At 72.7% G+C, this 55829-nt stretch carries 54 protein-coding genes and 4 tRNA genes (1 of these 58 running past the window's edge); 25 read left to right on the forward strand and 33 right to left on the reverse strand.

Annotated features, from left to right (window positions below):
- Positions 1–78 precede the first annotated feature (78 nt).
- From AB0F13_RS10825 to AB0F13_RS10875, 11 genes are all read left to right on the forward strand, one after another.
- The gene (locus AB0F13_RS10825) at positions 79–1428 is read left to right on the forward strand and encodes a DUF445 domain-containing protein (RefSeq protein WP_362078498.1); all 1350 of its coding nucleotides are present in this window, start codon (positions 79–81) and stop codon (positions 1426–1428) included.
- Between the two features lie 201 nt (positions 1429–1629).
- A complete protein-coding gene (locus tag AB0F13_RS10830) occupies positions 1630–1830 on the forward strand; it encodes a DUF3311 domain-containing protein (RefSeq protein WP_362078501.1) in 201 nt (66 codons plus the stop codon).
- Positions 1831–1871: 41 nt separating this feature from the next.
- Complete coding sequence (locus tag AB0F13_RS10835) at positions 1872–3353, forward strand: sodium:solute symporter family protein (RefSeq protein ID WP_362078840.1); 1482 nt, start codon at positions 1872–1874, stop codon at positions 3351–3353.
- A gap of 40 nt (positions 3354–3393) precedes the next feature.
- Complete coding sequence (locus AB0F13_RS10840; RefSeq protein ID WP_362078504.1) at positions 3394–3702, forward strand: DUF6412 domain-containing protein; 309 nt, start codon at positions 3394–3396, stop codon at positions 3700–3702.
- 150 nt (positions 3703–3852) lie between these two features.
- Complete coding sequence (gene yidC / locus AB0F13_RS10845; protein WP_362078507.1) at positions 3853–4860, forward strand: membrane protein insertase YidC; 1008 nt, start codon at positions 3853–3855, stop codon at positions 4858–4860.
- 91 nt (positions 4861–4951) lie between these two features.
- The gene (locus AB0F13_RS10850) at positions 4952–5809 is read left to right on the forward strand and encodes a fumarylacetoacetate hydrolase family protein (RefSeq protein WP_362078510.1); all 858 of its coding nucleotides are present in this window, start codon (positions 4952–4954) and stop codon (positions 5807–5809) included.
- Positions 5810–5936: 127 nt separating this feature from the next.
- On the forward strand, positions 5937–7280 hold the full coding sequence (locus AB0F13_RS10855; protein WP_362078513.1) for a choice-of-anchor A family protein: 1344 nt from the start codon (positions 5937–5939) through the stop codon (positions 7278–7280).
- Positions 7281–7363: 83 nt separating this feature from the next.
- A complete protein-coding gene (locus AB0F13_RS10860; protein ID WP_362078516.1) occupies positions 7364–7798 on the forward strand; it encodes a VOC family protein in 435 nt (144 codons plus the stop codon).
- Between the two features lie 150 nt (positions 7799–7948).
- Entirely contained in the window at positions 7949–9154 is a 1206-nt protein-coding gene (locus AB0F13_RS10865) for a helix-turn-helix transcriptional regulator (RefSeq protein ID WP_362078519.1), read from the forward strand.
- Positions 9155–9262: 108 nt separating this feature from the next.
- Positions 9263–9541 (forward strand): hypothetical protein, encoded by a 279-nt coding sequence (locus AB0F13_RS10870; RefSeq protein WP_362078522.1) that lies wholly within the window; start codon positions 9263–9265, stop codon positions 9539–9541.
- Positions 9542–9585: 44 nt separating this feature from the next.
- Positions 9586–9870 (forward strand): DUF6255 family natural product biosynthesis protein, encoded by a 285-nt coding sequence (locus AB0F13_RS10875; RefSeq protein ID WP_362078843.1) that lies wholly within the window; start codon positions 9586–9588, stop codon positions 9868–9870.
- Here the strand turns inward: AB0F13_RS10875 and AB0F13_RS10880 are convergent.
- Positions 9782–10243: a heme-degrading domain-containing protein gene (locus AB0F13_RS10880; protein WP_362078525.1), complete on the reverse strand. Its 462-nt coding sequence runs from the start codon at positions 10241–10243 to the stop codon at positions 9782–9784. The genes AB0F13_RS10875 and AB0F13_RS10880 overlap by 89 nt on opposite strands.
- 109 nt (positions 10244–10352) lie before the next feature.
- Positions 10353–11465 carry a Gfo/Idh/MocA family oxidoreductase gene (locus AB0F13_RS10885; RefSeq protein WP_362078528.1) on the reverse strand — a complete coding sequence of 371 codons (1113 nt, stop codon included), beginning with the start codon at positions 11463–11465 and terminating at the stop codon, positions 10353–10355.
- A gap of 55 nt (positions 11466–11520) precedes the next feature.
- Between AB0F13_RS10885 and AB0F13_RS10890 the strand changes: the two genes are divergently transcribed.
- From AB0F13_RS10890 to AB0F13_RS10915, 6 genes are all read left to right on the forward strand, one after another.
- On the forward strand, positions 11521–12681 hold the full coding sequence (locus AB0F13_RS10890) for an ROK family protein (protein WP_362078530.1): 1161 nt from the start codon (positions 11521–11523) through the stop codon (positions 12679–12681).
- A 105-nt stretch (positions 12682–12786) separates the two neighbouring features.
- Positions 12787–13599, forward strand: a complete 813-nt coding sequence (locus AB0F13_RS10895) for a hypothetical protein (RefSeq protein ID WP_362078533.1) — start codon at positions 12787–12789, stop codon at positions 13597–13599.
- A 156-nt stretch (positions 13600–13755) separates the two neighbouring features.
- Positions 13756–14535, forward strand: coding sequence for an HAD-IIA family hydrolase (locus tag AB0F13_RS10900; protein WP_362078536.1), 780 nt, complete (start codon positions 13756–13758; stop codon positions 14533–14535).
- Between the two features lie 147 nt (positions 14536–14682).
- A complete protein-coding gene (locus AB0F13_RS10905) occupies positions 14683–15357 on the forward strand; it encodes a hypothetical protein (RefSeq protein WP_362078539.1) in 675 nt (224 codons plus the stop codon).
- Positions 15358–15388: 31 nt separating this feature from the next.
- Positions 15389–16045 carry a class F sortase gene (locus tag AB0F13_RS10910; protein ID WP_362078542.1) on the forward strand — a complete coding sequence of 219 codons (657 nt, stop codon included), beginning with the start codon at positions 15389–15391 and terminating at the stop codon, positions 16043–16045.
- Positions 16046–16209: 164 nt separating this feature from the next.
- The gene (locus AB0F13_RS10915) at positions 16210–17253 is read left to right on the forward strand and encodes a glycoside hydrolase family 6 protein (protein WP_362078545.1); all 1044 of its coding nucleotides are present in this window, start codon (positions 16210–16212) and stop codon (positions 17251–17253) included.
- Positions 17254–17286: 33 nt separating this feature from the next.
- On the opposite strand, the gene AB0F13_RS10920 is transcribed toward AB0F13_RS10915, so the two are convergent.
- From AB0F13_RS10920 to AB0F13_RS10930, 3 genes are all read right to left on the reverse strand, one after another.
- A complete protein-coding gene (locus AB0F13_RS10920) occupies positions 17287–19245 on the reverse strand; it encodes a kelch motif-containing protein (RefSeq protein ID WP_362078548.1) in 1959 nt (652 codons plus the stop codon).
- Positions 19242–21089 carry a cellulose synthase catalytic subunit gene (locus AB0F13_RS10925; RefSeq protein ID WP_362078551.1) on the reverse strand — a complete coding sequence of 616 codons (1848 nt, stop codon included), beginning with the start codon at positions 21087–21089 and terminating at the stop codon, positions 19242–19244. Before AB0F13_RS10925 ends, AB0F13_RS10920 begins: the two co-directional genes overlap by 4 nt.
- Positions 21090–21428: 339 nt before the next feature.
- Positions 21429–21502 (reverse strand) — tRNA-Lys (locus AB0F13_RS10930).
- A gap of 243 nt (positions 21503–21745) precedes the next feature.
- On the opposite strand from AB0F13_RS10930, the gene AB0F13_RS10935 reads away from it, so the two are divergent.
- Positions 21746–22408 carry a C40 family peptidase gene (locus tag AB0F13_RS10935; protein WP_362078554.1) on the forward strand — a complete coding sequence of 221 codons (663 nt, stop codon included), beginning with the start codon at positions 21746–21748 and terminating at the stop codon, positions 22406–22408.
- Positions 22409–22555: 147 nt separating this feature from the next.
- Positions 22556–23146, forward strand: a complete 591-nt coding sequence (locus AB0F13_RS10940) for a lytic polysaccharide monooxygenase auxiliary activity family 9 protein (protein WP_362078557.1) — start codon at positions 22556–22558, stop codon at positions 23144–23146.
- Between the two features lie 76 nt (positions 23147–23222).
- Here the strand turns inward: AB0F13_RS10940 and AB0F13_RS10945 are convergent, their stop codons facing one another.
- The 5 genes from AB0F13_RS10945 to AB0F13_RS10965 all read right to left on the reverse strand — a co-directional run bounded on the left by AB0F13_RS10945 (position 23223) and on the right by AB0F13_RS10965 (position 26399).
- Complete coding sequence (locus AB0F13_RS10945) at positions 23223–24092, reverse strand: cytochrome c biogenesis CcdA family protein (protein ID WP_362078560.1); 870 nt, start codon at positions 24090–24092, stop codon at positions 23223–23225.
- The gene (locus AB0F13_RS10950; protein ID WP_362078563.1) at positions 24089–24853 is read right to left on the reverse strand and encodes a DsbA family protein; all 765 of its coding nucleotides are present in this window, start codon (positions 24851–24853) and stop codon (positions 24089–24091) included. Before AB0F13_RS10950 ends, AB0F13_RS10945 begins: the two co-directional genes overlap by 4 nt.
- Before the next feature lie 79 nt (positions 24854–24932).
- A complete protein-coding gene (locus AB0F13_RS10955; protein ID WP_362078566.1) occupies positions 24933–25367 on the reverse strand; it encodes a hypothetical protein in 435 nt (144 codons plus the stop codon).
- A 107-nt stretch (positions 25368–25474) separates the two neighbouring features.
- Positions 25475–25548 (reverse strand) — tRNA-Lys (locus AB0F13_RS10960).
- A gap of 89 nt (positions 25549–25637) precedes the next feature.
- Complete coding sequence (locus AB0F13_RS10965) at positions 25638–26399, reverse strand: IclR family transcriptional regulator C-terminal domain-containing protein (protein ID WP_362078569.1); 762 nt, start codon at positions 26397–26399, stop codon at positions 25638–25640.
- A 248-nt stretch (positions 26400–26647) separates the two neighbouring features.
- On the opposite strand from AB0F13_RS10965, the gene AB0F13_RS10970 reads away from it, so the two are divergent.
- Positions 26648–27745, forward strand: a complete 1098-nt coding sequence (locus AB0F13_RS10970) for an LLM class flavin-dependent oxidoreductase (RefSeq protein ID WP_362078572.1) — start codon at positions 26648–26650, stop codon at positions 27743–27745.
- Between the two features lie 5 nt (positions 27746–27750).
- On the opposite strand, the gene AB0F13_RS10975 is transcribed toward AB0F13_RS10970, so the two are convergent.
- The gene (locus tag AB0F13_RS10975; RefSeq protein WP_362078575.1) at positions 27751–29511 is read right to left on the reverse strand and encodes an EAL domain-containing protein; all 1761 of its coding nucleotides are present in this window, start codon (positions 29509–29511) and stop codon (positions 27751–27753) included.
- A gap of 418 nt (positions 29512–29929) precedes the next feature.
- Here AB0F13_RS10975 and AB0F13_RS10980 point away from each other — a divergent pair, with 418 nt between their 5' ends.
- Positions 29930–31171 carry a M6 family metalloprotease domain-containing protein gene (locus tag AB0F13_RS10980; protein ID WP_362078578.1) on the forward strand — a complete coding sequence of 414 codons (1242 nt, stop codon included), beginning with the start codon at positions 29930–29932 and terminating at the stop codon, positions 31169–31171.
- A 125-nt stretch (positions 31172–31296) separates the two neighbouring features.
- Here AB0F13_RS10980 and AB0F13_RS10985 read toward each other — a convergent pair.
- From AB0F13_RS10985 to AB0F13_RS11015, 7 genes are all read right to left on the reverse strand, one after another.
- Positions 31297–31370 (reverse strand) — tRNA-Lys (locus tag AB0F13_RS10985).
- 55 nt (positions 31371–31425) lie between these two features.
- Positions 31426–32007, reverse strand: coding sequence for a bifunctional DNA primase/polymerase (locus AB0F13_RS10990; RefSeq protein WP_362078581.1), 582 nt, complete (start codon positions 32005–32007; stop codon positions 31426–31428).
- Between the two features lie 134 nt (positions 32008–32141).
- Entirely contained in the window at positions 32142–32510 is a 369-nt protein-coding gene (locus tag AB0F13_RS10995; protein WP_362078584.1) for a hypothetical protein, read from the reverse strand.
- 281 nt (positions 32511–32791) lie between these two features.
- Positions 32792–34132, reverse strand: a complete 1341-nt coding sequence (locus AB0F13_RS11000) for an AAA domain-containing protein (protein ID WP_362078846.1) — start codon at positions 34130–34132, stop codon at positions 32792–32794.
- Positions 34133–34140: 8 nt separating this feature from the next.
- Positions 34141–35739 carry a hypothetical protein gene (locus AB0F13_RS11005; protein WP_362078587.1) on the reverse strand — a complete coding sequence of 533 codons (1599 nt, stop codon included), beginning with the start codon at positions 35737–35739 and terminating at the stop codon, positions 34141–34143.
- 208 nt (positions 35740–35947) lie between these two features.
- Positions 35948–37156, reverse strand: coding sequence for a hypothetical protein (locus tag AB0F13_RS11010; RefSeq protein ID WP_362078590.1), 1209 nt, complete (start codon positions 37154–37156; stop codon positions 35948–35950).
- Positions 37077–38066, reverse strand: a complete 990-nt coding sequence (locus AB0F13_RS11015) for a phosphatase PAP2 family protein (protein ID WP_362078593.1) — start codon at positions 38064–38066, stop codon at positions 37077–37079. The genes AB0F13_RS11010 and AB0F13_RS11015 overlap by 80 nt, the downstream gene beginning before the upstream one ends.
- Before the next feature lie 206 nt (positions 38067–38272).
- Here AB0F13_RS11015 and AB0F13_RS11020 point away from each other — a divergent pair, with 206 nt between their 5' ends.
- Positions 38273–38866: a histidine phosphatase family protein gene (locus AB0F13_RS11020; protein ID WP_362078596.1), complete on the forward strand. Its 594-nt coding sequence runs from the start codon at positions 38273–38275 to the stop codon at positions 38864–38866.
- A 58-nt stretch (positions 38867–38924) separates the two neighbouring features.
- Here the strand turns inward: AB0F13_RS11020 and AB0F13_RS11025 are convergent, their stop codons facing one another.
- Positions 38925–40301 carry a tetratricopeptide repeat protein gene (locus AB0F13_RS11025; RefSeq protein ID WP_362078599.1) on the reverse strand — a complete coding sequence of 459 codons (1377 nt, stop codon included), beginning with the start codon at positions 40299–40301 and terminating at the stop codon, positions 38925–38927.
- A 267-nt stretch (positions 40302–40568) separates the two neighbouring features.
- Between AB0F13_RS11025 and AB0F13_RS11030 the strand changes: the two genes are divergently transcribed.
- Positions 40569–41039 carry a hypothetical protein gene (locus AB0F13_RS11030; protein WP_362078602.1) on the forward strand — a complete coding sequence of 157 codons (471 nt, stop codon included), beginning with the start codon at positions 40569–40571 and terminating at the stop codon, positions 41037–41039.
- Between the two features lie 32 nt (positions 41040–41071).
- On the forward strand, positions 41072–41953 hold the full coding sequence (locus AB0F13_RS11035) for a fused MFS/spermidine synthase (RefSeq protein ID WP_362078605.1): 882 nt from the start codon (positions 41072–41074) through the stop codon (positions 41951–41953).
- Positions 41954–41959: 6 nt separating this feature from the next.
- On the opposite strand, the gene AB0F13_RS11040 is transcribed toward AB0F13_RS11035, so the two are convergent.
- The 9 genes from AB0F13_RS11040 to AB0F13_RS11080 all read right to left on the reverse strand — a co-directional run bounded on the left by AB0F13_RS11040 (position 41960) and on the right by AB0F13_RS11080 (position 49761).
- Positions 41960–43360, reverse strand: a complete 1401-nt coding sequence (locus AB0F13_RS11040) for a GH1 family beta-glucosidase (RefSeq protein WP_362078608.1) — start codon at positions 43358–43360, stop codon at positions 41960–41962.
- 36 nt (positions 43361–43396) lie between these two features.
- Positions 43397–44263: a carbohydrate ABC transporter permease gene (locus tag AB0F13_RS11045; protein ID WP_362078611.1), complete on the reverse strand. Its 867-nt coding sequence runs from the start codon at positions 44261–44263 to the stop codon at positions 43397–43399.
- Between the two features lie 9 nt (positions 44264–44272).
- Positions 44273–45262, reverse strand: coding sequence for a sugar ABC transporter permease (locus tag AB0F13_RS11050; RefSeq protein ID WP_362078614.1), 990 nt, complete (start codon positions 45260–45262; stop codon positions 44273–44275).
- Positions 45259–46596, reverse strand: a complete 1338-nt coding sequence (locus tag AB0F13_RS11055; protein WP_362078617.1) for an extracellular solute-binding protein — start codon at positions 46594–46596, stop codon at positions 45259–45261. Before AB0F13_RS11055 ends, AB0F13_RS11050 begins: the two co-directional genes overlap by 4 nt.
- The gene (locus AB0F13_RS11060) at positions 46593–46799 is read right to left on the reverse strand and encodes a cold-shock protein (protein ID WP_362078620.1); all 207 of its coding nucleotides are present in this window, start codon (positions 46797–46799) and stop codon (positions 46593–46595) included. The genes AB0F13_RS11055 and AB0F13_RS11060 overlap by 4 nt, the downstream gene beginning before the upstream one ends.
- 147 nt (positions 46800–46946) lie before the next feature.
- A tRNA-His gene (locus AB0F13_RS11065) sits at positions 46947–47019 on the reverse strand.
- Between the two features lie 98 nt (positions 47020–47117).
- Positions 47118–47726: an oligoribonuclease gene (gene orn / locus AB0F13_RS11070; protein WP_362078623.1), complete on the reverse strand. Its 609-nt coding sequence runs from the start codon at positions 47724–47726 to the stop codon at positions 47118–47120.
- Positions 47727–47731: 5 nt separating this feature from the next.
- Positions 47732–49060 carry a helix-turn-helix domain-containing protein gene (locus AB0F13_RS11075; RefSeq protein WP_362078626.1) on the reverse strand — a complete coding sequence of 443 codons (1329 nt, stop codon included), beginning with the start codon at positions 49058–49060 and terminating at the stop codon, positions 47732–47734.
- A 368-nt stretch (positions 49061–49428) separates the two neighbouring features.
- Positions 49429–49761 (reverse strand): hypothetical protein, encoded by a 333-nt coding sequence (locus AB0F13_RS11080; RefSeq protein WP_362078629.1) that lies wholly within the window; start codon positions 49759–49761, stop codon positions 49429–49431.
- A gap of 335 nt (positions 49762–50096) precedes the next feature.
- Between AB0F13_RS11080 and AB0F13_RS11085 the strand changes: the two genes are divergently transcribed.
- The gene (locus tag AB0F13_RS11085) at positions 50097–50618 is read left to right on the forward strand and encodes a universal stress protein (protein ID WP_071965807.1); all 522 of its coding nucleotides are present in this window, start codon (positions 50097–50099) and stop codon (positions 50616–50618) included.
- A 383-nt stretch (positions 50619–51001) separates the two neighbouring features.
- Here the strand turns inward: AB0F13_RS11085 and glmS are convergent, their stop codons facing one another.
- The 5 genes from glmS to AB0F13_RS11110 form a co-directional block, all read right to left on the reverse strand.
- Complete coding sequence (glmS, locus tag AB0F13_RS11090; RefSeq protein WP_362078633.1) at positions 51002–52816, reverse strand: glutamine--fructose-6-phosphate transaminase (isomerizing); 1815 nt, start codon at positions 52814–52816, stop codon at positions 51002–51004.
- A 99-nt stretch (positions 52817–52915) separates the two neighbouring features.
- Positions 52916–53191, reverse strand: a complete 276-nt coding sequence (locus AB0F13_RS11095; protein WP_190111646.1) for a hypothetical protein — start codon at positions 53189–53191, stop codon at positions 52916–52918.
- Positions 53192–53351: 160 nt separating this feature from the next.
- Positions 53352–54512, reverse strand: a complete 1161-nt coding sequence (locus AB0F13_RS11100) for an acyl-CoA dehydrogenase family protein (protein ID WP_362078849.1) — start codon at positions 54510–54512, stop codon at positions 53352–53354.
- A 9-nt stretch (positions 54513–54521) separates the two neighbouring features.
- Positions 54522–55460, reverse strand: a complete 939-nt coding sequence (locus AB0F13_RS11105; RefSeq protein WP_362078636.1) for a hydroxymethylglutaryl-CoA lyase — start codon at positions 55458–55460, stop codon at positions 54522–54524.
- Positions 55457–55829, reverse strand: the 3' portion of a protein-coding gene (locus AB0F13_RS11110) for a biotin carboxylase N-terminal domain-containing protein (RefSeq protein ID WP_362078638.1). The gene runs 1733 nt beyond the window's last position; 373 of the gene's 2106 nt are visible here — the last part of the coding sequence; its start codon lies beyond the right edge, outside the window; its stop codon occupies positions 55457–55459. Before AB0F13_RS11110 ends, AB0F13_RS11105 begins: the two co-directional genes overlap by 4 nt.

Below are 55829 nucleotides of genomic sequence, written 5' to 3' on the forward strand. Positions count from 1 at the left end.
GGAACCCTTCGGCCGTTCCCCGAGTCGGTCGGTTAGGGACAATGCACGTGAGGACAGCCGGAACGGGTGGTGGTGCGCATGAAACGCTTCCATGGACAGCAGCCGCCTGCCGCTGGTGGCGGTTCGAATGCCGCCGATGGGGTGATGCCCGGTCGGAGCGCTGGTTTCACCTACAGCGCGGCGGACGAGGAGAAGCGGCGTGGAGTGCGCCGGATGAAGGCCTCCGCGACCGGGCTCCTGCTCGCCGTCGCCGTCGTCTACGCCCTCGCCGAGTGGGCGCGGACCTCCGGCTCGGGCGGCGGCTGGGCCGGCTATGTGGCGGCCGGGGCCGAAGCGGGCATGGTGGGCGCGCTCGCCGACTGGTTCGCAGTCACCGCGCTGTTCCGGCGCCCGATGGGCCTGCCGATCCCGCACACGGCCATCATCCCCACCAAGAAGGACCAGCTCGGCCGGAGCCTGGGGGATTTCGTCGGCGAGAACTTCCTCTCCGGCGACGTGGTGCGCGTACGCCTGCGCGCGGTCGGCATCGGCTCCCGGCTGGCCGCCTGGCTCGCCGAGCCCGCACACGCCGACCGGGTGACCGGCGAGGCGGCCACGGCCCTGCGCGGCGCCCTGCGGGTGCTGCGGGACTCCGACGTGCAGGCGGTCGTCGGCGAGGCCATCACCCGCCGGGCGGACGCCGTCGAGATCGCGCCCGGCATCGGCACGATGCTGGGGAAGGTCGTCGCCGACGGCGGCCACCGCAAGGTCGTGGACCTGGTGTGCGTACGGGCCCACGACTGGCTCGTCGCGCACAGCGACTCGGTGATGGCCGCGGTCACCGGCGGCGCCCCCGGCTGGACCCCCCGCTTCGTCGACCGCAAGGTCGGCGAGCGCGTCTACAAGGAACTGCTGCGCTTCGTCACCGAGATGCGCGACATGCCGGAGCACCCGGCCCGTGACGCGGTCGACCGCTTCCTCGCCGACTTCGCCCACGACCTGCGGACCGACGACGACACCCGGGCCCGCGTCGAGCGGCTCAAGGCCGAAGTGCTGGGCCGCGGCGAGGTCCAGGACCTCATCGCCTCGGCATGGTCCTCGGTACGCGCCATGATCGTGGCCGCCGCGGAGGACGAGCGCAGCGAACTGCGGCTGCGCACGCGGGCATCGGTCCTGTCACTGGGCGCGCGGATGACGGCCGATGAGCGCCTGCGGGCGAAGGTCGACGGCTGGCTGGAGGATGCCGCCGTCTATGTGGTGACGACCTACCGGGACGAGATCACCTCCCTGATCACGGAAACGGTCGCCGGCTGGGACGCCGAACAGACCTCCCGCAAGATCGAGGCCCACATCGGCCGTGACCTGCAGTTCATCCGCATCAACGGCACGGTGGTGGGCGCGCTGGCAGGCCTGCTGATCTACACGGCGTCGAGGCTGGTGGGGGCGTGATCCCGTGCCCGCCCGGGCGGCCGTCCATCCTGTCCGGGCAACCATCCAGCCCGTCTGGGGGCACCTCCCAGCGATAGCTGGGGGAGTTTGAGCACCGGGGTCCGGGGGCGGAGCCCCGTCACGCGGCGGAGCCGCATATCGGTCACAGCGGGAAGGGGCGGGGTGGGGAGAAACCGCCGGTCACGACCTAGGGTCGACGCCGTGCTGAAGAAACGTCCCCACCTGCTGTGGCTCCTGGCCCCGTACGCGCTCTACCTCGCCTCCCTGCCACTGACGGACCGCATCCACCCCACCATCCTCGGCCTCCCCTTCCTGTTCTTCTGGCTCCTGCTGGCCACCCTCCTCACCCCGGCCGCCGTCTTCCTCGCCTGGCGGGGCGACCGCAAGCGAGGCCGCGCGTGAGCGCCGACGCCGCCACCGCGTCGGCGATCTTCGGCGGCTTCATGGTCCTGACCGTGGCCCTCGGCCTCCTCGCCGTACGCGGCCGCGGCGCGACCAGTGGCCTCGCCGAGTGGTCGGTGGGCGGCCGCAGCCTGGGCACGGTCTTCATCTGGGTCCTGATGGCCGGTGAGGGCTACACCAGCTTCAGCTACCTCGGCGCGGCCGGCTGGGGCTACAACCACGGCGCCCCGGTCCTGTACGTCATCGCGTACCTCTCCTGCGGCTACGCCATCGGCTACGTCGTCGGCCCGATGCTCTGGGCGTACGCCCGGCGCCACGGCCTGGTGAACATCACCGACATGGTGGCGCACCGCTACGACAGGCCGTGGCTCGGCGCGGTGGTGGCCGTCCTGGCGACGGTGTGCCTGCTGCCGTACATCCAGCTGCAGATCACCGGGATGGGTGTCGTCGTCTCGACGATCTCCTACGGGGCGATCAGCCTGAACTGGGCCTACTTCATCGCCTTCGCGGTGACGACGGGCTTCGTGGTGGTCAGCGGACTGCGCGGCAGCGCCTGGGTGTCGGTGCTGAAGGACGTGCTGGTCATCGGCACGCTGGGCTTCCTGGCGTGCTACGTGCCCCTGCACTACTTCGACGGCTACGGGGCCTTCCTGGAGCGGATCGTGGCGGAGAAGCCGGAGTGGCTGACCTTCACCGGACACGGCGGGAGCGGCCTGGGCGGTGGCTGGTTCGTGACGACGAGCTTTCTCAACTCCCTGACGGTCGTCATCTTCCCGACGACCGTGGCGGGCTATCTGAGCGCGCGCAACGCCGACGCGCTGCGGCGCAACGCGATGCTGCTGCCGTTCTACAACGTGCTGTTGTTCGTGCCGATGCTGCTGGGGCTGGCGGCGGTCTTCGTGGTGCCGGGGCTGACGGGGGCGGGCTCGAACCTGGCGCTGTTCAAGCTGGTCGTCGACTCGCTGCCGGCGTGGGCGGTCGGGGTGATCGGGGTGGCGGCGGCGCTGTCGTCGATCGTGCCGATGGCGGTGTTCATGCTGGTCATCGGGACGATGTGGGGGAGGAGCGTGCTGGGGGCGGTGCCCGCGCTGGCCGGCCGGCCGGACCGGCAGAAGGCGGCGGCGCAGGTCGTCGTCGTGGTCGCCGGCGCGCTGGCGCTGATCCTGACGTACACCGAGCCCAACACGCTGGTGCGGCTGTCGCTCATCTCGTACGAGGGCATGGCGCAGCTCGTACCGATGATCCTGCTGGGGCTGGTGTGGCGCAGGCTGACGCTGTGGGGGGCGGTGAGCGGACTGGTCGCGGGCGGTGCGCTGGTGTGCGGCCTCGTCTTCACCGAGCACGATCCCGTGTGGGGCGTGAACGCGGGCGCACTGGCGCTGGCCGTGAACGTGGCCGTGGCCGTGGCGGTGTCGTGGTGGGGGCCGAAGCCGGTGGACGCACGGCCGGACGCCGAGGTGCTGGCGGAGGATCCGGGACCGGAGGCGGCCCTGGGGGAGACCGTTGTCAGTGGCCCGGTCTAACATCGGAACGAACGACTGGACGAGGGAGAGGGGGAGGAGCATGGTGAACAACATCTTCCGTGCGCACCTGAGCGTGCTCCTTCTCCTGCTCTGCGAACTGCTGCTCGTCCAGGGCAGCTTGATGAGCGTGGTCGCCCTCGCCGCCACCGCCGTCGTGGTGGCCACGGCCGCGCTGTTGCTGTGCGCGGCCGCCGCCGCCCGTACGGGCGGCCCGCTGACGCCGACGCGCATACGCACCGCGATACGGGACCGGGAGCTGCGCACGGCATTCCTCGCCCAGCGCGATCCCGACGCGCAGGGCCGCCGACGGCCCCGGGCGCCCGGTCGTCCCCTCCTGACGGCCGCGTAGGCGCTTCGCACCCTGATTCCCTGATTCCAGGGGACGCCCCTTGTGCGGGCTTCCCCGAAGGGCTGCGCTGCCCGCGCGGCTCGTCACGCCGAATTCCCTTGCTTCCTGGCTTCCTTCGGCACGACGAGACCCGTGGAGGGCTCACCCACCATGTCCCTTTTCTCACCCCTGTTCACCTCGCTCGGCTCCCTGCTCACCCACCTCGCCGACGGCCTCGACGTGGCCTTCGGCGCGTCGGCCACCGCCGCCGCGATCGTGGTCTTCACCTGCGTGGTGCGGCTCGCGCTCCACCCGCTCGCCCGCTCTGCGGCCCGGGGCGAGCGGAAGCGTGCCGAGCTCGCGCCCCGCCTCGCCGAACTGCGGCGCAAGCACGGGAAGGACCCCGAGCGGCTCAAGCAGGAGGCCGCCGCGATGTACCGGAAGGCGGGATCGTCGCCGTTGGCGGGCTGCCTGCCGATGCTGGCTCAGCTGCCGGTGTTCTACGTCATGTACCACCTGTTCTCGACCGGCGACGGCGCCGGGAACCTGCTGGAGCACACGCTGCTGGGCGCACCGCTCGGCGACCGGTGGACGGACGCGCTGGCCCACGGCGGACTCGTGGGCGGGCGGGGACTGGTCTACCTGGGCCTGTTCGCGCTGGTGGGTGCCGTTGCCACGTGGACGTACCTGCGCGGCCGGAAGACCGTGGCGGCGCCGGCGGCGACGGGCGCGGCGGACGGGCCGGTGCCGGGCATGGCGGCGATGGCGAAGGTGATGCCGCTGCTGTCCTTCGGCACGCTCGTCACCGCTGCCGTGCTGCCGCTGGCGGCGGCCCTGTACCTGGTCACGAGCACGACGTGGACGGCGGTCGAGCGGGCGCTGCTGCAGCCGCTGCGTACATCGCAGGAGCAGACCGGGAGCCTGGTGGACAGACAGGCCGAGGGCCGGGCGGAGGAGCAGACCGAGGGCCGGGCGGAGGAGCAGACCGAGGGCCGGGTCGAGGCGCACGCGGCAGGCCGGAGCAACGGACAGGCCAAGGGACAGGCCCAGGGCCGGGCCAGGAGTCAGGCCAGGAGCCGGGCCAGGAGTCAGGCCAAGGGCCGGGCCCAGGGGCAGGCGAAGGGCCGGGCGAAGGGCCGGGCCAAGAGTCGGACCAAGGGGCGGACTTCCGCCACTTAGGGGTCCGCGGACTGAAACGGGTCTTGCGGAGAGACCCTCCGTTCTTGGACGATCATCCGGGGCCGGCTGACGACTTCGGGGAGTTGGAGCGATGAGGCTGCTGCGTGTCGGAACCGCTGGAGCGGAGCGCCCGGCGCTGCTGGACGAGGACGGGACACTGCGCGACCTCTCCGCGCTGGTGCCGGATGTGGACGGAGCGCTGCTCGCCGACGAGTCCGCGCTGGCGCGGATCCGGGCGGCCGTCGGGGCCCGCATCCTGCCCGCCCTCGACGGGCGGGGGCTGCGGATCGGTCCGCCCGTCGCCCGCATCGGCAAGATCGTGGGCATCGGGGTGAACTACCACGACCTCGTGGCCGCGGCGGGGATGCGGCCGCCGGCCGAACCGGTGGTGTTCCTCAAGGCGCCGGACACGGTGATCGGCCCGGACGACACGGTGCTCGTGCCGCGCGGCAGCGTGAAGACCGACTGGGAGGCCGAGCTGGCCGTCGTCATCGGGCGCACGGCCCGCTATCTGCGGACGGATGAGGAAGCCCTGGCGGCGGTGGCGGGCTACGCCGTGGCCCACGACGTCTCCGAGCGCGAGTTCCAGAACGAGCGCGGCGGGCAGTGGGACAAGGGCAAGAACTGCGAGACGTTCAACCCGCTCGGGCCCTGGCTGGTGACCGCGGACGAGATCCCCGACCCGCAGACCCTGGGCATACGGCTGTGGGTCAACGGCGAGCTGATGCAGGACTCCGGCACGGCGCGGCAGATCTTCCCGGTCGCCCACGTCGTGCGCTATCTCAGCCACTTCATGACGCTGTACCCGGGCGACGTCATCAACACCGGCACCCCGGCCGGCGTGGCGGTCGGGCGGCCCGACCCCAAGCCGTATCTGCGGGCGGGGGACGTGGTGGAGCTGGAGATCGACGGGCTGGGCCGGCAGCGGCAGGAGTTCAAGGACGCGTGACCGGCCCCCGGGTGCCGGACCCGGCTCCCGGCTCCTGGCTCCTGGCCTTGGGCCGTTCGGGGGTGTGCAGGGGCATGCGGGCGTGTGCTGTCGGGTTCCCGCGGCCGTAGTAGGCATATTTTCGGACATGTATCGGAACGGGAGCAGTCACCGCCGGGTGTCCCGTCCGGCGGCCACCGTCTTCGCCACGCTGGCCGCCATCGGAGGCACGCTGCTGGCCGGTGCGTTCGCCGCACCGGACCTGGACCGCGGTGGCGAACCGGAGACTGCCGGACCGGGCCCCTGCGTGCCGGGCATGTGCCCGGCCTCGTACCCCGAGCCGCACAACGGTCCGGTCGCGGGCCGGGACAACGGCGTCAACGTCTTCGTCGGCGGTGACTTCGCGGTGCGCCGGGCGGCGTCGGCCGCCGAGGGCAGGATCGTCGTGCTCGGTGACTTCGGTCTGGCCAAGGGTGCCGGGACGGCCCCGGCCTACCAGGTGGGGTTCGCCGGTGTCGGCTCCCGGGTGCCGCCGGACAACGGTTCGGCGTTCCTCCGCGTGGGCGGCAACCTCAGGCTCGCGGCCGGCCGGCGGCTGGTGGCGGAGGAAGGCCCGGTCAGCGGAACCGTGACGTACGCGGGCGGCCGGGCGGGCACCGGCACGGTGAGCCCGAAGGCCGTCCACGACGTCGCCGCCGTGGCCGCGGACCATGACCTGCGTGAGGAGCTGACCTCCACGAGCACCTGCTACGCCTACGACAAGGGCGTTCCCCGCAAGGCCACGGGCACCGCCGTCAACCGGGGCCCCGCCACGGTCTTCACCGGCGACGGCTTCTCCGGCCTGCAGGTCTTCAACGTCCCCTTCGACCTGACCGCCCCGGGCGGTGGTCCGCAGAACCTCACCTTCGAGCGCGTCCCCGCCGAGGCGACCGTGCTCGTCAACCTCACCAACCCCGGCAGTGATGTGCACAGGCTCAACACCTCGGCCGCCAGGATCGCCGGCGTGCGCCGGGAGCGGCTCCTGTGGAACATCCCGGACGCCAAGGAGATCCACCTGGCCGGCACCGGCCAGCTCGACGGCTCGGTCCTCGCCGGCCGCCGCTCCAGCCTCATCCACCTCACACTCGCCGGTGTGAACGGCCGTCTCTTCACGGCCGGTTCCCTCGTCCACGAGTCCGCAGCGGGCACGGCCGGCCAGACCATCCGTGCCTACCCCTTCACCGGCCGCCTCCCCGACTGCGGCACGGGCCCCACTCCCGAGGCTCCCGACGGGGCGGCCGGACCGCCACCCGTCCCGGCCCCCGGCAACGGAGGCCCGGGCGACGCGTCCGTCCCGTTCGTCGGCGGCACGGTCGCGGGTGACGGCCACGAACTGGCGCGCGGCGGACCGCCGATGAGTACGGAGATGGTGATCGGCGCCTCGCTCATGACGGCGGGCGCCGGGCTGGCCCTGCTGGTGCTGCACCGGCAGCGGGGGCCCGGCTGGGAATAGCTGGGAACAAGGGCCCGCTCCGCTCCGTGGACACGAGGGCCCCGGCGGCCTCCGGCGCGCGGACTCCTCAGTAGGCTCCGGCCATGGCATATACCTTCCAGGTGACCGTCGACTCGGCCGATCCGCACGCGCTCGCCGACTGGTGGGCCGACGCCCTGGGCTGGGAGGTGGAGCCCAGCGACGAGGCGTTCATCCGCCGGATGATCGACGCCGGCCACGCGAGCGAGGACGACACCACCACCCACCGCGGGGTCCTCGTATGGAAGACCGGCGCCGGGATCCGCCACCCGGAGGGCCTGGACCGCGCGCCGCGCATCCTCTTCCAGCTCGTACCGGAGCCCAAGACGGTCAAGAACCGCGTCCATCTCGACGTGCGCACCGGCACCGATGACCCCCGGAGCGTGGTCGAGCGGCTGATCGCCAAGGGGGCCACGCTCCTGCACGAGGGCAGGCAGGGACCCTACGCATGGACCACCCTCGCCGATCCGGAGAACAACGAACTCTGCGTATCGCCGTAGTCCCGCGAGGCGGACCGAGGCCCCGAGCCGCCGTGGAACGGGCCGGGCCCGCTCAGGCGCGGAGGACGGGACGGGTAGGGCGGCCGGGTCCCTTGCCCCGCCGGGCGTACTGTGGGTTGAAGCGGTTCAACTCCTCCTACAGGCGGGGCTATGGCGGCGACCCTCGGAGACCGGCTGGGCGAACTGCGCGTACGGCGCGGCCTGACCCAGGAGGAGCTGGCCGAGAAGGCGCGGCTCAGCGTGGACACGGTGCGGAAACTGGAACAGAACCGCCGGTTCACGGCCCGCATGAGCACGCTCAACAGTCTTGCCCGCGCCCTGGACACCGAGACGTCCGCGCTCCTGGGGCCGCCCGCGGTACTGGCGTCGTCCGCCGGGGCCGAGCCGCCCAGCGTTCTGGCGCTCCGGCAGGCCGTGACACCCCTGTCCGGCTTCCCCGGCCTGGGCGACGAGGACGACGTCCCGCCTCCTGCCGTCGGCGCGTTGCGCGACAGCTTCCGCACCACGGAAGGCATCCGCCGCCGCGGTGAGTTGACGAAGATCACGGCACTGCTGCCCACGCTCCTCGCCGACAGCCGGGCAGCGGTCCGCCACTGCGCGCTGGACGAGCGCCCGGCCGCGTACGCCGTGCTGGCCGAGGCGTACCAGGTGGCGGCCACCACGCTGACCGCCTTCGGTAAGGAGGACGCCGCCTACACCGCCCTGGAGAGGTCCATGGAGGCCGCGGCGCGTTCCGACGACCCCCACCTGGAGATCATCGGCGTCTCCACCCTGTCGTGGATCTTCACCAAGCAGGGTCGCATCGCCGACGCCGAGCGGGTTGCCGTGCGGATGGCGGAACGCATCGAGCCGGGGTTCAGGTCGGCCCCCCTCGACCTCGCGCTCTGGGGCATCCTGCTGCTCCGCGGCGCGACCGCGGCGGTCAGAGCGGGCCGCGCGGACACGGCGGAGGACCTGCTGTCCCTCGCCGATGCGGCCGCCGCCCGCATCGGCGCCGACCGCCTCGACTACGCCACCCCGTTCGGGCCGACCAACGCAGGCGTCGCCACGGTCAACGCCTACGTCGACATGGGCAAGCCCGACAAGGCCCTCACCCACGCCGCCCGTATCCCCGGCCTGACCACCCTCCCGCCCACCTGGCTCGCCCGGCACCACCTCGACCGCGCCCAGGCCTACGCGGAGATGAACCGCGACGGCGAAGCCACACGCGCCCTGCTGGCAGCCGAACGAACGGCCCCGGAATGGATGCGCTACCACGCCTCCTCCCGCCACCTCGTGACAGAACTGCGCGGGCGTGAGCTGCGCCGCAGTTCCCCGATCAAGGACCTCGCGCTCCGTCTGGAGGCCGACGGCTAGGACGCCATGTCCCAGCCGGCCCGGCGGCTCGCACACCCTGTCCCTGGGCCGACGGCGCACCACGCCGCATGGTGTTCGGAGGATCACCACCCATTCCCGGGAGCAGTCATGCACGACGGCGCCGACGAGCAGACCGACAGCCGTACCCTCTCCGCCCAGCGGCGGGACGCGGAGCTCAGGTCAAAGGTGCGCGAAGTCAACGAACGCAGCGGGGAAGGCCGGGCCACGGCCAGCTCACCCGTCGGCTGTGCCGAGTGCGTCGAGTTGGAAGCCGCGCGGCGGCAGGCCGCCGCGGGCGGCGACCGGGTGCGGGCCGAGGACGCCACGATCGCCGTGCGCAGTCACTTCCGCGACGCGCACCTGCTGCCGAGCGGACGCAACCGGTGACCGTCGGCCGGGCGGTGCCTACCGCGTACGCCGCGGGCCGGGTCGTGAGCCACTGCCCGCACCCCGCCGGCTGGACCCGCGCCGGAGGCGAAGCGCGCTGCGGCAGCTGCGGCACCCGGCGCTTCGCCGACTACGCCGCACTGCGCCCGTCGGGGCTGCCCGCGGTGGTCACCCCGTCAGCCGCCGACGGAAGCGCGGCGGACCGTGCGGCGGCCCGCAACGTGATGGCACGGCAACGCCCTACAGCTCCAGGAACCGTTCCAGCGCCTCCACCACCAGCGCGTGGTCGTCCGCCTGGGACAGCCCCGACACCGCCACCGCGCCGATGACGCCGACGCCGCGCACCCGCAGCGGGAAGGCGCCGCCGTGTGCGGCGTAGCGGTCGGGGTCCAGGCGCGAGTCCTCCTCGAAGGTGCGGCCCTTGACGCGGAATCGGGCGCCGACCAGGTAGGAGGAGGCGGCGTAGCGCTCGACGACGCGGCATTTGCGGTCGAGCCAGGCGTCGTTGTCGGCGGAGGTGCCGGGCAGGGCGTGGTGGAAGAGGCGCTGGGGGCCGCGGAGGACGGCGACGGCGACCGGTGCGCCGCGCTCGCGGGCCAGTTCGGTGAGGAGGGAGCCCAGGCGCCAGGCGTCGTCGTGGTCGAACTGGTCGAGGACCAGGCGGCGTTCGTCGTCCGTCAGGCGGGCGATTTCCTCGTTCACCGGGCGTCCTCGAGGGGGGAGCCAGGGGAGCCCAGGCGCCAGGCGTCGTGGTCGAAGTGGTCGAGGACCAGGCGGTGTTCGTCGTCCTCCAGGCGGGCGGTCTCCTCGGTCACCGGGCGTCCTCGTCCAGGGCGATCGTGCGGCCTTGCGCCGCCGACGCCTTCGCCGCCTCCAGCACGCGCAGCGCCGCTGCCGCCTCCCCGGCCGTGACCGGGGGCCGGTCACCCGTGCGCAACGCGTGGGCGATCGCGGCGTAGTACGCGGGGTAGTCGCCCGCGAGGGTCGGCACCGGTTCGCCGCCGCCGGTCAGCGGGGACTCGCCCGCGCCCAGGCGCCCCCACGAGGACTCGGCCTCCACGCCCCACGCTGTCGTACCGCCCGGCCGCAGGCCCTCGCGGAGCGCGCCCTCCTGCGGGTCGAGCCCGTACTTGACGTATCCGGCCGTGTCGCCGAGCACCCGGAAGCGGGGCCCGAGCTGGGCGGTGGTGGCGCTCATCCACAGGTGGGAGCGGACGCCGCTGTCGTGGGTCAGGGCGATGAACGTGTCGTCGTCGGCCTCGGCTCCCGGCCGGCGCACGTCCACCTCGGCGTAGACCGTGGCGGCCGGGCCGAAGAGGGTGAGGGCCTGGTCGACGAGGTGGCTGCCCAGGTCGTAGAGGATGCCGCCGACCTCCGCCGGGTCGCCCGATTCGCGCCAGCCGCCCTTGGGGCGGGGGCGCCAGCGCTCGAAGCGGGACTCGAAGCGTTGGACGCAGCCCAGGGAGCCGTCGGCGATCAGCCGGGAGACGGTGCGGAAGTCGTTGTCCCAGCGGCGGTTCTGGAAGGCGCTGAGCAGCAGGCCCCGGCTGTCGGCGAGCGCGGCCAGGGACCGGGCCTCGGCGGCGGTCGCGGCGAGCGGCTTGTCGACGACGACCGGCAGCCCGGCCTCCAGGGCCGTCCGGGCGAGCGGCACGTGGGTGCGGTTGGGGGAGGCGATGACGACGAGGTCGAGCTCGCCGGCGCGGGCGAAGAGCTCGTCCGCGGCGGTGACGGTCCGCACGCCGGGGTGCTCGGCGAGGGCCTGCTCCCGGCGTTCGGGGTTGGCGGTCACCACCGTGTCGAGGGCGAGGCCCTCGGTGGCGGCGACGAGCGGGGCGTGGAAGACGGAGCCCGCGAGGCCGTAGCCGATGAGGCCGACGCGGAACGGAGCGCGGGGGGTGCCGGTGGTGTCGTCATCATCCATGCCTCCACTTTGGCAACAGTGTTGCGTAAGTGCAAGCGGAGGGGAGAATGGAGGGGTGAGCACCCTCCGCACCGGCCGTCTCGGCGCCAACCTCTCCGCCCTGCGCGACCACAATGCCGCCGTCGTCCTCGGCCTGCTGCGCGACGCGGGCGAGCACGGCGCCAGCCGGTCGGAACTGGCCGCCCGCACCGCCCTGACCCCGCAGGCCGTCAGCAAGATCACGGCACGGCTGCGGGCGGCCGGCCTCGCGGCCGAGGCGGGCCGCCGCACCTCCACGGGCGGGAAACCCGCCACTGTCCTGCGCCTGGTCCCCGGCGCCGCGCACGCCATCGGCCTCCACCTCGACCGCGATGCGGTCACGGCCACCCTGGTCGACCTCGCCGGCACCGCCCTCGCCACCCGCACCGCACCCCTCGCCTTCGGCGCGGATGCCGGTGCGGTGCTCGACGCGGTGACGGCCGAGGTGGGCGCGGTGCGGGCAGAGGCGGCGCGGGCCGGGCGCGAAGCGGTCGCCGTCCTCGGGGCCGGCGTCGCCGCACCGGGCCCCCTCGATCACCGGAGCGGCGTCCTGCACCGCGTCACCGGCTTCCCCCAGTGGGACGGCTTCCCCCTCCGCGACGCGCTCGGCGACCGCCTCGGCCTGCCCGTCGTCCTCGACAAGGACACCAACGCCGCCGCCCTCGGCCTCGCCCTGCGCGGCCCGCGCGACGCCGCCGCCCGCGGCGCAGGCTCCTTCGCCTACCTCCACCTCGGCACCGGACTCGGCGCCGGCCTCGTGCTCGGCGGCGGTGTCCACCGGGGAGCCAGGACCGGGGCGGGGGAGTTCGGGCACCAGGTGCTGCAGCTCGACGGGCCCCCGTGCCCGTGCGGCAGGCGCGGCTGCGTCGAGGTCCTGTGCCTGCGCGCCGTCGCCGAAGGCGACACCCCCCGCGCCGCCCGCCTGCTGGGCACCGCCGCCGCCAACCTCGTCCAGCTGCTCGACATCGACCTCGTGCTGCTCGGCGGCCGGACCGTGCTGGCCGACGCCGGGCCGTACGTACGCGGCGTACGCGCCGAACTCCCCGCCACCGTCCCCGTGGCCGTCACCCCCGGCGGCGAGCGCACCGTGGTCGAGGGCGCGGCCGAGCTCGTCCTCGCCCCGCTGTTCGGCCGCAGCGGACCGGCCGCCACCACCCGGCCGGATGAAAGGACAATCGGCCTATCGGGTGGCATCTGACGCCCGGTCGGATGTACGCCCCGCGCCGCGCACCGGGCAGCCGTCGCGCACGGGGTGGGATGGACCCCGTACGACGACCGGACCCCCACCCGCAAAGGTCCCGCGATGGCTGCGATGTTCGCGTTGTCCCCGCCCCGCCTCCCGGAGCCCGTCCGGCGAGCCCTCCTCGTCGGCGCCGCCGTCCTGACGCTCGGCGTGGCCGCCGGCGCCGCCCGTTCCCCGGCCGACACCCCGCAGCCGCACTGCGGCGACCCCCGCAGCGCCGAATTCCCCATCACCTCACGGCTGAGCGGCGGACCCGGCACCTACGAACGCGGCGGCGCACCGCGGATGTGGCGGCTGGAGCTGCGCAACGTCACCGCCGCCGAGTGCCGGGCCGTCCACCCCGTCGCGGTCCTGGCCGACAAGGGGCGCGCCCTCGAACCCGGCCACTTCCACCTGGACTTCTACGACCCGGGCAGCTCACGCTGGCTGCCCGTCGAGTTCGAGCGGACGGAGGAGGCCGAGAACGTCGGGGTGCTGGACGGCCGCTCCGACGACTCCCCCGGTTTCCCGGGCTTCGTCGTCCCCCCGCACGGGGCGGTCACCGTGCCCCTGCGGCTGACCTTCACCGACAAGGCACCCGAAGGGCCGGTCACCGCCAATGTCACGGCGGTGCAGAAGCGCGGCGAGGACGGTGCGTGGGTGGGGGAGTCCGGCGACTACACCTTCGCCGTCGAGCACGAGGCGCCCTCCCCCCGGCCCGGCCGCACCGGCCGCACCGGCCGGGCGGTGCCCGGCGAGGACCTGCCGCCCGTACTGGCCGACACGGGCGACGCGCTCCCCCTGCTCGGCATGGGCGCCGCCGCCTGCGCCCTGCTGGCCGGCGGGGCGGTGCTGGTGATCGGCGCCCGGCGGCCGGCACGACGACGCCGCTGACCGGACCGGACCGGCCCGTCGCCCGCCCCGCGCACCGCCGCCCGGAAGGCTCACCCGGCCGACTGATTAGGCTGGGGGTGCCGGGACGGCACACGAGTGGTGCCGTTCCGGCGTCCCCGGTCCCAGCGATGGGCACAGCACGGCAGGAGCACCGCAGTGGCAGAGCGCAAGCCGATCGAGTCCTGGCTCACCGACATGGACGGCGTCCTGATGCACGAGGGCATTCCGGTGCCCGGGGCGGACGCCTTCATCAAGGGGCTCCGCGAGTCGGGCAAGCCCTTCCTCGTGCTGACGAACAACTCGATGTACACCCCCCGTGACCTGCACGCCCGCCTGCAGCGGATCGGCCTCGACGTGCCGGTGGCCAACATCTGGACCTCCGCCCTGGCCACCGCCAAGTTCCTGGACGACCAGCGCCCCGGCGGCACCGCCTACGTCATCGGCGAAGCCGGGCTGACCACCGCCCTGCACGACATCGGCTACGTCCTCACCGACTCCGACCCCGACTACGTCGTGCTCGGCGAGACCCGCACGTACAGCTTCGAGGCGCTCACCAAGGCCATCCGCCTGATCAACAACGGTGCCCGCTTCATCGCCACCAACCCCGACGAGACCGGGCCCTCCGCCGAGGGGGCCCTGCCCGCCACCGGCTCCGTCGCCGCGCTGATCACCAAGGCGACCGGCCGCGAGCCCTACTTCGTCGGCAAGCCGAACCCGCTGATGATGCGGGCCGGGCTCAACGCCATCGGCGCCCACTCCGAGAGCAGCGCCATGATCGGCGACCGCATGGACACCGACATCCTGGCCGGGCTCGAGGCCGGCATGGAGACCTTCCTGGTGCTGACCGGGCTCACCCGGGCCGGGGAGGTCGAGCTCCACCCCTTCCGCCCGTCCTGGGTGGTCGACTCCATCGCGGACCTCGTCGAGCTGATCTGAGCCGGTCCGGGCCAGCTGTCCGTGGCCCCTCGACCGCCGGAGGCCGGCACAAGGACCTCCGGCGGTCGCCAAATGGAGCAATAGCGCTACGGAGCGGATGCGAGCCCCTGCTCCGCCGGTGAACCTCTGGATAACAGGAGGTTCACCATGGCTTCAGCCCGCATCGCCCTCTGTGGTGCCCTGACGCTGCTGGCCGCCGTCTCGGCGGTCCCCGCGCAGGCCCATGACGGCCCCGTCACCACGTCCGGAACCATTGAGCTCACCCCTGTCACCAGCAGGCCCGGCGCCGACGTACGGCTGCGCGTCTCCGGCTGCGCCGGCGCGCGGGCGACCGCCACCTCCGAGGCGTTCGTCGCCGACGCCAAGCTCGCCAAGGACCCGGCCGGCATGGTCGCCGAGACGACCGTCCGCGAGACCGCGACCGCCGGGACCTACCCCGTCCGCGTGCACTGCGACGGCCGCGACACCACGGCCGCCGGCGAGCTGACCGTCGTCACCGACGGCAGGGAACTGCCCGACCCCCGCCCCGCCGGCCACCCGGGCGACGGCCCCGGCCGGGCCCGTACCGAGCGCGACCGCGGTGACCGTGGTGAGAACGGTGACCGCGGTGACCGTGGTGAGTACGGCGATCAGGACGGCCGGGACCCCCTGGACCCGCACTCCTCGCCCGTCGCCCCCGTGCCCGCCGGTGCCGGCGGCACCGCCCCCGCGGCCACCGCCGAGGCACCCGACACCCCCGGGCTCGTCCTGGCCGGCACCACCGCGGCCATCGCCGGCGCCCTGATCTGGTACCGACGGCGCACGAACGCGGCACAGCGGTGAGCCGGCGCGAGCCGGAAGGTGATCCACCGCCATGTCCGAAGCCCGCACGAGCGGTACCGGGCGCCTCCTGACCGGGGCGGCCTGGGCCGCGCTGCTGATGGTGCTGTGGCTGTGGGGCCGTCACATCACCGAAGCGGCGCCCGGTGTCTCCCCCACGACCGAAGACGCCGCCGTGGGGCGCCCGGCCGCAGAGCCGCTGCCACCGCCCCGCCGGCCCCTGCCGGGCGCCCGCCCGCAGAGCCTGACCGTCAAGGCGATCGGGGTCCGGGCCGCCGTCGAGGGCCGCGGCCTCGACCGCTCGGGCGCCGTGGAGCCGCCCCCGTACAACAGGCCCCGAACGGTCGCCTGGTACCGCGGCGGGCCCCAGCCGGGCGCCCCCGGCCCGGCCGTCCTCGTCGGACACCTGGACACCGACCGCGCCCCCGGCGTCTTCTACGGACTCGGCGGCCTCCGGCGCGGCGAGCAGATCACCGTCGGCCGCGCGGACGGCTCCACCGCCGAGTTCACCGTCGAGGACGTGGCCGTCTTCACCAAGAAGCGCTTCGACGCCGCGAAGGTCTACGGCCCCCGCGTCAAGGGCCGAGCCGAACTGCGCCTGATCACCTGCGGCGGCGACTACGACCGCGCCCGGCGCTCGTACAGCGCCAACGTCGTCGTCTCCGCCTACCTGACGGGAACACCCAGGTGACCGGGCCGGACGGCCCCGGACCGGCCCGGTTCCCCGGTCGTCCAAGAGGGCTACCCCGGCCCGTGTCGTGCCATGACCGCCCGCGGCCGTGGGCACGTCTGTGCCAGCATGGGGAAGGCACCTCCAACGGCACCTCCACAGGCAGTACACCCAAGGGGGAGTGGATGTACGGCAGCAACACCGGCCACACGCGCCGGGGCACCGGGGCGCTGGCGCGCACGGGAGCGGTGGGGGTGCTCCTGCTTCTCGCGGTCAGCGGCTGCTCCTCATCGGGCGATTCGCCCAAGAAGGACGCCTCCGTCCAGCCGCCCTCCCAGCAGCCCAAGGGCCGGTCACCGTTCTGGGTGAACCCGGACGGCACGGCGGCGAAGGAGGCCGCCCGGCTGCGCCGGTCGGGCAAACAGGACGACGCCGAGCTGATCCAGAAGATCGCCGGCCAGCCGGTCGCGGAGTGGGTGGGCATCGACGACCCGGAGGGCCAGACGCGCGGCTTCACCGAGGCCGCCGCCAAGGCCGACCGTGACGCGCTGCTGGTCCTCTACAACATCCCGCACCGCGACTGCGGCCAGTACTCGCAGGGCGGCGCCTCCGACGGCGACGCCTACCGCGCCTGGCTGGACCGGGCGGTCCGGGGCATCGGCGACCGCAGTGCGACCGTCGTCCTGGAGCCGGACGCGCTGCCGCACATGGAGGACGGCTGCACGCCGCAGGAGTACCACGAGGAGCGGTTCGCGCTGCTGAAGGAGGCCGTCGGCAAGCTCAAGGCGCTGCCGAGGACCAAGGTCTATCTGGACGCCGGCAACCCCAGCTGGGTCACCCCGGCCGACCGGATGGCCGAGCCGCTGCGGCGGGCCGGCATCGGGCAGGCCGACGGGTTCGCGCTCAACGTCGCCAACTTCCAGAGCACGGACGACAGCAAGGACTACGGCCACCGGCTCTCCCGCCTCGTGGGCGGCAAGCACTTCGTCGTCGACACCAGCCGCAACGGCAACGGCCCGCTCACCGGCGGCGACCACGAGAAGGCCTGGTGCAACCCCTCCGGCCGGGCCCTGGGCGAGCCCCCGACCACCCGAACCGGTGACGCACGGGTCGACGCCTTCCTGTGGATCAAACGGCCGGGGGAGTCGGACGGCGCCTGCAAGGGTGGCCCGGGCGCCGGACAGTGGTGGGAGACCTACGCCCTCGAACTGGCCCGCAACTCCCGCTGATCCTCCCCCGCCACATCCGTCACATCCGCCGCCTCACTGCTCCTCCGGCGGCGGCTCCTCGGCCACCGGCACCTTGACCCACACCGCCTCCGACGGCGTCCCCTTCACGTCGGTCACATGGAGCATGTACCAGCCGGGGGGCACCAGGGCCGGGTCCCCGGGGATCGTGACGGTGACGCCGTCCCGGGTCTTCTGCAGGTCCAGGGCGATCGAGCGCTGTTCGATGTTGGTCACGTGGGTGAACGACCCCGGCCGGATGAGCCGCGCCCTCGCGATGCTCTTAGGGTCGCTGGTGCGGTACGTGGCCTGCTCGCCGAGCCTGACGGTCCTGGGCCCGGACTCCCGGATCTCCGGGCGCTCCTCGCGGTAGCGGTAGGGCGGGGTGTAGAGGTCGATCTGCTGCTGGAACGTGCCCACCCTGGTGTTGGCCGCGTCGCCGAACAGCGAGTCGGAGCCGAACGTCATCACGCGCCCGTCGGGCAGCAGCAGCGCGCCCGAGTGGTAGTTGCGGCCCACCAGCGGATCGGCGACCGGGCGGGTGGAGTTGGACCTGGGGTCGTAGAGCTCGGCCTCCAGAACGTTGGAGTCGCTGCGGCCGCGGTAGTCGCCCGAGCCGTTCGTGGTGAGCACGGTGTCGTCGGGCAGGATGACGCTGCTGGGGTAGCGGACCTTGGCGTAGAGGTCGGGACCGTCGTGGAAGCGGGGCTTCTCGTCGCGCAGGTCGACGATGCGGGTCCTGGCGGTGGACTTGCGGTCCTCGCCTACCCCGCCGCCGCCGAGGACCATGTACCGCTGCTGCTGCGCGGGCGGGAGCAGCACGGACATCGAGGTCTCCAGGACGTCCGGGTCGCTGATGCCGGGCACCTCGGTGAACTCGTTGCTCTCCACGTTCCACAGGCCGGGCACCCGGCCCTTGTCGGCCGGCCCGTAGCCCGCGTTGGAGCCGGTGTAGAAGACCTTGTTCCGCCCGGCGAGGAAGAGGGCGGGATAGGTGGGGAAGAACCGCTCCTTGGGCAGGTAGGACCACTTCTTGGTGGCCGGGTCGTAGATCTCGTTCTTGCCGGGGACGACCTGGCCGATCTCGTCCAGCCCGGAGACCGAGAGCACCTTGCCGTCCTGAAGGGTGGTCAGGGTCGGGTACCAGCGGGCCTCCTCCATCGGGTCGACCGTGATGTAGCGCTCTGCGACCGGATCGAATTCGAAGGTATCCCTGATGCCCTGGAAGTCCTTCTTGTCGAAGGAGAGCTTGTTGGCGATGCCGTAGGAATTCTGGGCGTCCGTGCCGGCGAGCCCCTCGATGCGGAAATTGTCGGTGGCCCCGGTCTCGTACTCGTGGCCCTTCTCCAGCGCCTCGACGTAGACGCGCGCGGTGCTGGCCTCGACCTTGACCTGGTTCCCTTCGCCGGTCTTCCTGGCCCGGGGCACGAGCACGGCGTCCTTGGACTCGAACGTCTTGTGGCTGGCCTTGCCGGTGAAGCGGGTGCCGGCCGGGAAGGTCATCGGCTTGTCGGGGTTCTCGTTGTGGACGACCATCAGGCCGCCGGCCTTGGTGACGTCGCCGTCCAGCTTTTCGTAGCGCTGGGTGCCGCCGGCCACCAGGAGCTTTCCGTCGGCCAGCTGGGTGTGGCCGGCGCAGAAGAGGTCCTTGGGGGTGGGAATGTTCTTGAAGGTGTTCTTCCGCGGGTCCCACAGGACTGTGCGGAAGGACTTGGCCCTGAAATTGGCGGCGTTGTTCCCGGAGCCCGCCACCAGCAGCACCTTGCCGGTGTGCAGGAGAGCCGCGTGAATGGTGTTGATCCGGTATTCCCTGGGGACGTCCACGACGTCCCAGTGACCGTTCTTCGCCTTGTACTCGGTCTGGTTGATCGCGTAGTCGTGGTAATGGGCGGCGGCGTATCCCCAGAGCGCCGGCCCGTTCATTCCCGCCAGGACGACCACGGCCGCCGCACCGACCGCTGTGCGGCGGGTACGGCGGCTCGGCTGGAATCTCATTGCTGACGGGCCCCCTCGGGGTGCTTGGCGCGGTACACGGTCCACCACCACGCGAGGATCGGTGCCACGGTGACCGCCAGTGCGAGCGCCGCCCAGGTGCGCATCGCGACGTGGGTGTGGCCGAGGACGAAGGACGCCACCAGCGACCCGCCGAAGACGAGCAGGAAGAAGAGGTGGATGCGGAAGGTACCGAAGAGGGTGTCGGGACTGGCCGAGTCACCCTTCGGGGTCACCACGAATCTGCTCCTGCGGCGCAGCACCGCGTCCGTGAGCGAACGGGCGTAGAGCGGGGCGGAGAGCGCGGACATCACCATGCCGGCGAGTCCGCCCGAGCCCTCGGGCTCGTGCGGGGAGACGTTGTGCCGGCGGTTCCAGATGTAGAGGCCGATCTGGAGGGCGGCCGCGTCGCTGTAGAGCATCATCCAGATTTCGGAATTGATCGAGATCCCGGATGCCCCGAGCCCCAGGAAGAGGGTGCAACTGAGGGCCCCGAGCATCCAGTTGATCGCCGTCATCGGATAGTAGATGACCATCAGGGTGTAGTTGAGGAACGTGCCCGGCGAGAGGCTGAAGGGGCCTTTCCAGTATTGCTTGATGATGGTCTCGTAAGTGCCCCGGGACCAGCGCAGCTGCTGGGTGAAGAAGTCCGTCCAGGCGTTCGGCCCCTCGCCGACGGCCAGGACGTCCGGGGTGTAGACCGAGCGCCATTTCCGCCCCGTGGCGGGATTGCGGTTGCGGTGCAGTTCGAAGCCGGTGGCCATGTCCTCGGTGATGGAGTCGTACAGGCCCCCGATGCCCTTGAGCGCGCTGATCCGTACGGCGTTGTTGGTGCCGACGAACATGGGCGCGCCGTAGCGGTTGCCGGCGCGCTGGATGAGGGCGTGGAAGAGGAACTGCTGGCTTTCGGCGGCTTTGGTGACCGCGGTGTCGTAGTTCCCGTACACCTGAGGTCCAACGACAAAGGCGACATCGGGGTCACGGAAGTAACCGAGCATCCGCTCGAGGAAGTTGGGAAGGGGTACGTGGTCGGTGTCGACAGAGGCGAAGAAGTCGTAGTCGTCGCCGTGCGCGTCGAGCCAGGCGTTGTAATTCCCGTGTTTGGTTCTCGCCCGGTGCGGGCCCTTCGGCTGATTCCATTTCTCGATGCCCTTGCGGGAGAAATGGCGCACGCCCAGCCGCTCGCAGACGGCTCTGACCCCGGGGTCGTCGCCCTCGTCCAGCAGCCATACGTGGACCGGGCCGCGATGGCGCACCCGCACGGCCGCCTCAAGGGTCCCGGTGACCATCTCGAGCGGTTCCTTGCCGGGTACGAAGGAGGTCAGGAAGGCGACCTTGGTGCCGTTCTCGGGGACCACCGGTATCGGATCTCGGGCGACGAGGGTGGCGTGGGCGTTGGAGGTGACGTTCAAGGTGCGGAACAGCTCGATCAGGCCGATGGACACCAGCATCACGGTGTCCAGGGTCCGCATCAGCAGGGTGCCGTTCTCCCGCTGGGTCCAGTGCGACGGCTGCATCAGCCACAGCAGCAGGGCGAGCGAGACGACGGGCGCCGCCCCGAGCAGCAGCGCCGCCCGGATGCGGTGCGGCTCGTCCGCCAGCAGGCTGCGGTAGCGGACGCGGTAGGGGCCCGGCCCCCGGTCCGGGTCGGTCAGCGGACCGGCCAGGCGGCTGTAGTGCTCGTAATCGAAGCGCGGGAGCGGCTTGCGATGGTGCGGTGGTGCGAGCCGGGGCGGATCCGGGTGCCGCGGGCGGCCTCCCGTGCCGGCCGGGGCGGGGACGCGCAGCCGTGTCGTCACCGATGGGTCGTAAGTCTGCTGCCGGGCATCAGCAGGCGTAGACGTCATGAAGTCATTCCCCCCGCACGCATGGCGACTGCGTGTGTGCCGGTTCCTGGCCCGCCGACCCCCCTCGACCGTGCGGGCGTGCCGGTGCCGGCTCCCCCCGGCACCGCCCAACTCATTGGTCAACGCATGACATTGGGTGTAGCTGTGCGTTTCAGGATCTCGGACCCCGCGTCATGATCGCAAGGGTGAAACAAGGTGTTTACCGGGCAAAGCGGTACGTCGAACGAGGATGTGTGCGAATGTTGCGCAAGTGGTCACATCTGACGCGCCCGTGTGTTCGTATCGCTCAGGGAACGACTCAGGGCCCCTCACCATGAGTGAGGAGCCCTGAGTCTCGCGTGCGCCGCCAGGGACTCGAACCCCGGACCCGCTGATTAAGAGTCAGCTGCTCTAACCAACTGAGCTAGCGGCGCCTGCTGACAGAGAAAACTCTACCTGATTCCGAAGGGTGCTTTGACCCCGCTCCGGAGGTCGGGGGCGGGAAGGAGGCAGGGCGGCGGGGGCCGGTGGACCGGCCTGCGCCCGATCGGTCCAGCAACCTTGCGCATGGGGCCTACGTAGGGTAATCGCCGGGCGACGTGCGGTTTCTTCCGGTCGTTGAGAAGCTGTGCCGAGCGATGCCGAAGGGGGCAAAGCGACGGAAAGGCAGCAGGGAGATGCCCGAGGAGATAGCCGGCGAGGGCGCCCGGCGGCGGCCGCGCGGCGCCCGTGGCGCACTGGTGGCGGCCGTGGGCGCCGCGGTGATCGCCGGCTCGGGCGCGACCCCGGCTGCCGCCGAGCCGCCCGAGCCCGCCCCGAGCCTGGAGCCCGGGGAGGCGGCCGCGCCCGGGGCGGACGCCGGGGTGCAGGCGCCAGGTGCGGAGGGGGCGGCGGATGCGGCAGGTGTGGAGGGGGAGGTGGATGCGGCGGGCAGCGCCCGGGACCTGGAGCCCGCCGTCGCCTACGCGCTCCGCCACCTGGGCGACCCGTACGCCTACGGCGGCGTGGGACCGCGCCGCTGGGACTGCTCCGGCCTGGTCCAGCAGGCCTACCGCCGGGCGGGCATCCGGCTGCCGCGCATCGCGGCCGACCAGTACCGCGCCACCCGGCGCATCCCCCGCAGCGCGCTGCGCCGGGGCGACCTGGTCTTCTGGTCCACCGACGGCAAGGCGTCCGGTGTGCACCACGTCGCGATCTACGTGGGCGGCGGCCGCTACATCGAGGCGGCCCGTCCGGGCACCAAGGTCCGGCTCTCCGGCTTCTCCGTCCACGACCCCCACCTGTACGGCCGGCCCTCACCCGTGCGGGCGAAGCGGACGAGGAAGGGCTCTGCCCGCTGAGTGACGTGCGCGCCTGTCACGGAAAGAACTGTGTCAAGGGGGCGATTTTGGCCTGGACATGACTATTGGCCGGTACTAGCCTCCGCCTTGGTCTGGACCGCAATCCACTCGACTCACAGAACCCCCCACGTTCTCGAGGAGTGACGTATGCGCAAAAAGATCAGTGCGGCGATCATCGGCTTCGGCGTCGCCTGTGTCTCCCTCTTCCCGGCCGGAAGTGCCACCGGTCACGGCTACACCGACTCACCCACCAGCCGCCAGGTGTTCTGCGCCAACGGCACGGTGCAGAACTGCGGCGAGATCCAGTGGGAGCCGCAGTCCGTCGAGGGCCTCAAGGGCTTCCCGTCCCGCGGCCCCGCCGACGGCACCATCTGCGCGGGCGGCAACAGCCGCTTTGCCGAGCTCGACGACCCCCGTGCCGGGAACTGGCCGGCCACCAAGGTCGCGGCGGGGCAGAGCTACGCCTTCCGCTGGAAGCTGAGCGCACGCCACGCCACCACGGACTTCCGCTACTACCTCACCAACAGCAGCTACGACCCCGCCCGGCCGCTCACCCGCGCGGCACTCGACACCAAGCCGTTCCTGACCGTCCCCTATGGCGGCCGGATACCCGACGCCATCGTCACCCATGAGGGCACCCTCCCCGCCGGGAGGACCGGCAAGCAGCTGGTCGTGGCCGTCTGGACCATCGCCGACACGGGCAACGCGTTCTACGCCTGTTCCGACGTGCGGTTCTGAGGGTCCCGGACGGCGGCTGAACGGAGTGCGGCGGCCGGCCGCGCGCGGGGAAGCCCGCGCGCGGTCACCGCCGCTCTCACCCGTCCGTGTTCTCTGTGTTCTCCGGGGTGTCCGGGGTCCGGGGGCTCTCCGGCTCCCGCCGCAGGGCGAACCGGGCCAGCACCCCCGCCACCACCAGCGCGATCACCGCCAGCAGCGCGTAGTCGGGGACCGCGCCGCCCACCCGGGAGGCGAGTTCCTCCAGACGGAACTCCTCGTCGGCGTCCACGATCGCCGGCAGCCCGCTCGTTCCCCCGTAGCCGAGGAAGAGCACCCCGATCGCGATGAAGAACACTCCCGAGATCAGCGAGGTGGTGTGCAGCCGCAGCCGGCCCAGGCGCAGCTCCCTGCCGCGCAGCCAGCCCCGGCTGCCGAGCCGGAAGCGGTCCCAGAACAGGGCCAGCACGAACAGGGGCAGCGCCATGCCCAGCGCGTAGACGGCGAGCATCGACGCCCCGTAGGCGGGGTTGCCGGCCACGGCGGTCACGGTCAGCACGGCGCCGAGGATCGGACCGGCGCAGAAGCCCGCGAGCCCGTAGACGCAGCCCAGCACAAAGGTCGAGGCCGCCGAGCGGGGAGTGATGCGGCCGGCGGCCGCCTGGGCCTTCTTCGACGCGAAGCCCAGGCCGAGGATCTGCGCGGCCCCCATGGCGACGACCACCCAGCCGCCGACGGTGATCAGTAGGTCGCGGTGGCCGTTGAAGAGCCGGCTGGCGGCGGTGGAGGCCACGCCGAGCGGTACGAGCGTGGTGGCGAGCCCCAGGTAGAAGACGCCCGTGCGGGCCAGGAGCCTGCCGGTGCCGGTGAGCGAGTAGGCGAAGAACGCGGGCAGCAGCAGCGCGCTGCACGGGCTGACCAGGGCGAGGACGCCGCCGAGGAACGCGGCGAGGTAGCCGATGTCGCTCACTTGCCGGACTTCTCCGCGCCGGCCCTGGCCGCCTGTACGGCCTTGGCCCGGGCGATGGCGGCCTCGAACTCCTTCATCGGCTGGGCGCCCGCCAGGGGCCGGCCGCCGACGAGGAAGGTCGGGGTGGACTGCACGCCGAGGGAGTAGCCCTCTTCCTGGTCCTTCTTGACCGCGGCCTCGGCTTCGGGGCCGTTCATGTCGGTACGGAAGGCGTCGATGTCCTTCACGCCCGCCTTGCCGGCCAGCTCGGCCAGCTTGTCCTCGGCGAGCGCGTCGCCCTTGCGGAGTTTGGCGAACACCTCTTCGTGGAACTGCCGGAAGCGGCCCTGCCGCCCGGCGGCCCAGGCGGCGCGGGCGGCCCGCTCGGAGTCCTTGCCGAAGATCGGGAAGTTGCGGAACTCGACGCGCAGCACACCCTCGTCCACATACTTCTTGATCAGTTCGGGCTGGGTCTCGCGAGTGAAGCGCCCGCAGTACGAGCACTGGTAGTCGGCGTACTCGACGAGTACGACGGGCGCGTCCGTCCTGCCGACGGCGAGCGGGTCGCCGTCCTTGCGGCGGCTGGTGGCCTTCTCGAACTGGTCGTAGCTCGGCTGCTGCGGGTCGAAGGACAGCTGCGAGTCGTCGGCGGAGGACTTGTGCCCGCCGGAGCCGGCGCTCCTGCCGATGGCGATGCCGGCGGCGACGAGCGCCACGACGAGGGCGAGGACGGCCCCGATGGCCGCTGTGCGGCGCGAGGGCGTGGACAGGCGTGCGGACATGAGAGTGGAGCTCCATGGGTCGTACGGGATCTGGGCATGCCGGAGCACGGCCCGTGCGGGGCCGTGGTGGGGGCGTCCTCTAGATCCGTAGGACGGGGAGCAGCTCGGCGCAGCCGGCGACCGGTACGGGCGGTGCCCTGGCCGGGCCGGTGAGCGGGACCTCCGCCTGCGGCCGTGCCACGCGGGCGGCGGCCGGGCCGGTGAGCGGGTCGCCGTGGCCGTGCGCGACGGCGATCTCGGCACCCTTGAGGGGCACGTCCTGCTGGCGGCAGGTGCCGCCGGTGTCCCGGACCTCCGCGCGGGGGCGGAGCCCGGGCCGGGCATCCTGCCCGGCGGCCGTCGCCGTCGTCGTGGTCGTGGCCGGGCCGGGGGTGCGGGCCGTGGTGAAGGCCGTGAAGGCGGTGCCGGCAAGGGCGGTGGCCGAGGGGCCCGCTCCGCTGAGGGCGGGGGCGAAGACGACGGCGAGGAGGAGCAGGAGCACGGCGGCTGCCGTGGGGCGGCGTCGCTGTGACACGTGTGCTTCTCCTTTCCGTTCCCGGGCGCACCTGCCGGCGCGGCGTTCCATGCTACGGGCCGAACGACGAAGACCCCCACCGATCGGTGGGGGCCTTCGTCTGTCTGTGCGCCGCCAGGGACTCGAACCCCGGACCCGCTGATTAAGAGTCAGCTGCTCTAACCAACTGAGCTAGCGGCGCCTGCTGACAGAGAAAACTCTACCTGATGCCCAGGGGTGCTCCGAACCACCCGTCACACCCGCCCCTGGCGGCGCGGTGCCGCGGCGGCGTCAGAGCGCCATCGACAGCAGCATCGGGGCGGCGTGCCGGTTCAGGGTGTCGGCGGCCTCTCGCAGCCGGTGGGCGTGCCCGACCGGCAGGGAGAGCGCCAGCGAGCCGACCGAGCGCCCGGCCGTGATCGGGACGGCCGCGCAGACCGTGCCCACGGCGTACTCCTGGAGATCGAGGACGGGGACGCTCACGGGCTGGGCGTCCAGCTTGCTGAAGAGGACCTTCTCGTTGGTGATCGTCTTGGAGGTCAGCCGGGCGGTGCGGTGGCGCGAGAGGTGGTCGCGCCGGCCGTCGTGGTCGAGCTGGGTGAGCAGGCACTTGCCGATCGCCATCGCGTGGGCGGCGGAGCGGAAGTCGACCCACTCATGGACCCTCGGGGTGCGCGGCCCGTCCGCGTACTGCGTGATCCGGATCTCGCCGTCCACATAGCTGCTGAGGTAGACGGCGGCGCCGATCCTGTCGCGCAGCGCGTACAGCGAGCGCTGGAGCTTGCGCTCCAGGGCCTTCTTGCGGTCGCCGCCGCCCGCGCCCAGCAGGACCAGGGACTCCCCGGTGACGTAGCCGCCGTCGCCGGTCCGCTCCACGTACTCCTCGCGGCGGAGCATCAGCAGGAGGTGGGCGAGCTGCCCGGCGGGCAGTCCGGTCTCGCGGGCGATCTGGGCCTCGCTCACGCCGCCGGTGTACTTGGCGACCGTCTCCAGCACGCGCAGGGCGTACTGCACCGAATGGAACGGTGCGGTCGGCTCGGGCATGAGCGTCACGGTCTCCCCCTAGCGGTTACCTGTGGGTGTACCGCTCTCCACGATAAGGGCGAAACCGGCGGCGCGGAGAGGGGGTTGAGCAGAATCCGCCCGGCGTGCGTACCCCTGTCCTGGGCGTCGCGACCTTGGCATATGCCACTGTCCTGGAGGTGGCTCCCCGGAATAAGCGGAGATTCGCTCCGGTTGTGTCGGCCGGGGCGCGAAGACGCTCCCGTGCAGACTCAGCCAGACCAGGGAGGCGGGCCACCGTGGCCGACGTACAGGACGACATCATCCGGGCGAAACCTCTCGGCACCGCCCCGGTGCCCCTGTCCGTACTGGACCTCGCGACAGTCGGCAGCGGCCGGACCGCCCGCCAGGCGCTGGGCACCACCGTCGAGCTCGCCCGCCTCACCGAGCGGCGCGGCTTCCACCGCTTCTGGGTCGCCGAGCACCACTCGATGCCCGGCGTGGCCAGCTCCTCCCCGGCCGTCCTGCTGGCCCACCTCGCCGCCCGCACCGGGCGCATCCGCCTCGGCTCCGGCGGCGTGATGCTGCCCAACCACGCACCCCTGGTGATCGCCGAGCAGTTCGGCACCCTTGAGGCCCTCGCCCCGGGGCGCATCGACCTGGGCCTGGGGCGCGCGCCCGGCACGGACGGCGCGACCGCCGCCGCCCTGCGCCGCCAGGACCGGCTCGCCGAGGGCGCGGACGACTTCCCCGAGCAGCTGTCCGAGCTGACGCGCTTCCTGGACGACGACTTCCCCGACGGCCATCCCTACGCCCGTATCCACGCCGTCCCCGGGCCCGTCCAGGGCCGCGTCGCCGGCGGGGTGCAGCGGGCCGACCGCCCCTCCGTCTGGCTGCTCGGCTCCTCCGGCTTCAGCGCGCGGCTCGCCGGTCTGCTCGGCCTGCCGTTCTCCTTCGCGCACCACTTCTCGGCGGCCCATACCGTCCCCGCGCTGCAGCTGTACCGCGAGTCCTTCCGGCCGTCCGCCGTGCTCGACCGCCCCTACGCCAAGATCGGCGTCCAGGCGCTGGCCGCCGACGACCCGAAGGAGGCCCGCCGCCAGGTCCTCACCGGCGCACTGGCGATGCTGCGGCTGCGCACGGGCCGGCCCGGCCTGGTGCCGACGCCCGAGGAGGCGGAGCGGTACGCCTACGGCCCGGCCGAGCAGGAGTTCGTCGCCGACTGGCTGCGCAACGTCGTCTTCGGCACGCCGGACGACGTGCGGGCGGGGCTCGACGCGCTGGTGCGGACGACCGGCGCCGACGAGCTGATGATCACGACGAACGCGCACGGCCCCGACGCGAGGCTGCGCAGCTACGAGCTGATCGCGGACGCGTACGGGCTGCCGGGCGCGTAACCGGTTCAGGGCCGCACGCCCGCGCTCAGCAGCGCGGAGATGCGGTCCGCCGGCACCGGCCGGGAGTAGAACCACCCCTGGCCGGTGTCGCACCCGATCCGCCCGAGCCGCTCGGCCTGCTCCGCGCTCTCCACGCACTCGGCGGTGACCGTCAGGCCCAGCCGGTGCGCGAGCTGGACGAGGGCCTCGACGATCGTCTCGTCGGCGGGGTTGGGGTGTTCCTCCGCGCGGAAGCCGTGCACGAAGGACCCGTCGAGCTTGAGGGTGGAGACGGGCAGCCGGCTGAGGTAGGCGAGGTTGGAGTAGCCGGTGCCGAAGTCGTCGATGGCGATGGCGACGCCCATGTCGCTGAGCGCCTGCAGCTGTTGCAGCGGCCGGCCCGCCGAGCCCATCACCGCCGACTCGGTGAGCTCCAGCTGCAACAGGCTGGGCGGCAGCCCGGTCTCGGTGAGGATCTCCGCCACGTCCCCGACCAGGTCGGAGTCCCACACCTGGCGCACCGCCACATTGACGCTGACGACGAGCGGTTCGTCCGGGTGGTCGAGCTGCCAGCGGCGGGCCTGGCGGCACGCGGTCGCCAGCACCCAGCGGCCCAGCGGCACGATGGCGCCGGTCTCCTCCGCCAGCCCGATGAACCGGTTCGGCGGCAGCGTGCCGAACTGCGGATGGTGCCAGCGCACCAGGGCCTCCACGCCCCGCACGACACCGTCGCCGAGGCCGACCAGCGGCTGGTACTGCAGGGCGAACTCCTCGCGGTCGACGGCGGGACGCAAGGTGCTGGACAGGGCCTGCCGGGTCATCCGGTGGGCGTTGCGCTCGGGGTCGAAGAGCGTCCAGCGGGCCTTGCCGTCGGCCTTCGCCCAGTACAGCGTGGTGTCCGCCGCCTGCATCAGCTCGGTGGCGTGCGTCCCGGCCGCGGGGCGCTCGACCACGCCGATGCTCGCCGACACCGCCAGCCGCTGTCCGGCCACCTCGAACGGGTGGGCGAGCCCGGCCTGTACGGACGCGGCGAGGTCGATCAGCTGCTCGGTGCCCGCGGACTCCTCCACCAGCAGCGCGAATTCATCGCCCCCGAGCCGTGCCACGAGGTGGCCGCCCGGCGCCGCGCACTCCGTCAGCCGCCTGGCCACCGCGCCCAGCAGCCGGTCGCCCGCCCGGTGGCCGAGGGTGTCGTTGACGGCCTTGAAGCCGTCCAGGTCGAGGTAGCAGAGTCCGATCCGGCCGCTGCCGCCGCCCGCGACGGCGGCCGCGGCCAGGGCGGTGGCCAGGCGCTCGAAGAAGAGGCTGCGGTTGGGCAGCCCGGTCACCGGGTCGTGCATCCGCAGATGCCGCAGCCTGGCCCGCAGGTCGCGCCGGTCGCTGATGTCGGCCACCGACAGCAGCGCGTCGGGGGTCTCGGGCAGCGGGGTGACCGTCACCTCGGCCCACAGCCCCCGGCCGCCGGCCTGTCTGAGCCTGCGGGTGCAGTGCAGCCGGTCGCGGCGGCCCAGCAGCACCTCCCGGTAGGCGCTCCAGGTCCGGGAGTCCTCGCGAAGCCCGGTGAACTCGGCGGCGGGGGAGTCCTCCAGGCGGGCGGGATCGGTGCCCAGCAGAGCGCCCAGGGCGTCGTTGGCGGAGCGTACGAGGCCGTCGCGGCCGACGACGGCCATACCGAGGTGCGCGGCTCGGAAGGCAGCGCGGAATTCATTCGAAGTGACGTGACGTTGCGTGACGACTGGCGGCTTTGAACCGGGCGGGCCGCCCTGGCCGTCGAGTGTTCCGCTCAACGCTCGCTCCCGCGTGGCATTCGTTTCCGCACGGATCCCGTGCGGGTTTCGTGTGTCTCGTACGCGTGGTGGAAAAGGCGGCAAATGGCCGCCTGTAGGGGGATTCCGTGCTCGAAGTGTGGCGAGCATAGAGCCCGCGCAGGGACCGTTCCAGCGGCCCGGCCGCGAGTGGGGGAGCCGTCGGCTTGGGTCCGACCGTTTCTGTGCATCCATGCGCGTTTGCGCGCACTCACGCCCGAGGCTGCATGTTTGCGTCTTCTCGATTGACCATCCGTGACTGAGTGTGATGTACCCAGAAGTCGGCTTAGTCACTCGACTGGGGTAGTGAAACGGGGCATAACACCGCAAATAACAAGAGGGTGGGTGAGGTCTCCCGATTCCGTCCCCGGAGGTCGACGTGGTGCGTCCGCTGACACCCATGGGAGTGGACCGGCCGCGGCCACGCCGCGCGGACCGGTCCCGACTGCGCCGTCTGGGCGCCATGTTCACCTGCCTGTGCGCGATCGCCACGACCGTCGTCGCAGCACCGGCGCACGCGCAGGGGCCCGGCGGCCCCTGCGCGCTCCCGCGCAGCCAGGCGCACCACTCCGAGGGCGTCGACACCTGGAATCCGGACTACCCGCGGCCGGTCGGCCGGCTCGACGCCGTGATGATCTTCCTGTCCTTCCCGGACTCACGGCCCACCGTCTCCCCCGACCGGCTCGCCGCCGATCACTTCCCCGGCACTTCCCGCTTCTTCGAGCGCGCCTCCTACGGGCGGTTCTCGCTGCGCGTCCACCCGGTCAAGCGCTGGTTCCAGATGCCCCGGACCTCCGGCGAGTACCACATACAGCGCGACTGGGACGGTGACCGGCGCTCGGCCTACCTGCGGGACGCCATCGCCGCCGCGGACCGTGCGGTGGACTTCCGGCGCTACAACCTCGTCTACCTCGTCGCCGACCCCGACGCCCCCGGCGTCGACTCCGACGCGACCAAGGTCGTCAACCTCGAGGAGCCCATCCGCGTCGACGGCACCGAGCTGCGCCGCATGGTGACCGTCTTCGAGCACCACCCGCCGGACCGCAACGTCCTGGCCCACGAGACCGGGCACGTGCTGGACCTGCCCGATCTCTACCACCGGCCGACGGACGGCAAGGGCGACTGGGACACCCACGTCGGCGACTGGGACCTCATGGGCAGCCAGTTCGGGCTCGCCTCGGACCCCTTCGGCTGGCACAAGTGGAAGCTGGGCTGGCTGTCCCCGCGCCAGGTCGACTGCGTCAACAGCCCCGGCGCCTCCCTGCACACCCTCCAGCAGCTCGAGGCCCCGATGCACCCCGGGGCGGACTCCCGCACCCGCATGGTCGTGGTCCGTACGGGTGTGACCAGCGCCGTCGTCATAGAGGCACGCGGCGCCTCCGGCAACGACGCGGCCACCTGCACCGAGGGGGTGCTGGTCTACCGGGTGCGCAGCGACACCGCCTCGGGCGGCGGGCCCATCCAGGTGCTGGACGGCCACCCGGGCGGCCACGCCTGCTGGGGCCAGTCCGTCTACCCGCCGCTGGCGGACGCGCCGCTCGGCCCCGGGGAGTCCCTGGGCTCGGTGGCGGACGGGGTCCGGGTGGAGGTGCGCAGTCACACGGCGACAGGGTCCTGGACGGTGAAGGTGAGACGCGGCTGAGGCGGGGCGGGCCGGTGCCTCCCGGGCTTTTCCCGGTGGTCTCCCCGGGCTCTCCCGGCGCTTCGGGGTGTCCCGGGGCATACGGCGAAGGGCCCCATCTTCCGATGAGGCCCTTCGTCTGTCTGTGCGCCGCCAGGGACTCGAACCCCGGACCCGCTGATTAAGAGTCAGCTGCTCTAACCAACTGAGCTAGCGGCGCCTGCTGACGTGGAAACTTTAGCACCCTGATCCGGTGGAAAGAAAATCCGTATGTTTCAGCCCCGCGCCTGCATGGGTACAGAGCCCGCCCGGGCGGCCCGTACGCAGGCCCACAGCAGCGCGTCCGCGCCCGGAAGCCATGGGTGGCGGGTCTCCGGCGCGAGCAGCCAGCGGACGGCGGCGGGCGTGGGCTCGGTCCCGTCGGGCTGGGGATACAGCGGGGGGACGGTCACGGCGTCGCCCGTGCCGTAGAAGAGGAGCGGGGGCAGGGCCCGGCCGCCGTCCGCACGCTGTCCCCACTCCTCCCACTCCAGCAGGGCGGGCAGCCGCTGGGCCGAGCCGGGCGCGGCGAACAGCAGCAGCCTGCCGCGCTGGGCCGCCACCGGCCCCGAGCCGGGGCCGGCGGCCGACCACAGGTGATCGAGCATCCGGCGGCCGAACAGCATCGGCGCGTCGATCACATCGAAGATCTTGCCGCAGGGCAGCACGGTCGGGGCCATGGCGTTGTCGGCCCACAGGGCGTGGATGCCGCCGGGGGAACGGCTGGCGGAGGCGAGCCAGTCCGCCCCGGCGAGGGTGACGCTGGGGGCGGCGGGCCGGGGGCGGACGGGGTGCGGAGGGTGCGGCCAGGAGCTCATGGGCCCTATGGTCGGCGGCCCGACGGGGTCCGCCTGCGGTACTTGGCGGAATTCGGGACAGGGCGCTGTGCGGTGCGCTACCTTGTGCGCCGCATATGCCAACGGCCCATGATCGGGACCATGGGCCGTACGGGTCACTCGACGGTGCTGTTGCTGCCGCGCAGCAGCTCGCGGCCGAACTCCACCATCTTCTTCGTGTAGTCCTCGCTCCATTCGGCGCACTCCGCGATCACTGCCGTGGGCAGTCTGTCGAAGTGCCGGGGGTCGGCGAGCTGAGCCGCCGCGACCGCCTGGAACTCCGTCGCCCGGTCCGCGGCCGCGCGGAAGGCCAGCGCCAGCTCCGTGGAGCGGGCCAGCAGCTCACGCGGGTCCTCGATCGACTCGAGGTCGAAGAAATGCTCCGGATCGGCGACGGCCTCGGGCGGCTCGAAGAGCAGCTGCGCGGGCTTCAGGCGGCGCGGGGCACTGTCCTGCGCGCCGGGAGCCTGCTTCGGCTCGCACATGTACATACCTCCAGAATCGTCTGCACCGTCATCCATTGTCCTGCCGCGCGCAAGTGCGCCCCGCACCCGGCCCCGCGCCGATGCCGGATGCCCGCCCGGACGCCCGCTCCCACGAGCACCGGGCGACCCGGTGCCCGGTCAGGCGGGCCGGAGACCGCGTGGCCGGCCCGCAGCCGTCCCGGGCTGCATTCACCGGCCGCGCGCGGCGGTGTGCCGGGCTCCGGCCCGGCGGTCCGGAGGCCCGGCCGGCGTGCCCGGCGAAGCCGTCGGGCGGCCCGCTCCTACGGGTGCCAGGCGATCCGGTGCTCGGTCAGGTGGGCCAGGACCGCGTGGTTGGCCTCCCAGCCGTCCGGGAACTTCATCGTCACTCCCAGCTGCACCGGCTCCGTCGAGGGGTGCTCGTCCAGCAGCCGGTCGACGCCCGCCCGGCAGACGACGATGCACGCGTGCCGGTGCCTGGAGGCCAGGACGCACAGGCGGCCCGTCTCCAGGTGGAACGCGGTGGCGTCCGGGCGCCCCGACAGCGGGTGCAGCACGACGGTCACGTCGAACTCGCGGCCCTGGAGGCGGTTGGCCGTGTCCACGCTGACCCCGGTGACCCCCAGCTCCGCCAGCGCCGTGCGCACGGCCGCGGCCTGGTCGCGGTGGGCCGTGCCGACCGCGATCCGGTCCGCCGTGAGCGGGGCCGGGTCCGGGGAGGTCTCGCTGGTCACGGCACCGCCCCGGTCCAGCAGGCGCCGTACGACCCGCGCCACCGCGCCGACCGCCTCCGGGTCCGTACGCGGCGTGTGCCGCGCGGGCAGCTCCAGCAGGCCCCAGCCGGACTCGGCCGCCTCGTCCAGCACCCGGTCCGGGCCCGAGCCGTCGGACGGCACCCCGAAGGCCAGCCGGCGGTCGCCGTGGCCGGTGCCGCTGCGGAAGGGCGTGTACGGATAGAACGCGGCCGAGACCAGCGGCGCGGCGGAGGCGGGCAGCCGCCAGGAGACCGGCAGCCGGTGCTGGGGGAGGCCGGGGTTGTGCGCGAGCAGCGTGCTCACCGCGCTCGCCGACGGGTCGTACGACAACCCTGCCCACTGCTCCGCGCCCACCACGCTGAACGGGTCCAGCTGACCGGGGTCGCCCACGAACAGCGCCCGCTCGAACAGCCCCGCCACCGCGAGCAGCGCGTCCGAGCGCATCTGGTACGCCTCGTCGACGATCGCGTGGCCCCACGGCTCGGCGACCTTGGTGTGCGCCCACTTCGCGGCTGTGGAGACGACGACGTCCAGCCCGGCGAGGTCTGCCGCCTTCGCGGACGGCACGACGTGGTCGAGCGCGTCGAGCGCCGGGTCGTAGGGGCGCTGCTCGTTGCTGTGCAGCCGGCCGACCGGCAGCTGCGGGTCCTGCTTGGCGATGCGCAGCACGAGGTCGTCGACCTGCGCGTTGGTCTGCGCGACGATCATCAGCGGGCGGCCGGCGCCGGCCAGCTCGCGCGCCGCCCGCACGACCAGCGTCGACTTGCCCGCGCCCGGCGGGGAGTCCACGACCACGCCGCGGTGGGGGCTGTGCAGGGTGTCGCGCAGGATGGCGTCCGTGGCCGCTGCCGCCGCCCCGGCGGGGTCGAAGGCGCGCCCACGCGCCATGCGTACGGTCACAGACGGTCCTCCGCGGTCACGGGGTCGGGGGCTTCGGCCGGGGCGGCCGGCGGGCCGCCGTGGGTCCAGGGGGTCCGCTCGGGGTCGGGCAGCTCGGGGCCGCCCCTGGGCGCGTGTTCGAAGAGTGTCCAGCACACGCGGTCCCCCGGCCGGGGTACGGAGCCCGTGTCGGGCACTTTGCCGCGGCCCATTCCGCCGGTCAGTCGTACGGTCACGCACCGGTCCTCCGCTTCGCGGGTGACGGACACCACGAACTCCGCGGTCTGCGCCCTGCCGTCCGGCAGCGCGCGGTGCAGCTTCACGCCGTCGGCCAGGTGCGGGGTGTCCGCCGTGCGGATCGTCACCAGCGGGCGGGGGCGCGGGACCTTCGCCTGCGAGTACGCCGGCACCACCTCGGTGACCTCCCCGGCGAATGCCTGGCCGGCCAGCCGCCGCCCGGCCATCACCAGCGGGTCGTCGAGCGCCTCCTGGGCGTCCAGCCGGGCCTGCGCGCTCTCGCGGGCCGCGAGCTTGCGGGCCGCCGTGACGGCGTCGTCGCGCCGGGGCTGCGGGGGTTCGCCGGCGCGGACGCGGTCGCGGTGCCCGGTGTAGGACCAGCGGTCACGCTTCCAGCGGTCGGGGACGTGGGCGCCCTCGGGGAGGGCGCGCAGCAGGTCGACGCCGTGCCAGACGGCGTCCCACGTGGGGCGCAGCTGGGACCCGAGGAGTTCGCGGACGGCGCGCTCGGCTTCGCCCAGTGCCGCCTGCGCGGCCGCGGACCGGTGCCCGGCGGCCTCCAGTGCCTCGGCGCGGGCGCGGTCGTAGCGGGCGACGGCCGGCGCCAGCCGCCTGTTGTCGAAGGCCGGGTCCGTCGCCGGCCCGGCGGGCGGGGTGGTGAGCAGCCCGTCCGCGTCGCGCTCCAGCTCCGCCCGCAGTGCCGCCTGCCCGCCGGGCGTACCGGCCGGCGGGTCGATCCAGGCGAGCAGCGCGCCCAGGTGCTGGTCCTCCAGCACGCTCTGGCCCGTCGCCCAATGGCGGCCCAGTGCCTGCGTCATCGCCAGCAGCAGCGAGGAGCCGGGGACGTGGGCCCGCTCCCCGAAGTGCGTCAGCCAGCGGCCCAGCAGCGGTACGCGCGGGGGAGCGGGGTGGGCGGCCTCGGGATCCTGCTCCGCGGTGCGGCGGAACCGCATCGAGCGGCCGAGCAGCCGTACGTACTCCACGCCGGCCGCGCCCGGCACCAGCAGCTGCGGCGCGTCGGCGCACAGCTCGACCTCGACCGGTACCTTCTTCCCCGTCCCCGGGTCGGTCTCCTTGCGCTGCTCGTGCTCGACGGCGTCGCCGTACCCCTCGATGTACGGCAGCATCTCGCTCGCCAGCTCCGCCAGGAAGGCGAACCGCAGATCGCGGTCGCGCGGCTGCGCCACGACGAGCAGCCGCGGCGCGTCCCGCTCGGTGCCCACCATCGCGCCGAGCGGCGCCCCCGCCTCCCCGGCGGTGGTGAGCGGCACCAGCACCATGGGCCGCTCGGCGACATGGCGGTGCCGCACGGTGGCCAACGGCTGCGCCCGTCCCTCCCGCGCCGCTTCCAGCCGCGCGAGTGTGCTGATCAGCGACATGCGGTGTCCCTCCAGAGGGTCCGGCCGGCCACGGCCGCCGCCGGGCCGTTGGGCCCCCGCCGTCGCGGCTGCGTGCCGTCGCGGCGGACGGGGGATGCCGGGCGGGACGCGTGAGGGGAGCCTCGGCGCCACGCCGCCGCGGTGGCGGGCGACCGGCCCGGTGTCGTCCGGCGGTGGCGAGCACGGGCCCGCCGCGGTGCCCGTGGCATCACGACGCCGCTCCCGTCGCCGCGAGCGCGCCGCCCGCTGCCAGGGCCTCCGCCCGGAGCGCCGCCGCGCGGCGCAGCGCGGCGACCGCCGGGTCGTCGGGGTCACCGGCTTCGCAGGCCGCCGCGGCGAGGACCGACTCGATCGTGGTCAGGCCGCCCAGCTCGGCGCGCAGTCCGCGCCCCAGGGTCTGCACCGAGCCCGCGGCCCGGGCCCGGGCGCGGCAGTGGAAGGCGAGCTCGCACGCCGCCAGGCACTCGGGGGCGTACGCCGCAGCCACCGCTTCGACGGCGTCGGCCAGCTCGTTTGCGGGGCGCGTCGGCGTGCGGCCGTCGTCGGCCGGGCACAGGTCGAAGGTCGTGCCGGGAGGCAGTTGGGCCGCGATGTCCGCGACGCCCGTCAGCCGGTCCAGCTGGCGGCGGGTCGTGGCGAGCTGCTTGCGGAGGTCGACGAGGGCGGCGTCGGGGAGGTTGGAGAAGTCCTTGGGGCAGACCAGCAGTGCGTGATGCCGCACGGTCGCGCCCTGTGCCACGCGCTCGGCGACGGGCTCCAGCGCGAGGGCGTACACCGCGGCCTGCCGCGCCGCGGCGCCCACCTTCGCGGAGTCGGCCGAGCCGTCGACCATGGCGAAGGACTTGATCTCGACGACCGTCCAGCTGCCGTCGGGGTGCACGACCACCGCGTCCGGCTCCAGGTAGGCGGGCGTCCCGGCGACCGTCAGGGCCAGCAGGGGGTGGTCCAGCAGCGCCCACCGGCCGGCGGCCGTGGCCTCGCGCAGGGCGAGGGCCGTGCGGGCCGTGCGGCCCTCGGGCCCGGCGGCGGACAGATCGGGGGTGTCGACGCCGTCCGGTCCGCTCGGCGGGACCGAGCCGTCGGCCAGCCGTTCGTGCAGCAGCCGGATCAGCTCCGCACCGCCGTCGCCCTTGACGCGCGCCTCGAAGGCGTGGCCGCGCACGAAGGCGAACTGGGACTGCCCGAACGCCGCCGGCGAGCCGAGCGCCCGCGCCAGCGCGGCCTTGTCCACGCCGGCGCCGTCGAGCAGGGCCCGGCGGTGGCAGCCGGGGTTGGCGGCCAGCGCGGCGAGCGCGCGGGCGTCGAGCGGGAGCGGCGCGACGGAGGGGCCGCGCAGCTCAGCGAGCCGCTGCCGCAGCGTCGTCGGTGCGGCTTTCTCCGGCCTCGCCCCGGGCCGGCTGTCGGGGGATCTGGTCACTGGCCTCCGCCTCGCGAAGTCTCTCCGGCGCTCCCGGGCGGCCGGCTCCGGCCGGGAAGCCGGCGGAGGTCGTCCGGGCAAGCGCTGTACTCGCCGAAGTCTCGCACCCGGCACTGACATTCGCGGGCGTCCCGGCGGTTCCCGGGGCCATCGTGCGGCCGGCGAGGCCGCGGATCCGCTCGGCGAGGCGCAGCGCGGGCCGGGCCAGCAGGTAGCCGGCGCACATGACGGCGGCGCCGGCGGCGGCGTCCAGGAAGTAGTGGTTGGCGGTGCCCATCACCACGAGGGTGATGGCGAGCGGGTAGGCGACACCTGCGGCCTTCGCCCAGGCCGAGCGCCCCCGGCGCCAGAGCACGGCCCCGCACCACAGGGCCCAGCCGACGTGCAGGCTCGGCATGGCCGCGTACTGGTTGGTGAGCCCGCCCAGCCCGCGCGGAGCGCTGGCGTCACCGCCCCACCAGCCGTACTCCGAGTACTGGTGCATGGTGTCGACGAAGCCGTAGGACGGGTCGAGCAGCCGTGGCGGGCAGGTGGGCAGGAGCGTGAAGCCGATGAGGCCGATGAGGGTGGAGATCATCAGCCAGGTCCGCATCCGGCGGTAGTCGTCGGGACGGCGCCTGAAGAGCCAGACCAGGATCGCGGGGGTGAGGAGGTAGTGCAGGGAGGCGTAGGCGAAGTCGGCGGGTATGCCGAGGGAGGCGTGACCGGTGAACAGCCGGTTGAGCGGGTGCTCGAAGTTTATTCGGAACGTTTTTTCAAGATCGAGAATCGACAGGCCGTGATCCACGGCCGACTGCTCATCGCCTCTGACCAGCAGCCGGCCCGCCGAGTACAGTCCGTACACCACGGCTATCAGTGGCAGTTCGGTCCACCAGCGCGGCCGCTTCCCTCGTGGTGCGGTGCGGTACATCCGGACGGCTCTCCATGTATTCAGGCGACCAACAAGCGCGCTTGCAACCGTACGGTGTACGCCACATTGCTCGCACACCGCCCCGGCCTTCACACAAACCTCACGGTGCTGGAGAGGAGACGCCGGGACCGGCCGGGGGGTTGCCTGTGGGTGACGTGAGTGATGATGGATACGGAACGTCACCGAAATGTTGAAGGGGCCTCGCCATGGCACCGCGCATCCTGCTGGCCCGGCACGGACAGACGCAGTGGTCGCTGTCCGGGAAGCACACCGGCCGCACGGACATCCCGCTGCTCGACGAGGGACGGCGCGGAGCCAAGCTGCTGGGCGAGCGGCTGCAGCGCACCCCCTGGAGCGCGCTGCCGGACGCGGAGGTCCGTACGAGCCCCCTGGTGCGCGCCAAGGAGACCTGCGAGCTGGCCGGCTTCGGCGACCGGGCCACCGATTGGGACGCCCTGCTGGAGTGGGACTACGGCTCGTACGAGGGCATGACCCCGGCCGAGATCAAGGCGGGGCGCCTGGACTGGCTCATCTGGCGCGACGGCGTCCCTGAAGGAGAGAGCCGGGCGCAGATCACCGCACGCGCCGACGAGGTCGTCCAGTGGGCCCGCTCGGCCGACCGCGACGTCCTGATCTTCGCCCACGGTCACATCCTGCGCACGATCGCCGCACGCTGGCTGGGCGAGGACATCTTCTTCGGCTCCCGCATCCGGCTCGACCCGACGTCGCTGTCGACCCTGGGCTGGGCCTACGGCGCGCCCGCGCTGGAGCGCTGGAACGACACGGGCCACCTGGCCTGACCCTTCGGCGGCGGCAGCGGGAGGCGTCCGCCCGGGCCGGGGCCGGGGCGGGCCCCGCTCAGGCCGGCTGGGCGGCCGACCCGTGGCGGGCCAGGAACGTGGCCACCGCCGGATTGCCCGCATGCCGTCTCAGCAGCCGCGCCGTCGCGGTGAGCATCGTGCGGATGCGCGCCGACTGGACCTGGTCCAGCAGGGCCACCGCGCGGCCGCCCGCGACCGCCGCCTCGTCCGGGGCGCCGCCCCGGGCCAGGTCGCCCGCCAGCTGGGCCGTGTAGAGCGCGATGTTCCGCGTGAAGTGCGGGTCCTGCAGGGCCACCGCGCGGTCCGCGTGCTCCGCCGCCCGCCGCCAGTCGCCGAGGGCGGACCAGCACTGGGCCGCCAGCCCTTCCAGCTCCGCCTCGCCGAAGAAGCTCATCCACTCGGGGTCGGCCTCACCGGCGCCCCGCCCGAACAGCGTCCGCGACCGCAGCAGCGCCTCCTCGGTCGCCGCCCGGTCCGCCAGCAGCGCCCAGCCGCCCGCCTCCCGCAGCGTCAGCAGGGACATCAGCCGCGCCGACCCCAGCTGCCGGCCGGCCCGCTGGGCGGCCTGCGCGGCGCGGACGGCCTCCCGGGGGCGCCCCGCGTCCCGCGCGAGGAATGCCGTGTTGCAGAAGGCGTGCGCCTCCAGCGCCGGGTCGCCCGCGACGCGCGCCGTGGCCAGTGCCTCCGCGTAGTGCGAGCGGGCGTCGGCGAAGCGGCCCGAGTCGTGGGCCAGCCAGCCGACGGAGATCGCGAGCTCACCCGCACCCGCGTGCAGCCGGTCGGCCACCGACTGCCGCAGCGCCTGTGCGTCGAGCAGTTCGTACGCCGCCTTCAGCGGCCTGGCCGCGCGCCGGTAGAGACCGTCGGCGCCGTGCCGGTCGTCGAGCAGCCGGATGCGCCGCACCGCCTGCTCCACGGCGGCGGCCTCGGCCGTGCCCGCGCGACGCTGCGCACGGGCGGCCGGGGCGCCGCCCAGCGAGGCGGCGGCCATGGCGGCCGTCCCCGTGGTCATGAACGCGCGACGCAACACGTCGCTCTCCTCGGTGCTGTCGAAGGAGCCGTCCACCGCACCGGAGGTACGGCTTTCGGCCGGGCTCTCGGTCTGCCCTGAGGGCGCGAAGCCCTTCTTGCGCGCCCCTCGTCCGCGCACTGTTTCGCGCGGTGCGAAGCCCATGTCCTCCGGTTCGCGGCCGGGGAACATATGCCGGAACACCCGTTCGTAGGCGTAGTTGGGGCAGCGGATCTCGCCGGATTCGACGCGTCCGATGTAGCGCGCGTCGCACGAGACGTGCTCGCCGATCTCACGGGCCGCCCGGCGCACGGCCGCCGCGAACTCGCCAGGTGAGCGCTGTCCCCGCAGCTCCCGGAAGGCGGTGTTCGGACGCGGTGACGAGGACGCGCGGTGCGACGCCATGGCCGGACCCTCTCCCTGGCGAGCCGCCCCGCGGGCAACCCGCGGGGGCGGGCGGCTGTGCTGCCGTGTGGCGTGATGACCGTACCGGCTGTGGCGAGGCCACTACCTCCGGTTTGGCTATAAAACGGATATCCCACCTGTCATCCGCCATGAACTGCCATCCTTTGCAGCGGCATGGCGCCGTAGCCGTTGACGCGCACGGGCGTTGAACTCGGCGAGCGTGACACGCTCGACGCGGAGTGGGCACGGCGTGAGGAGGGGTTTCCCGTGGCGGAGGCCGGACTGGACATCGGCGGCGGCTCGCGGACGACGGCGCTGCGCCGGCCGCGTCAGGACCACAGCGCGTCCCCCTGCCCGCCGCCGGCCTCCGGTGAGGACGCCGCCGAGGTGCGGCCCTGCGACCTCGTCACCGTGCCCGCCCGCCAGGGCCTGGAGGCGGTCGACATCCTGCGGCTGCGCGACGGCGTCGGGCCCGTCCTGCACGACGGCGACTGCGACACCCTCGGCTTCCTCGTCCCCGCCGGCACCGCGGACGGCTGGGACCTGCCGGGCAGCGCCTGCACCCAGACCTACGGGCGCGGCGTGCGCACCGGCGCCTTCCCCGAGCCGCCCGTCACCGGCACCGGCTGGCTGGTCGCACCGGACGCCGCCTTCGGCGCCGCCACCGACCCTGCCGTGCTGCGCGCCGCGCTCGGTGAGGCGGCCCGCACCATCGAGGCCGTCGACCGCTGCCGGTAAGCCCGCCGCCCGGCACCGGCGATACTGGACGGGTGGCACGACGGGTGGCAGGAGACAAGCAGAAGCACGGGCGCGGACGCGCCGCGGAACCGGTATCCGCGCAGGTGGCGGGCGGTCTCGCGGAGCTCGTACCCGACCGCGACCGGCCGCGCGGCCGGACGCTCCTGATCGACGGGGCCCCGCAGTCCCATGTGGACCTCGACGACCCCGCGTATCTGGACTTCGCCTACCAGCGCCGCCTGGGCCACATCGCCGACCTCGTCGCGCCCCCCGGAAAGCCCATCCAGGCGCTGCACCTGGGCGGCGGCGCGTTCACGCTCGCCCGGTACATCGCCGCCACCCGGCCCCGCTCCACCCAGCAGATCGTCGAGATCGACGGGCCGCTCGTGCAGTTCGTACGGGCCGAGCTGCCGTTGGACGCCGGCTGGCGCATCCGGGTGCGCGGCGGCGACGCCCGCGAGGGCCTGGCCAAGGTGCCGGACGGCTGGGCGGACCTGATCATCGCCGACGTGTTCAGCGGCGCCCGCACACCCGCGCACCTGACCAGCACGGAGTTCACGGGCGAGGTGCGGCGGGCGCTGCGGCCGGGCGGCTTCTACGCCGCGAACCTCGCGGACGGCCCGCCGCTCGCCCACGTCAAGGCGCAGATCGCGACCGCATGGACGGTCTTCCCCGAGCTGTGCCTGACCGCCGACCCGGCGGTGCTGCGCGGGCGCCGCTTCGGCAACGCCGTGCTGCTCGCCGCCGACCGCGAGCTGCCGGTCGCCGAGCTGACCCGGCGGGCCGCCACCGACCCGCACCAGGGACGGGTCGAACACGGCCGCGCACTGGCCGACTTCACCGGCGGCGCGGCACCCGTCACCGACGCGAGCGCCCGGCCCTCACCGGCGCCGCCGCCCTCGGTCTTCGAGTAGCCGCGCTCAGGACGGCGACAGCCGGCCCGTCCGGATCACCCGGGCGTACCAGCGGGCGCTGGACTTGGGGGTGCGGGCCTGGGTGGCGTAGTCGACGTACACGGCGCCGAAGCGCTTGCTGTAGCCGTACGCCCACTCGAAGTTGTCCAGCAGGGACCACAGGAAGTAGCCGCGTACGTCCGCGCCGTCGGTGAGGGCGCGCAGCACGGCGCCGAGGTGGGCGTGCAGGTAGGCGATGCGCTCGGGGTCGTGCACCGCGCCGTCCGCGCCGGGCTTGTCGTCGTACGCCGCGCCGTTCTCGGTGACGATCAGCGGCAGGCCGGGAGCCTCGCGGGTGAAGCGCATCAGCAGGTCGTAGAGGCCGGTCGGGTCGACGGCCCAGCCCATGGCGGTCCGCTTGCCCGGCGGCTGATGGAAGGCCACGCCCGTGGCGCCCGGCCAGGGCGAGCGCTCGCCGCCGTGGCCGTCGGCGTCGCGCGCGGGGCGATTGTCAGTGGCGGCTGATACCACTGACGGTGCGTAGTAATTGATGCCCAGCGCGTCGAGGGGGTGCTTGATGACGTCCGTGTCGCCGTCGCGTACGAACGACCAGTCGGTGATCGCTGCCGTGTCGGCCAGCAGATCGGCGGGGTACGTCCCGCGCAGCATGGGTTCGGTGAAGATACGCGTGGACAGGCCGTCGATGCGGCGCGACGCGTCCGCGTCCCCGGGTGACGGGGTACGGGCCCGCACCGCACTGGGGTTGAGGGCCACGGTCAGCCGCGCCCCGGCGGGCAGGACCGCGCGCAGCGCCCGCGCGGCCAGCCCGTGCGCCAGGTTGAGATGGTGGGCGGCCCGCAGGGCGGCCTCGTCGTCCGTGCGGCCGGGCGCGTGCACCCCGGAGGCGTAGCCGAGGAAGGCGCTGCACCAGGGTTCGTTGAGGGTGGTCCACAGCCCGACGCGGTCGCCCAGCGCCTCGCCGACCAGGTGCGCGTAGTCGGCGAAGCGGTACGCGGTCTCGCGCTCGGGCCAGCCGCCCGCGCTCTCCAGCTCCTGAGGGAGGTCCCAGTGATACAGCGTCAGCACAGGTGCGATGCCGTGCGCGAGAAGGTCGTCGGCCAGCGCCCGGTAGAAGTCGAGCCCGCGCCGGGAGGCGGGCCCGCGGCCGGTGGGCTGCACGCGCGGCCAGGAGACGGAGAAGCGGTACGCACCCAGGCCCAGCTCCGCCATCAGGCCGACGTCCTGGTGGCGGCGGTGGTAGTGGTCGGTGGCCGTGTCCCCGGTGTCACCGCCCAGTACCCGGCCGGGCGTGCGGGCGAACGTGTCCCAGATGGACGGGGTCCGGCCGTCCTCCCGGGCCGCACCCTCGACCTGGTACGCGGCGGTGGCGGCGCCCCACAGAAAGCCGGGCGGGAAGTCCATGGTCATGAGGACGCTCCGGGGAGAGGGGGGAACGTGCGCGGATCAGCCCTTGACGGCACCCCGCATGATGCCGCCGACGATCTGTCTGCCGAAGAGCGTGAAGGCGAGCAGCAGCGGCAGGGTGCCCAGCAGTGCTCCGGCCATCACCACGGCCTGATCGGGTACGTAACCCCGGCCGAGCCCGTTGAGGGCCACCTGCACGGTCGGGTTCTCCTGCGTCAGCGCGATGACGGGCCAGAAGAAGTCGTTCCACGCCTGGACGAAGGAGAGCATCCCCAGCACGGCCATGGCGGGCCGGGCCACGGGCAGGACGATGTGCCGCACCACGCGCCAGCTGCTCGCCCCGTCGACGCGGGCCGCCTCGATCAGCTCGGTGGGCAGCGCCTCGACGAGGTACTGCCGCATGAAGAAGACCCCGAAGGCGCTGACCAGGGTGGGCAGCACGACCGACTGCAGTTGGTCGGTCCACCCCAGGCGGGCGACGACCATGAAGAGGGGGACGACGCTCAGCTGCGGCGGGACCGTCATCGTGGCGACGGTCAGCGCGAGCAGGGGCCCCTTGAAACGGAACCGCAGCTTGGCGAAGGCGAAGCCGGCGACGGTGGAGAAGAGCACGGTGCCGAGCGCGACGGTCCCGGCCACCAGCGCGGTGTTGAACAGCGCCAGGCCCATCCCGGCGTCGCTCCACGCCGAGCCCAGATTTCTCACCAACCCGCCGCCGAACCAGAAGGGCGGCGGAGTGCGGGCCAGCCGGGCGCTGTCGCCGGAGGCGGCGACCGCCGTCCACACGAGGGGGGACAGCGAGCCGACGGTGAACACCGCCAGCACGCCATAGGTGACGGGCCCGGCGTGCAGCTGCCGCCCCGCGCGGCGCGTCACGGCCGGGGCCTTGGGGCTGCCGGATGTCACGGCGCTCCCTCACCGGTCCTTCCGCAGGCGCCGCGCGATCAGCGCGTTCACGGCGGCGATCAGCAGCAGGATCACGAACATCGTCCACGCGACGGCACAGGCGCGCCCGAGGTGGAAGTTGAACCAGCCCTGCTCGTACAGGTAGAGACCGAGCGTCTGGAACTGGTGCGAGGCGCCGCCCTTCTGCCCGCCGGCCCCGCCGAAGAGCAGGGGCTCGCCGAAGAGCTGGGTCGCCCCGATCGTCGAGACGACGACCGTGAAGAGGATCGTCGGCCGCAGCGCGGGCACGGTGATGTGCCGGAACTGCTGCCGGCGGGATGCGCCGTCCAGCGCCGCCGATTCGTACAGCTCGTCGCGGACCGCCTGCATGGCGGCCAGATAGATCAGCGCGTTGTAGCCCGTCCACCGCCAGATCACGATCGAGGAGACGGCGAACTGCGAGGACCACGTGCCGCTCTGCCAGTCCACCGGGCCGATGCCCAGCGCGCCCAGCGCCCAGTTCACCATGCCGTAGTCCCGCCCGTAGAGCAGGACGAAGACGAGCGTGGCCGCGGCGACCGAGGTGGCATAGGGGGTCAGCAGGGCCACCCGCCAGAAGGTGGCGGCGCGCAGCCGGTAGTGGAGCAGATGGGCCAGGCCCAGCGCCATCAGCAGCTGCGGCACGGTGGACAGGACGCCGATGGTGAAGGTGTTGCGCAGGGCGTTCCAGAAGAAGTCGTTGCCCAGCAGCCGGGCGTAGTTGTGCAGGCCGGCCCACTCCATGCGGTCCGGTGCCGTCAGCTCCACGCGGTGCAGGGATGCCCAGCCGGTATAGAGGAGGGGGAAGAGCCCGAATGCGGCGAAGAACGCAAAGAACGGCGCGACGAACGCGTAGGGGCTGTAGCGCAGGTCCCAGCGGTACAGACGGCTGCGCCAGGGACCCGGGCCGGCCCGCCCGCTCCGGCGCTCCTCGGCACCGCCGGCCGGGGAGCCCTCCACCACCGTGGTCGTGGCGGTCATTCGTCCACCGCGTTCTCGATCTCCTTCTGCGCCGCCCTCCAGCCCGCGCCGGCCGGCTTGCCCTGTTGTTCGACCTGGGCAATGCCGACGTCGGTGAACGCCGTCCCCATCTGCGCCTCCATCGGGCCGAAGACCAGCGTGGGGATGCCCCTGGCCGCCGCCGTATAGATCGCCCCGATGGGGGCGCCGCCGAAGTAGGGACTGCGGGCGTCCTTGACCTGCGGCATGGCGTACGAGGCCGGGGTGGAGGGGACGCCGGCCTGCCGCTCGAAGAGCTTGGCCTGCTGGGCGGGCGCGGTCAGCCAGACGGCGAGCTCGATCGCCGCGGCCTTGTGCCGGGCCGCCTTCGGGACGCCGATGAAGGACCCGCCCCAGTTGGCGGGCCGGGGGGCGGCGGCCACGTCCCACTTGTCCTTGCCAGCGGCGCCCGACTTCTCCTTGATGTAGCCGAGCATCCAGGGCGGGCAGGCGACGGTGGCGAAGCGGCCGTTGGCGTACGCCTGGTCCCAGGGCTTCTCGAACTGCTTGAGCCGCGCGGTCAGCCCGCCCCGGACGGCCTGCATGGCCAGGTCCCAGGAGGCCTTGACCGCCGGGCTGTCGGCGTAGACCGGCCTGCCCCGGCTGTCGTAGTAGCGCTCTGCGTAGGCGTGGACGGCGGCGTTGTAGATCCCGGCCGCCGAGTCGGTGAAGACCGTGCCGGCCGGGGCCCGCCGCGTGTACGCCGTGCCGGCGTCGATGTACTGCTGCCAGTCACCGGCCCACAGCCGGCCGACCGCCTCCCGGTCCGTGGGCAGCCCCGCCCGCTGGAAGAGGTCCTTGCGATAGCAGACCGCGATCGGGCCGATGTCCGTGCCCAGGCCGATGGTGCGGCCGTCGCGGGTCGTGGCCTGCGCCCACTTCCACGGCAGCCAGTCGCTCCTGCGCACGCCCTTCGCCCTGGCCAGGTCCTCGAACAGGTCGCCCCGGGCGGCCGCCACCTCGTGGATGTTGCCGACCTCCATGGCCTGGATGTCGGCGAGTCCGCTGCCCGCCGCGAGGTGGGTGAGGAGCTGGGGGTAGTACGCGTCGTTGCGCTCGATCACGCTTTCCTTGACGGTGACGCCCGGGTGGAGCCGCTCGTACTCCGCGTACAGCCCCGCCTGTTTGTAGCCGAAGACGCCGAAGGTGCCGATGGTGACCGTGGTCCGCCCGGCGGCGCCGGGACGGTCCCCGCCGGCGCCCCCGTCGTCCTTGGCGCAGCCGTCGAGGAGGCTGACGCCGAGGACGAGCGCGGCGGCGGCCACGAGCAGCAGGGCCCGGCGCCGGTAGGGACCGCTCGACCAGGCCGGGGTCACCTCTCGACGACGACGTTTTCGGCCTGTGGTCCCTTCGGTCCCTGGGTGACGTCGTAGGAGACTCTGTCGTCCTCGCGCAGCTCCTTGAAGCCAGAGCTCTGGATGGCGGAGAAGTGGACGAACACGTCCGGGCCTCCGTCGTCCTGCTGGATGAAGCCGAACCCCTTGTCGGCGTTGAACCACTTCACTTTGCCTGTTGCCATCGGTCATGACCCTTCGTCCGGTGCCGACACCTCAGCATTGCCCGGACTCGGGGTGAACTTCCCCCGTACGCGCCGTGCGTCACTCCTGAGGGCTACAAAACGACAAGATCCCGACCCGCTTGCGCGGATCGGGATCTTGTTTTTCAGGGTGAGTAACGGGACTTGAACCCGCGACATCCTGGACCACAACCAGGTGCTCTGCCAGCTGAGCTATACCCACCATGTCGTCCGGCGTGTTTCCCACCGGCCGAGAAAAAGTGTACAGGGTCTTCGGGGGTGCTCGCTCCCAGCTTCAGGTCGAGCCGGGAGCGAGCTGGGTCACACTGTCTGAGCAGGCAGTACGTGTTTGGCCGCGATGGCCTTCGCCGTGTCGGAGTCCGGGCCGGGCTGCGGCACGAAGATCGCCTCGCGGTAGTAGCGGAGCTCGGCGATCGACTCCCGGATGTCGGACAGCGCCCGGTGATTGCCGGTCTTCTTGGGGCTGCTGAAGTAGGCGCGCGGGAACCAGCGGCGGGCCAGCTCCTTCACCGAGGACACGTCCACGATCCGGTAGTGCAGGTGGCTCTCCAGGGCGGGCATGTCCCGCAGGAGGAAACCGCGGTCGGTGCCGACCGAGTTTCCGCACAGCGGGGCCTTGCCCGGCTCCGGGACATGCTCGCGGATGTACGCCAGGACCTGTCGCTCCGCTTCCTCGAGCGTGGTCCCGCCGTCCAGCTCCGTGAGCAGCCCGGAGGCCGTGTGCATCTGGCGCACCACCTCGGGCATGGTGGTGAGGGCCTCGGCGGGCGGGCGGATGACGATGTCCACGCCGTCCCCGAGGATGTTCAGCTCAGAGTCGGTGACCAGGGCGGCCACCTCGATGAGCGCGTCGGCCGACAGCGAGAGCCCGGTCATCTCGCAGTCGATCCACACCATGCGATCGTTCATACGTCTCACCCTACGGGGCGTTCCCGCTGCCCGGGCAGGCGTGGGGCGTAGAGGTCGGAATCCGGTTTGCCCTGGTCCGCAGGGTTCATCCCGGGTCCGCCGCCATGCCCCGGCGCATGGCCGATATGCCCGCTATGTCCACCATGCGGGGATGGGCCACCCAAGGGTGCGCCCGTCACCGCGTGCGCCGGGGCCATGGCGGTGCGCCGCATCGCCATCAGCGACTCGCCGGACCGGGACTCGACGGGGTCCGGCCGGTCGAACCGGTCCCCGCGCTCCGCCCGCTCGCCCCGCTCCGGCCGGTCGACCGGGCCGCTCTGCGGCCGGCGCGCCCGGTAGGCGGCCCGGTAGGCGGCGGGGGAGGACCCCAGCTGCCGCCGGAAGTGACCCCGCAGGGCCACCGGAGAGCGGAAGCCGCAGCGCCCGGCGACCTCGTCCACGGAGTAGTCCGAGGTCTCCAGGAGCCGCTGCGCCTGGAGCACCCGCTGAGTGATCAGCCACTGCAGCGGGGCGCTCCCGGTGAGCGAGCGGAACCGCCGGTCGAAGGTGCGGCGGCTCATATAGGCGCGGGCGGCCAGCGTCTCCACGTCGAACTGTTCGTGGAGGTGCTCCAGCGCCCAGGCGACGACCTCGGCGAGCGGGTCGGCGCCGATCTCCTCCGGTAAAGACCTGTCGAGATAGCGCTCCTGCCCGCCGCTGCGGCGCGGCGGTACGACGAGGCGGCGGGCCAGGGCCCCCGCGGCGTCGGCGCCGTGATCGGTGCGGACGATGTGCAGGCACAGGTCGATGCCTGCCGCGGTGCCCGCGGAGGTCAGTACGTCGCCGTCGTCCACGAAGAGCTCCCGCGGGTCCACGTGGACCGACGGATAGCGCTTGGCGAGCGTGGGCGCGTACATCCAGTGGGTGGTGGCGGGCCTGCCGTCGAGCAGTCCCGCGGCGGCCAGTACGAAGGCCCCGGTGCACAGCCCGACGATGCGGGCGCCCTCCTCATGGGCCCGGCGCAGCGCGTCGAGCGCGGCGGCCGGTGGCGGCTGTGTGATCGACCGCCAGGCCGGTACGACGACGGTGCCAGCCCTGGAGAGCGCCTCCAGGCCGTACGGTGCGGTCAATTCCAGGCCGCCGGTTGTTCGCAATGGCACATCTTCGCCCGCGCACACCAGCAATCGGTAGCGGGGGACTCCGGCATCCTGTCGGTCGATGCCGAACACGGAGAGCGGAATGGAGCTTTCGAAAATCGGGCCGCCGCTGAAAAGAAGTACGGCGACGATCTCCCGGCGGCGGCGTCCGGAGAGCTTGCGCGCGGCCTCCGGTACGGTCGTGGAGTCCTGGCTCATGGCGCTAAGCCCCCCTCGGCGGTCGAGTCCTCTCGGTCCTGCACGTTTCCCCTCGGTCCTGAACGGTTCCCCCGCCGGTCATGGCCAAGATCGAATCTACTGCGTCACTTGGAGACGCGGTGACCAGTTCACCACCCGCCTCTAAGTCGACATGACAACTTGGCGCGAAGCGTTCGATCACGAAGCGTTGCACTTGCAGGCTCCGGTGGAAAGTACGCCTCTCGCCCATGCCCACTGTCCGTAGGCGGCAACCGCCCTCCACGGGGCTTTCCTTGCTGGTCGACCGGCTGTTGGGGGCGGCTGTGGCCAAGGGATGAACTTCGGCCTGAACTTGGCTGAAAACCTACGGGTCCAGGCGTGCGAGGGGGTCAGTCCAGGGGGCTACCGGAGCCCGGATGACGGGAGCCGCGGTGGCTTCCGCCGCCCGTCCGGCCGTGCCGTCCGCGGTGCGGGACCGACTGCTCGGCGGAGACCCTGGCGGCGGTGCGCGCGGACTGCCGCAGCAGGGCGTGGCAGGCACAGGTGAGGGCCACCAGACCGGCCGCGGTGCCGGCCGCGCCGCCGAAGGACTGACCGCACATCAGCAGCACGACCGGTACCAGGGCGCAGCTGAACGCCGCCCAGCGGACCACATCGCTCACCGGATCGGGGGACTCCCCCTCGGTGGCGTCCTCGCGGGCGTAATCACGGGTTCCGGGCACGGAACGGCTCCCTGCTGGCGGCTGCTGGCGGTAATACAACGGCGCGCCGGGGGCAGGGGTCACTGGGGGAGCGGCCGGCGGGGACCCGAGCCGGGGCCATTGCGCTACGCGCCGCGCTCGTGCATGCTCCGGTGAACGCCCACGGGGTTCGCGCCCTGCCGGGCAGCCTCTGGGCAGGCAGCGAGTGTCGCCGTACCCTGGAGGGTAAGCCCTTGAAAAGATGAATCCCGGACGGATTTCGCCGCCCTTGATCCATCGGTGGGCTCAGCCCTCGACAACTCCAACCAGTCCACCGCCGTTCCCCTCGACAAGAGGCCTCCTTCGCCGAGACACCGATGGCCGGTCACGAATTCTCCGAACCCGCGGACCGCAAGCGGATCGCCGATCAGACAGCGCATCCCGAAGCGGCGGAAGAAACACGTCATTCCTGCGATCCGGCGTTCCAGCACGGCGTCGTGGTGGGCTTCGACGGCTCGATGTCGAGCGAACGAGCGCTTGCGTATGCAATCGGGATGGCCCGGCGCTCGGGCTCGGGGCTGATCATCGTCCATGTGGCCAACCGGCTGCCGACGACCGTCTGGGCGGGCTGTGAACCGCCGGTCTTCGTGGATGTACCCGATCACCGCACCGAGGTGCTGGGGCTGGAGCTGGCCTGCGCGGACTATCTGTCCGAAGTGCCGTGGATTCTGGTGGAGCGCGGCGGGGACATCTGCCATGAGCTCGAAGAGGTCGGCCGCGAGTACGCCGCCGACGCGATCGTCGTCGGCTCCACGCACGGCCTGGTCGGCCGGATCTTCGGATCGGTGGCGGGGCGGCTGGCGCGGCGGGCGCAGCGACCGGTGGTCGTCATCCCGTAGAGCGGTTCCGCGTTTCCCGCCCGGTGTCAACTCGCTCGCACCGTAAGGCGGATGAAGCCGAAAGGCGGCTTGACGGTCCGCGAAATCTACTCACGCGTAGAGGTGGATGGCGCCCCGGGCACGGGTAGGACTCCGGCACACGACGCTGTCGTGCTGCCGGACGGGAGGTGACGGTTCCCGGGACCGGTGGCATCACCGCCGGCGCGAGGGCGACGCCGGCACAGGGGAGGCGGTCCTCCCCGCGCGCGTGGTGGCACGCGCGGGGAGGACCGTCCCCTTTTCGCGGCTAAGCCGCCGCCGCTCTCGCGGAGATGGCTTGTCGCCGCTGGGGTTGCTCAATTGATGGTTGCGGGGACAGGCCGCTTCCTTGAGCTTCCCGGGTCTTACTCGACCGTGACGGACTTCGCCAGGTTGCGCGGCTTGTCGATGTCGCGGCCCATGGCCTTCGCCGTGTAGTAGGCGAGGAGCTGCAGCGGGATGCCCATCAGGATCGGGTCCAGCTCGTCCTCGTTCTTCGGCACGATGATCGTGTGGTCGGCCTTCTCCTGCTCCTGGTGCGCGACGGCGAGGATGCGGCCGCTGCGGGCCTTGATCTCCTCGAGCGCGGCGCGGTTCTTCTCCAGCAGGTCGTCGTCCGGGACGATCGCGACCGTCGGCATCGCGGGCTCGATCAGCGCCAGCGGGCCGTGCTTGAGCTCGGACGCCGGGTAGGCCTCGGCGTGGATGTACGAGACCTCCTTGAGCTTGAGCGAGGCCTCGCGGGCGACGGGGTAGCCCCGGACGCGGCCGATGAACATCATCGACTTGGCGTCGGCGTACTCCGCGGCCAGCTTCTCGATCTCGGCCTCGTTGGCGAGGATCTCGGAGATCTGCGCGGGCAGCTTGCGCAGGCCCGCGATGATCCGCTTGCCGTCGGCGACGGACAGGTCGCGGGTGCGGCCCAGGTGCAGCGCGAGGAGGCCGAAGGAGACCACCATGTTGGTGAAGCACTTGGTGGAGACGACGCAGACCTCGGGGCCGGCGTGGACGTAGATGCCGCCGTCGGTCTCGCGGGCGATCGCCGAACCGACCACGTTGACCAGGCCGAGCACCCGGGCGCCCTTGCGCTTGAGCTCCTGGACGGCGGCGAGCACGTCGTAGGTCTCACCGGACTGGGACACCGCGATGTAGAGGGTGTCGGGGTCCACGACCGGGTTGCGGTAGCGGAACTCGGAGGCAGGCTCGGCGTCGGCGGGGATTCGCGCCAGCTCCTCGATCATCTGCGCGCCGATCTGGCCGGCGTGGTACGAGGTGCCGCAGCCGAGGATCTTCACGCGGCGCACGGCGCGCGCGTCACGGGCGTCCAGGTTCAGGCCGCCCAGGTGCACGGTGGAGAAGCGGTCGTCGATCCGGCCGCGCAGGGCGCGGTCCACCGCGTCGGCCTGCTCGTGGATCTCCTTGTGCATGTACGTGTCGTGGCCGCCCATGTCGTAGGACTCGGCCTCCCACTCCACGGTGGTCGGCTGGGCGGAGGTGGTGGAGCCCTCGGTGGTGTACGTGCGGTAGTCGTCGGCCTTGAGGGTGGCCATCTCGCCGTCGTCGAGGGTGACGATCTGACGGGTGTGGCTGACCAGGGCGGCGACGTCGGAGGAGACGAGCATCTCCTTCTCGCCTATGCCCAGGACCACGGGGGAGCCGTTGCGGGCGACGACGATGCGGTCCGGGAAGTCGGCGTGCAGCACGGCGATGCCGTACGTGCCCTCGATGTGGCGGACGGCCTCGCGGACCTTCTCCTCCAGCGTCCCGGCCTCGGAACGGGCGATGAGGTGGGCGAGGACCTCGGTGTCGGTGTCGGAGACGAACACGAAACCGTCGGCGATCAGCTTGGCGCGCAGCTCGGAGGCGTTGTCGATGATGCCGTTGTGGACGACGGCGACCTTCTCGTCGGCGTCCAGGTGCGGGTGGGCGTTGACGTCGTTGGGCGCGCCGTGGGTGGCCCAGCGGGTGTGGGCGATGCCGGTGGTGCCCGCGAAGCGCTTGGGCAGGCGGGACTCCAGCTCACGGACGCGGCCCTTGGCCTTGGCGGACTTCAGGCCGCCGGTCTTGCCGTGCAGGGCGATACCGGCGGAGTCGTAGCCGCGGTACTCAAGGCGCTGCAGACCCTCCAGCAGCAGCGGCGCGACATCGCGCTTGCCGATGTATCCGACGATTCCACACATAGGTGACCCTCCCAGGTAGACGTTCAGTGGTGCCCGATGGCGATGACGGGGCGGTGGGGCGGCGGGCGGGCCGCCTCTCCCGCCTGGTCGTCCCGGCGGTCAGCCGTAGACGATGCGGCGCAGCTGCCGCAGTGAAAGCTCAGGTGGCGCCACCGCGCGGTGCGGCAGCTCGGCCGCGATCCGCTCGAAGATTTCCGCGTTGTTCAGCCCGCCGGACTGAAGCTCGCGGTGGCGGCGGCGGACGAACTCCTCGGCCGTCTCGTCGAAGTACGCCAGCACGTCGAGCACCACCCGGGCGGCCTCGCCGCGCTGTAGCGGCGTGCTGCGCACCAGGTGGTCGACCAGGTCGTCATGAGACATGCGGCGTTCGAGCACCCGTCGATACTGAGGGCTACGGGTGCCTTTCGCAAGAATCCTGCCCGATTTCGGGCAGGAAGGCCAGCGAATGTGATGTGAAACGGGCAGAACGCCCAGAATCGGCGCAGGGTGGCGCCGGCGGCCCGCAGGCCCCACCGGCCCCGCAGGCTCAGTCGGCTCAGTCGGTGAAGCCCAGCTCGCGGGCGATGAGCATCCGCTGGACCTCGCTGGTGCCCTCGCCGATCTCAAGGATCTTGGAGTCGCGCCACATGCGGGCCACGGGGTACTCGTTCATGAAGCCGTAGCCGCCGTGGATCTGGGTGGCCTCGCGGGCGTTGGTGACCGCGATCTCGGAGGAGTAGAGCTTGGCCACGGCCGCCTGCTTCTTGAACGGCTCGCCGAGCGCCAGCCGGGAGGCCGCGTCGCGCCAGGCGAGGCGGGCCGTGTGCGCCCGCATCTCCATGTCGGCGAGCTTGAACTGGATGGCCTGGTTCGCGCCGATCGGCCTGCCGAAGGCCTCGCGGGTCCTCGCGTACGAGACGGACTCGTCGACACAGCCCTGGGCCAGGCCGGTGGCCAGCGCGGAGATGGCGATCCGGCCCTCGTCCAGTATCTGCAGGAACTGGGCGTATCCGCGTCCCTTCTCGCCGAGCAGGTTGGCAGCGGGGACCCGGACGTCGGAGAAGGACAGCTCACGGGTGTCGGAGGCGTTCCAGCCGACCTTGGAGTAGGGGGCCGCGACCGTGAAGCCGGGCGTGCCGGACGGCACGATGATCGAGGAGATCAGCGGCCTGCCGTCCTCCTTGTGGCCGGTGACGGCGGTGACGGTGACCAGGCCCGTGATGTTCGTGCCGGAGTTGGTGATGAAGCACTTGGTGCCGTTGATCACCCATTCGTCCGTGGCCTCGTCCAGGCGGGCCGTGGTGCGGGTGGCGCCCGCGTCGGAGCCGCCGTCGGGCTCCGTCAGGCCGAAGGCGCCCAGCATCTCGCCGGAGCACAGCTTCGGCAGCCACTCGCGCTTCTGCTCCTCCGTGCCGAAGCGGTGGATGGGCATCGCGCCCAGCGAGACCCCCGCCTCCAGGGTGATCGCCACGGAGGAGTCCACGCGGGCGAGCTCTTCGAGGGCGAGGCCCAGGGCGAGGTAGTCCCCGCCCATGCCGCCGTACTCCTCGGGGAACGGCAGCCCGAACAGCCCCATGCGGCCCATCTCGCGCACGATCTCGTACGGGAACTCGTGACGCTCGTAGAAGTCGCCGATCTTGGGGGCGACCACGTCGTGTGCGAACTCCTCCACGGTGCGGCGGAGTTCCTCGTGCTCGGGGGAGAGGCGGTGGTCCAGCGACATGGCTCAGGGCTCCTGGTGGGAGAGGGCGCGAACGGTGCGGGACGGGCTGGGTCGGCCCAGGTGGCCGGCCATCCAGACGCTGGTGGCGGTGAGACGGCCGAGATCGACCCCGGTGGTGATGCCGAGGCCGTCGAGCATCCATACGAGGTCTTCGGTGGCGAGGTTGCCGGTGGCGCTCTTCGCGTACGGGCAGCCGCCCAGGCCGCCGGCGGAGGCGTCGACGGTGCTCACGCCGTGCCGCAGCGCGGCGAGGGTGTTGGCGAGGGCCTGGCCGTAGGTGTCGTGGAAGTGCACGGCCAGCCGCCCGGCCGGGACCCCGGCCTCGTCCAGCGCGCTCAGCAGCGCCGTGACATGGCCGGGGGTGGCGACGCCGATGGTGTCGCCCAGGCTCAGTTCGTCGCAGCCCAGGTCGAGCAGGCGGCGGCTGACGCGGACCGTCCGCTCGATGGGGACGGGGCCTTCCCACGGGTCGCCGAAGCACATGGACAGATAGCCGCGCACGCGGACGCCGGCCTCCCGCGCCGTCGCCACGACAGGGGCGAACATCTCCAGCGACTCGTCGACCGTGCGGTTGAGGTTGGCCTTGGCGAAGGACTCCGTGACGCTGCCGAAGACGGCGATGTCGCGGGCGCCGAGGGCCAGGGCACGGTCGAGACCGCGCCGGTTCGGCACGAGCACGGGCAGGCGGGCACCGACGCCGTCCAGCAGCGGCAGCAGCTGCTCGGCGTCGGCCAGCTGCGGCACCCACTCGGGGCGTACGAAGCTCGTCGCCTCGACGGTGGACAGGCCCGCGTCGGCGAGGCGGCGGATGAACTCCGCCTTCACCTCGACCGGCACGACCGTCTTCTCGTTCTGGAGGCCGTCCCGGGGGCCCACCTCGTGGATGCGGACCCGGTCCGGGAGCGAGGGGTCCGGCACGGCCATGGGCAGTGGACCGGTCATGACTCCTCCAGGGGCGCGGCGGGGATGACCACGGCCAGGACCTGGTCCATGGCGACCGTGCTGCCGGCGGTCACGTCGAGCTCGCTGACGGTGCCGGCGTGGGGGGCGGAGATGACGTGCTCCATTTTCATCGCCTCGACGACCAGGAGGCTCTGGCCGGCGGCGACCTCGTCCCCGACGGCGGCCTTGACGACGGTGACGGTGCCGGGCATGGGAGCGGTGAGGGTGTTCACGCCCGCGGCCGCGGAGGCGCCGAGCAGGGCCGCGCCGACGGGGTCGTGGTCCTGCAGGTGCCAGGCGTCACCGTCGCGGCCGATCCAGACGCCGTGCGGGCCGGGGGCGTGGGTGAAGGTATGGGTCAGGCCGCCG

Origin of the sequence: Streptomyces sp. NPDC026206, from assembly GCF_040638465.1 — a bacterium.
Lineage (GTDB): Bacteria > Actinomycetota > Actinomycetes > Streptomycetales > Streptomycetaceae > Streptomyces.

Excerpts from the sequence above, each read along its gene's own strand:
- AB0F13_RS10825 (WP_362078498.1), top strand. The coding sequence starts at position 79 with ATGAAACGCTTCCATGGACAGCAGCCGCCTGCCGCTGGTGGCGGTTCG.
- AB0F13_RS10835 (WP_362078840.1), top strand. The coding sequence starts at position 1,872 with ATGGTCCTGACCGTGGCCCTCGGCCTCCTCGCCGTACGCGGCCGCGGC.
- AB0F13_RS10840 (WP_362078504.1), top strand. The coding sequence starts at position 3,394 with ATGGTGAACAACATCTTCCGTGCGCACCTGAGCGTGCTCCTTCTCCTG.
- yidC (WP_362078507.1), top strand. The coding sequence starts at position 3,853 with ATGTCCCTTTTCTCACCCCTGTTCACCTCGCTCGGCTCCCTGCTCACC.
- AB0F13_RS10850 (WP_362078510.1), top strand. The coding sequence starts at position 4,952 with ATGAGGCTGCTGCGTGTCGGAACCGCTGGAGCGGAGCGCCCGGCGCTG.
- AB0F13_RS10855 (WP_362078513.1), top strand. The coding sequence starts at position 5,937 with ATGTATCGGAACGGGAGCAGTCACCGCCGGGTGTCCCGTCCGGCGGCC.
- AB0F13_RS10860 (WP_362078516.1), top strand. The coding sequence starts at position 7,364 with ATGGCATATACCTTCCAGGTGACCGTCGACTCGGCCGATCCGCACGCG.
- AB0F13_RS10865 (WP_362078519.1), top strand. The coding sequence starts at position 7,949 with ATGGCGGCGACCCTCGGAGACCGGCTGGGCGAACTGCGCGTACGGCGC.
- AB0F13_RS10870 (WP_362078522.1), top strand. The coding sequence starts at position 9,263 with ATGCACGACGGCGCCGACGAGCAGACCGACAGCCGTACCCTCTCCGCC.
- AB0F13_RS10885 (WP_362078528.1), bottom strand. The coding sequence starts at position 11,465 with ATGGATGATGACGACACCACCGGCACCCCCCGCGCTCCGTTCCGCGTC.
- AB0F13_RS10895 (WP_362078533.1), top strand. The coding sequence starts at position 12,787 with ATGGCTGCGATGTTCGCGTTGTCCCCGCCCCGCCTCCCGGAGCCCGTC.
- AB0F13_RS10905 (WP_362078539.1), top strand. The coding sequence starts at position 14,683 with ATGGCTTCAGCCCGCATCGCCCTCTGTGGTGCCCTGACGCTGCTGGCC.
- AB0F13_RS10910 (WP_362078542.1), top strand. The coding sequence starts at position 15,389 with ATGTCCGAAGCCCGCACGAGCGGTACCGGGCGCCTCCTGACCGGGGCG.
- AB0F13_RS10915 (WP_362078545.1), top strand. The coding sequence starts at position 16,210 with ATGTACGGCAGCAACACCGGCCACACGCGCCGGGGCACCGGGGCGCTG.
- AB0F13_RS10920 (WP_362078548.1), bottom strand. The coding sequence starts at position 19,245 with ATGAGATTCCAGCCGAGCCGCCGTACCCGCCGCACAGCGGTCGGTGCG.
- AB0F13_RS10925 (WP_362078551.1), bottom strand. The coding sequence starts at position 21,089 with ATGACGTCTACGCCTGCTGATGCCCGGCAGCAGACTTACGACCCATCG.
- AB0F13_RS10935 (WP_362078554.1), top strand. The coding sequence starts at position 21,746 with ATGCCCGAGGAGATAGCCGGCGAGGGCGCCCGGCGGCGGCCGCGCGGC.
- AB0F13_RS10940 (WP_362078557.1), top strand. The coding sequence starts at position 22,556 with ATGCGCAAAAAGATCAGTGCGGCGATCATCGGCTTCGGCGTCGCCTGT.
- AB0F13_RS10950 (WP_362078563.1), bottom strand. The coding sequence starts at position 24,853 with ATGTCCGCACGCCTGTCCACGCCCTCGCGCCGCACAGCGGCCATCGGG.
- AB0F13_RS10980 (WP_362078578.1), top strand. The coding sequence starts at position 29,930 with ATGGGAGTGGACCGGCCGCGGCCACGCCGCGCGGACCGGTCCCGACTG.
- AB0F13_RS10990 (WP_362078581.1), bottom strand. The coding sequence starts at position 32,007 with ATGAGCTCCTGGCCGCACCCTCCGCACCCCGTCCGCCCCCGGCCCGCC.
- AB0F13_RS10995 (WP_362078584.1), bottom strand. The coding sequence starts at position 32,510 with ATGTGCGAGCCGAAGCAGGCTCCCGGCGCGCAGGACAGTGCCCCGCGC.
- AB0F13_RS11000 (WP_362078846.1), bottom strand. The coding sequence starts at position 34,132 with ATGGCGCGTGGGCGCGCCTTCGACCCCGCCGGGGCGGCGGCAGCGGCC.
- AB0F13_RS11005 (WP_362078587.1), bottom strand. The coding sequence starts at position 35,739 with ATGTCGCTGATCAGCACACTCGCGCGGCTGGAAGCGGCGCGGGAGGGA.
- AB0F13_RS11015 (WP_362078593.1), bottom strand. The coding sequence starts at position 38,066 with ATGTACCGCACCGCACCACGAGGGAAGCGGCCGCGCTGGTGGACCGAA.
- AB0F13_RS11020 (WP_362078596.1), top strand. The coding sequence starts at position 38,273 with ATGGCACCGCGCATCCTGCTGGCCCGGCACGGACAGACGCAGTGGTCG.
- AB0F13_RS11025 (WP_362078599.1), bottom strand. The coding sequence starts at position 40,301 with ATGGCGTCGCACCGCGCGTCCTCGTCACCGCGTCCGAACACCGCCTTC.
- AB0F13_RS11040 (WP_362078608.1), bottom strand. The coding sequence starts at position 43,360 with ATGACCATGGACTTCCCGCCCGGCTTTCTGTGGGGCGCCGCCACCGCC.
- AB0F13_RS11050 (WP_362078614.1), bottom strand. The coding sequence starts at position 45,262 with ATGACCGCCACGACCACGGTGGTGGAGGGCTCCCCGGCCGGCGGTGCC.
- AB0F13_RS11060 (WP_362078620.1), bottom strand. The coding sequence starts at position 46,799 with ATGGCAACAGGCAAAGTGAAGTGGTTCAACGCCGACAAGGGGTTCGGC.
- orn (WP_362078623.1), bottom strand. The coding sequence starts at position 47,726 with ATGAACGATCGCATGGTGTGGATCGACTGCGAGATGACCGGGCTCTCG.
- AB0F13_RS11075 (WP_362078626.1), bottom strand. The coding sequence starts at position 49,060 with ATGAGCCAGGACTCCACGACCGTACCGGAGGCCGCGCGCAAGCTCTCC.
- AB0F13_RS11085 (WP_071965807.1), top strand. The coding sequence starts at position 50,097 with ATGGCCGGTCACGAATTCTCCGAACCCGCGGACCGCAAGCGGATCGCC.
- glmS (WP_362078633.1), bottom strand. The coding sequence starts at position 52,816 with ATGTGTGGAATCGTCGGATACATCGGCAAGCGCGATGTCGCGCCGCTG.
- AB0F13_RS11105 (WP_362078636.1), bottom strand. The coding sequence starts at position 55,460 with ATGACCGGTCCACTGCCCATGGCCGTGCCGGACCCCTCGCTCCCGGAC.